Source organism: Streptomyces sp. NPDC058086 (assembly GCF_042885015.1).
In the GTDB taxonomy this organism is placed as follows: domain Bacteria; phylum Actinomycetota; class Actinomycetes; order Streptomycetales; family Streptomycetaceae; genus Streptomyces.
Map to the genome: position 1 here is coordinate 1 of NZ_JBHVST010000026.1, position 57,017 is coordinate 57,017.

Annotated in this window: 52 protein-coding genes and 1 pseudogene (1 of these 53 running past the window's edge); 25 read left to right on the forward strand and 28 right to left on the reverse strand. The window is 70.2% G+C overall.

Going from position 1 to position 57,017, the window contains the following annotated elements; all coding sequences use genetic code 11:
- Window positions 1-185: 185 nt before the first annotated feature.
- Entirely contained in the window at window positions 186-719 is a 534-nt protein-coding gene (locus ACFVWD_RS21445; protein ID WP_101400409.1) for an alkyl hydroperoxide reductase, read from the reverse strand.
- 6 nt (window positions 720-725) lie between these two features.
- The gene (locus tag ACFVWD_RS21450; protein ID WP_389598080.1) at window positions 726-1,280 is read right to left on the reverse strand and encodes a peroxiredoxin; all 555 of its coding nucleotides are present in this window, start codon (window positions 1,278-1,280) and stop codon (window positions 726-728) included.
- Between the two features lie 251 nt (window positions 1,281-1,531).
- Between ACFVWD_RS21450 and ACFVWD_RS21455 the strand changes: the two genes are divergently transcribed.
- A complete protein-coding gene (locus tag ACFVWD_RS21455; RefSeq protein WP_352046034.1) occupies window positions 1,532-2,485 on the forward strand; it encodes a LysR substrate-binding domain-containing protein in 954 nt (317 codons plus the stop codon).
- A 22-nt stretch (window positions 2,486-2,507) separates the two neighbouring features.
- Here the strand turns inward: ACFVWD_RS21455 and ACFVWD_RS21460 are convergent, their stop codons facing one another.
- The 5 genes from ACFVWD_RS21460 to ACFVWD_RS21480 all read right to left on the reverse strand — a co-directional run bounded on the left by ACFVWD_RS21460 (window position 2,508) and on the right by ACFVWD_RS21480 (window position 7,652).
- Entirely contained in the window at window positions 2,508-4,856 is a 2,349-nt protein-coding gene (locus tag ACFVWD_RS21460; RefSeq protein ID WP_389598082.1) for an ABC transporter permease, read from the reverse strand.
- The gene (locus ACFVWD_RS21465) at window positions 4,853-5,539 is read right to left on the reverse strand and encodes an ABC transporter ATP-binding protein (protein ID WP_095852792.1); all 687 of its coding nucleotides are present in this window, start codon (window positions 5,537-5,539) and stop codon (window positions 4,853-4,855) included. Before ACFVWD_RS21465 ends, ACFVWD_RS21460 begins: the two co-directional genes overlap by 4 nt.
- Window positions 5,536-6,060: a PadR family transcriptional regulator gene (locus tag ACFVWD_RS21470; protein WP_101400410.1), complete on the reverse strand. Its 525-nt coding sequence runs from the start codon at window positions 6,058-6,060 to the stop codon at window positions 5,536-5,538. Before ACFVWD_RS21470 ends, ACFVWD_RS21465 begins: the two co-directional genes overlap by 4 nt.
- A gap of 372 nt (window positions 6,061-6,432) precedes the next feature.
- Window positions 6,433-6,705 carry a hypothetical protein gene (locus tag ACFVWD_RS21475; protein ID WP_101400411.1) on the reverse strand — a complete coding sequence of 91 codons (273 nt, stop codon included), beginning with the start codon at window positions 6,703-6,705 and terminating at the stop codon, window positions 6,433-6,435.
- A complete protein-coding gene (locus ACFVWD_RS21480) occupies window positions 6,702-7,652 on the reverse strand; it encodes an SPFH domain-containing protein (RefSeq protein ID WP_389598084.1) in 951 nt (316 codons plus the stop codon). Before ACFVWD_RS21480 ends, ACFVWD_RS21475 begins: the two co-directional genes overlap by 4 nt.
- Before the next feature lie 356 nt (window positions 7,653-8,008).
- Between ACFVWD_RS21480 and ACFVWD_RS21485 the strand changes: the two genes are divergently transcribed.
- A complete protein-coding gene (locus ACFVWD_RS21485; protein ID WP_389598085.1) occupies window positions 8,009-10,309 on the forward strand; it encodes a transglycosylase domain-containing protein in 2,301 nt (766 codons plus the stop codon).
- Window positions 10,310-10,372: 63 nt separating this feature from the next.
- Here the strand turns inward: ACFVWD_RS21485 and ACFVWD_RS21490 are convergent, their stop codons facing one another.
- The 7 genes from ACFVWD_RS21490 to ACFVWD_RS21520 form a co-directional block, all read right to left on the reverse strand.
- A complete protein-coding gene (locus ACFVWD_RS21490; RefSeq protein WP_389598086.1) occupies window positions 10,373-11,836 on the reverse strand; it encodes a catalase in 1,464 nt (487 codons plus the stop codon).
- A 133-nt stretch (window positions 11,837-11,969) separates the two neighbouring features.
- Entirely contained in the window at window positions 11,970-14,135 is a 2,166-nt protein-coding gene (locus ACFVWD_RS21495; protein WP_389598088.1) for a SpoIIE family protein phosphatase, read from the reverse strand.
- 319 nt (window positions 14,136-14,454) lie between these two features.
- Window positions 14,455-15,147 (reverse strand): DUF402 domain-containing protein, encoded by a 693-nt coding sequence (locus tag ACFVWD_RS21500; RefSeq protein WP_389598090.1) that lies wholly within the window; start codon window positions 15,145-15,147, stop codon window positions 14,455-14,457.
- Between the two features lie 126 nt (window positions 15,148-15,273).
- Window positions 15,274-16,674 carry a class II fumarate hydratase gene (locus ACFVWD_RS21505; protein WP_389598092.1) on the reverse strand — a complete coding sequence of 467 codons (1,401 nt, stop codon included), beginning with the start codon at window positions 16,672-16,674 and terminating at the stop codon, window positions 15,274-15,276.
- 80 nt (window positions 16,675-16,754) lie between these two features.
- Entirely contained in the window at window positions 16,755-17,633 is an 879-nt protein-coding gene (locus ACFVWD_RS21510; RefSeq protein ID WP_389598094.1) for a DUF2690 domain-containing protein, read from the reverse strand.
- A gap of 239 nt (window positions 17,634-17,872) precedes the next feature.
- Window positions 17,873-18,373, reverse strand: coding sequence for an SH3 domain-containing protein (locus ACFVWD_RS21515; protein WP_389598095.1), 501 nt, complete (start codon window positions 18,371-18,373; stop codon window positions 17,873-17,875).
- 177 nt (window positions 18,374-18,550) lie between these two features.
- On the reverse strand, window positions 18,551-20,221 hold the full coding sequence (locus ACFVWD_RS21520; RefSeq protein WP_389598097.1) for a fumarate hydratase: 1,671 nt from the start codon (window positions 20,219-20,221) through the stop codon (window positions 18,551-18,553).
- Window positions 20,222-20,398: 177 nt separating this feature from the next.
- Between ACFVWD_RS21520 and ACFVWD_RS21525 the strand changes: the two genes are divergently transcribed.
- Both ACFVWD_RS21525 and ACFVWD_RS21530 read left to right on the forward strand, forming a co-directional pair.
- Window positions 20,399-21,091, forward strand: a complete 693-nt coding sequence (locus ACFVWD_RS21525) for a DUF1707 domain-containing protein (RefSeq protein ID WP_389598099.1) — start codon at window positions 20,399-20,401, stop codon at window positions 21,089-21,091.
- Window positions 21,092-21,290: 199 nt separating this feature from the next.
- On the forward strand, window positions 21,291-21,662 hold the full coding sequence (locus ACFVWD_RS21530; RefSeq protein ID WP_075028724.1) for a WhiB family transcriptional regulator: 372 nt from the start codon (window positions 21,291-21,293) through the stop codon (window positions 21,660-21,662).
- 233 nt (window positions 21,663-21,895) lie between these two features.
- On the opposite strand, the gene glpX is transcribed toward ACFVWD_RS21530, so the two are convergent.
- Entirely contained in the window at window positions 21,896-22,930 is a 1,035-nt protein-coding gene (gene glpX, locus ACFVWD_RS21535; RefSeq protein WP_389598101.1) for a class II fructose-bisphosphatase, read from the reverse strand.
- Window positions 22,931-23,056: 126 nt separating this feature from the next.
- On the opposite strand from glpX, the gene ACFVWD_RS21540 reads away from it, so the two are divergent.
- Window positions 23,057-23,575, forward strand: coding sequence for a DUF4245 domain-containing protein (locus ACFVWD_RS21540; RefSeq protein ID WP_389598102.1), 519 nt, complete (start codon window positions 23,057-23,059; stop codon window positions 23,573-23,575).
- A 189-nt stretch (window positions 23,576-23,764) separates the two neighbouring features.
- Here the strand turns inward: ACFVWD_RS21540 and ACFVWD_RS21545 are convergent, their stop codons facing one another.
- From ACFVWD_RS21545 to xseA, 3 genes are all read right to left on the reverse strand, one after another.
- On the reverse strand, window positions 23,765-24,355 hold the full coding sequence (locus tag ACFVWD_RS21545; RefSeq protein WP_389598104.1) for a malonic semialdehyde reductase: 591 nt from the start codon (window positions 24,353-24,355) through the stop codon (window positions 23,765-23,767).
- A gap of 285 nt (window positions 24,356-24,640) precedes the next feature.
- Window positions 24,641-24,886, reverse strand: a complete 246-nt coding sequence (locus ACFVWD_RS21550) for an exodeoxyribonuclease VII small subunit (protein WP_168510861.1) — start codon at window positions 24,884-24,886, stop codon at window positions 24,641-24,643.
- A gap of 9 nt (window positions 24,887-24,895) precedes the next feature.
- Window positions 24,896-26,104, reverse strand: coding sequence for an exodeoxyribonuclease VII large subunit (gene xseA / locus ACFVWD_RS21555; RefSeq protein WP_389598105.1), 1,209 nt, complete (start codon window positions 26,102-26,104; stop codon window positions 24,896-24,898).
- 383 nt (window positions 26,105-26,487) lie between these two features.
- Between xseA and ACFVWD_RS21560 the strand changes: the two genes are divergently transcribed.
- Window positions 26,488-27,513, forward strand: coding sequence for a 4-hydroxy-3-methylbut-2-enyl diphosphate reductase (locus tag ACFVWD_RS21560; RefSeq protein ID WP_168510865.1), 1,026 nt, complete (start codon window positions 26,488-26,490; stop codon window positions 27,511-27,513).
- 29 nt (window positions 27,514-27,542) lie between these two features.
- The gene (gene ppgK, locus ACFVWD_RS21565) at window positions 27,543-28,289 is read left to right on the forward strand and encodes a polyphosphate--glucose phosphotransferase (protein WP_389598107.1); all 747 of its coding nucleotides are present in this window, start codon (window positions 27,543-27,545) and stop codon (window positions 28,287-28,289) included.
- A gap of 93 nt (window positions 28,290-28,382) precedes the next feature.
- On the opposite strand, the gene ACFVWD_RS21570 is transcribed toward ppgK, so the two are convergent.
- The gene (locus tag ACFVWD_RS21570; protein ID WP_384912511.1) at window positions 28,383-28,814 is read right to left on the reverse strand and encodes a DUF6542 domain-containing protein; all 432 of its coding nucleotides are present in this window, start codon (window positions 28,812-28,814) and stop codon (window positions 28,383-28,385) included.
- Window positions 28,815-29,161: 347 nt separating this feature from the next.
- On the opposite strand from ACFVWD_RS21570, the gene ychF reads away from it, so the two are divergent.
- Entirely contained in the window at window positions 29,162-30,250 is a 1,089-nt protein-coding gene (gene ychF, locus ACFVWD_RS21575) for a redox-regulated ATPase YchF (protein WP_389598109.1), read from the forward strand.
- A 366-nt stretch (window positions 30,251-30,616) separates the two neighbouring features.
- Here the strand turns inward: ychF and ACFVWD_RS21580 are convergent, their stop codons facing one another.
- The 6 genes and pseudogenes from ACFVWD_RS21580 to ACFVWD_RS21605 form a co-directional block, all read right to left on the reverse strand.
- Window positions 30,617-31,336 (reverse strand): hypothetical protein, encoded by a 720-nt coding sequence (locus ACFVWD_RS21580; protein ID WP_389598111.1) that lies wholly within the window; start codon window positions 31,334-31,336, stop codon window positions 30,617-30,619.
- Between the two features lie 354 nt (window positions 31,337-31,690).
- Window positions 31,691-32,200 (reverse strand): DUF2867 domain-containing protein, encoded by a 510-nt coding sequence (locus tag ACFVWD_RS21585; RefSeq protein ID WP_389598113.1) that lies wholly within the window; start codon window positions 32,198-32,200, stop codon window positions 31,691-31,693.
- A 51-nt stretch (window positions 32,201-32,251) separates the two neighbouring features.
- Window positions 32,252-32,545, reverse strand: a pseudogene (locus ACFVWD_RS21590) (acetyl-CoA carboxylase biotin carboxyl carrier protein subunit); the annotation flags it as partial.
- On the reverse strand, window positions 32,434-33,357 hold the full coding sequence (locus ACFVWD_RS21595) for a squalene/phytoene synthase family protein (protein ID WP_389598115.1): 924 nt from the start codon (window positions 33,355-33,357) through the stop codon (window positions 32,434-32,436). The pseudogene ACFVWD_RS21590 and the gene ACFVWD_RS21595, both read right to left, overlap by 112 nt.
- Window positions 33,358-33,362: 5 nt before the next feature.
- The gene (locus tag ACFVWD_RS21600; protein WP_389598116.1) at window positions 33,363-33,518 is read right to left on the reverse strand and encodes a hypothetical protein; all 156 of its coding nucleotides are present in this window, start codon (window positions 33,516-33,518) and stop codon (window positions 33,363-33,365) included.
- Window positions 33,519-33,990: 472 nt separating this feature from the next.
- Window positions 33,991-34,443, reverse strand: coding sequence for a helix-turn-helix domain-containing protein (locus tag ACFVWD_RS21605; protein ID WP_389598117.1), 453 nt, complete (start codon window positions 34,441-34,443; stop codon window positions 33,991-33,993).
- 336 nt (window positions 34,444-34,779) lie between these two features.
- Between ACFVWD_RS21605 and ACFVWD_RS21610 the strand changes: the two genes are divergently transcribed.
- The 9 genes from ACFVWD_RS21610 to ACFVWD_RS21650 all read left to right on the forward strand — a co-directional run bounded on the left by ACFVWD_RS21610 (window position 34,780) and on the right by ACFVWD_RS21650 (window position 43,720).
- Window positions 34,780-35,706, forward strand: a complete 927-nt coding sequence (locus ACFVWD_RS21610; protein ID WP_389598119.1) for a ParB/RepB/Spo0J family partition protein — start codon at window positions 34,780-34,782, stop codon at window positions 35,704-35,706.
- Window positions 35,707-35,864: 158 nt separating this feature from the next.
- A complete protein-coding gene (locus ACFVWD_RS21615; protein ID WP_389598120.1) occupies window positions 35,865-37,133 on the forward strand; it encodes a sporulation delaying protein family toxin in 1,269 nt (422 codons plus the stop codon).
- Entirely contained in the window at window positions 37,124-38,113 is a 990-nt protein-coding gene (locus tag ACFVWD_RS21620) for a sporulation-delaying protein SdpB family protein (protein WP_389598122.1), read from the forward strand. The genes ACFVWD_RS21615 and ACFVWD_RS21620 overlap by 10 nt, the downstream gene beginning before the upstream one ends.
- 4 nt (window positions 38,114-38,117) lie before the next feature.
- Window positions 38,118-39,041 carry an ABC transporter ATP-binding protein gene (locus tag ACFVWD_RS21625; RefSeq protein WP_389598123.1) on the forward strand — a complete coding sequence of 308 codons (924 nt, stop codon included), beginning with the start codon at window positions 38,118-38,120 and terminating at the stop codon, window positions 39,039-39,041.
- Complete coding sequence (locus ACFVWD_RS21630; RefSeq protein ID WP_389598125.1) at window positions 39,028-39,864, forward strand: hypothetical protein; 837 nt, start codon at window positions 39,028-39,030, stop codon at window positions 39,862-39,864. Before ACFVWD_RS21625 ends, ACFVWD_RS21630 begins: the two co-directional genes overlap by 14 nt.
- Window positions 39,865-39,931: 67 nt before the next feature.
- On the forward strand, window positions 39,932-40,249 hold the full coding sequence (locus tag ACFVWD_RS21635; protein ID WP_389598126.1) for a hypothetical protein: 318 nt from the start codon (window positions 39,932-39,934) through the stop codon (window positions 40,247-40,249).
- A 21-nt stretch (window positions 40,250-40,270) separates the two neighbouring features.
- The gene (locus ACFVWD_RS21640; RefSeq protein ID WP_389598128.1) at window positions 40,271-40,489 is read left to right on the forward strand and encodes a hypothetical protein; all 219 of its coding nucleotides are present in this window, start codon (window positions 40,271-40,273) and stop codon (window positions 40,487-40,489) included.
- A 147-nt stretch (window positions 40,490-40,636) separates the two neighbouring features.
- On the forward strand, window positions 40,637-42,856 hold the full coding sequence (locus ACFVWD_RS21645; RefSeq protein ID WP_389598130.1) for a DEAD/DEAH box helicase: 2,220 nt from the start codon (window positions 40,637-40,639) through the stop codon (window positions 42,854-42,856).
- Window positions 42,857-42,886: 30 nt separating this feature from the next.
- On the forward strand, window positions 42,887-43,720 hold the full coding sequence (locus ACFVWD_RS21650) for an oxidoreductase (protein WP_389598132.1): 834 nt from the start codon (window positions 42,887-42,889) through the stop codon (window positions 43,718-43,720).
- A 33-nt stretch (window positions 43,721-43,753) separates the two neighbouring features.
- Here ACFVWD_RS21650 and ACFVWD_RS21655 read toward each other — a convergent pair whose 3' ends face one another.
- A complete protein-coding gene (locus tag ACFVWD_RS21655; protein ID WP_389598133.1) occupies window positions 43,754-44,860 on the reverse strand; it encodes a pyridoxal-phosphate dependent enzyme in 1,107 nt (368 codons plus the stop codon).
- A gap of 9 nt (window positions 44,861-44,869) precedes the next feature.
- On the reverse strand, window positions 44,870-46,093 hold the full coding sequence (locus ACFVWD_RS21660; RefSeq protein WP_389598135.1) for a serpin family protein: 1,224 nt from the start codon (window positions 46,091-46,093) through the stop codon (window positions 44,870-44,872).
- 123 nt (window positions 46,094-46,216) lie between these two features.
- Here ACFVWD_RS21660 and ACFVWD_RS21665 point away from each other — a divergent pair, with 123 nt between their 5' ends.
- The 6 genes from ACFVWD_RS21665 to ACFVWD_RS21690 all read left to right on the forward strand — a co-directional run bounded on the left by ACFVWD_RS21665 (window position 46,217) and on the right by ACFVWD_RS21690 (window position 53,281).
- Window positions 46,217-47,437, forward strand: a complete 1,221-nt coding sequence (locus tag ACFVWD_RS21665) for a DUF4190 domain-containing protein (protein ID WP_389598137.1) — start codon at window positions 46,217-46,219, stop codon at window positions 47,435-47,437.
- A gap of 147 nt (window positions 47,438-47,584) precedes the next feature.
- Entirely contained in the window at window positions 47,585-48,337 is a 753-nt protein-coding gene (locus tag ACFVWD_RS21670; RefSeq protein WP_054228262.1) for a GntR family transcriptional regulator, read from the forward strand.
- Between the two features lie 340 nt (window positions 48,338-48,677).
- Window positions 48,678-48,860 carry an SPOR domain-containing protein gene (locus ACFVWD_RS21675; protein WP_101400465.1) on the forward strand — a complete coding sequence of 61 codons (183 nt, stop codon included), beginning with the start codon at window positions 48,678-48,680 and terminating at the stop codon, window positions 48,858-48,860.
- 79 nt (window positions 48,861-48,939) lie between these two features.
- Window positions 48,940-49,341 carry a (deoxy)nucleoside triphosphate pyrophosphohydrolase gene (locus ACFVWD_RS21680; RefSeq protein WP_389598138.1) on the forward strand — a complete coding sequence of 134 codons (402 nt, stop codon included), beginning with the start codon at window positions 48,940-48,942 and terminating at the stop codon, window positions 49,339-49,341.
- Between the two features lie 270 nt (window positions 49,342-49,611).
- Window positions 49,612-50,043 (forward strand): ATP-binding protein, encoded by a 432-nt coding sequence (locus tag ACFVWD_RS21685; RefSeq protein ID WP_168495203.1) that lies wholly within the window; start codon window positions 49,612-49,614, stop codon window positions 50,041-50,043.
- Window positions 50,044-50,425: 382 nt separating this feature from the next.
- Window positions 50,426-53,281: a SpoIIE family protein phosphatase gene (locus tag ACFVWD_RS21690; RefSeq protein WP_389598140.1), complete on the forward strand. Its 2,856-nt coding sequence runs from the start codon at window positions 50,426-50,428 to the stop codon at window positions 53,279-53,281.
- A 93-nt stretch (window positions 53,282-53,374) separates the two neighbouring features.
- On the opposite strand, the gene ACFVWD_RS21695 is transcribed toward ACFVWD_RS21690, so the two are convergent.
- Window positions 53,375-54,922, reverse strand: coding sequence for a hypothetical protein (locus ACFVWD_RS21695; protein ID WP_389598142.1), 1,548 nt, complete (start codon window positions 54,920-54,922; stop codon window positions 53,375-53,377).
- Between the two features lie 106 nt (window positions 54,923-55,028).
- Here ACFVWD_RS21695 and ACFVWD_RS21700 point away from each other — a divergent pair, with 106 nt between their 5' ends.
- Both ACFVWD_RS21700 and ACFVWD_RS21705 read left to right on the forward strand, forming a co-directional pair.
- Entirely contained in the window at window positions 55,029-56,234 is a 1,206-nt protein-coding gene (locus ACFVWD_RS21700; RefSeq protein WP_389598143.1) for a hypothetical protein, read from the forward strand.
- A protein-coding gene (locus tag ACFVWD_RS21705) for a phosphotransferase family protein (protein ID WP_389598145.1) crosses the window boundary here: on the forward strand, window positions 56,231-57,017 show its 5' portion. 212 nt of this gene lie beyond the right edge of the window; only the first 787 of its 999 coding nucleotides appear in the window; it begins with the start codon at window positions 56,231-56,233; its stop codon lies off the right edge, out of view. Before ACFVWD_RS21700 ends, ACFVWD_RS21705 begins: the two co-directional genes overlap by 4 nt.

Below are 57,017 nucleotides of genomic sequence, written 5' to 3' on the forward strand. Positions count from 1 at the left end.
CCCCTGGGGCACGGGGCTGCGCCCCGGCGCCCCAGGCTTTTAGGGGCGCGGGGAACTGCGCGACCAGCCCCCACCCGCCCGCAGCCAAAGAAACCACCTCGGGGGTCTGGGGGCGGAGCCCCCAGGTTGAGCAAGGCCCCGCCCACCCGACCGGGGTGAACGGGGCCTGAGTAAAGCGGCGGAGGTTACTCCGCGAGGACGGCTTCGGCGTCCAGCGTCGTGGCGACCGCCTGGATCACAGAAGCGATCTTGAACGCCTCCTGGATCGTCTCCCGATCGACACCCGCCTTGCGGAGCACCTGCTCATGGGAGTCAAGACACTGACCGCAGCCGTTCACCGCGGACACCGCCAGCGACCACAGCTCGAAGTCGACCTTCTCGACACCGGGGTTGCCGATGACGTTCATCCGCAGACCGGCCCGCAGGGTCCCGTACTCGGGGTCCGACAGCAGGTGCCGCGTGCGGTAGAAGACGTTGTTCATCGCCATGATCGCGGCAGCCGACTTGGCGGCGGTGTACGCCTCCGGCGACAGCTGAGCCTTCGCCTCCGGCTCCAGCTCCCGCAGCACCCGCGGCGACCGCGCCGCGATCGCACACGCCAGCACCGTCCCCCACAGCTGCTGCTGCGGAAGGTCCGAGTTGCCGATGACCGAGCCGAGGTTGAGACGCAGATCCTTCGCGTAGTCCGGCAGGGCGGACTTCAGTACGTCGAGGGCCATGGAGGGTTACTCACCCGCCAGGAGCGCCACCGGGTCGATGGTGTTCTCGCCCTTGGTCCAGTTGCACGGGCAGAGCTCGTCCGTCTGGAGCGCGTCGAGGACCCGGAGGACCTCCTTGGGGTTACGGCCGACGGAACCGGCGGTCACCATGGAGAACTGGATCTCGTTGTTCTGGTCGACGATGAACACCGCACGCTTGGCGAAGCCGTCCTCGCCCTCGATGCCGAGGTCCCGCATGAGCTCGTGCTTCGAGTCGGCCATCATCGGGAAGGGCAGGTCACGCAGGTCGTCGTGGTCCTTGCGCCAGGCGTGGTGCACGAACTCGGAGTCGCCGGAGAAGCCGAGCACCTGGGCGTCACGGTCGGCGAACTCGTCGTTCAGCTTGCCGAAGGCCGCGATCTCGGTCGGGCACACGAAGGTGAAGTCCTTGGGCCATGCGAAGATCACCTTCCACTGACCCTCGTAGGTCTTGTGGTTGATCTGCTGGAACTCCTCGCCCTTCTCCAGCGAGACACAGGCGGTCAGATCGAACTCGGGGAACTTGTCACCGACAGTGAGCACGCGCTCTCCTTGCAGCGAGGAAAAGCCCTTTTTGGGGGCGTTTCCCGGGGGTTGGACGATGCTGATGTTGGCACACGCTGCATTGATTACGGAAATAGCTACACTCGGTCGTGTTGATCGACTACAACTATCAGTGACTATGAGTAAGAGGTGCGACCATGGCCGGCCCGATGGGCAACGCAAGCTCCAAGGGCCCCATGAGTGGCAAGGGCCCCGTGAGTGGCAAGGGAGCCATGAGCGGCAAGGGAGTCATGAGCCCCAAGGGGAACGGGCGCCGTCAGCCGAGCCTCGCCCAGCTGCGCGCCTTCGCCGCCGTGGCCGAACACCTGCACTTCCGTGACGCCGCCGCCGCGATCGGCATGAGCCAGCCCGCGCTGTCGGGCGCGGTCTCCGTCCTGGAGGAGACGCTCGGCGTGACCCTCCTGGAGCGTACGACCCGCAAGGTGCTGCTCTCACCCGCCGGCGAGCGTCTCGCCGTACGCGCGAAGGCGGTACTGGACGAGGTCGGCGCGCTCATGGAGGAAGCGGAGGCGGTGCGGGCGCCGTTCACCGGGGCGCTGCGCCTCGGCGTCATCCCCACCGTCGCGCCCTACCTCCTGCCCACCGTCCTCAACCTGGTCCACGACCGCTACCCGGACCTCGACCTCCAGGTCCACGAGGAGCAGACCGCCAACCTCCTCGACGGGCTGACCTCCGGCCGTCTCGACCTGCTGCTGCTCGCCGTTCCGCTCGGCGTGCCCGGCATGACCGAACTCCCGCTGTTCGACGAGGACTTCGTGCTCGTCACCCCGCTCGACCATTCGCTAGGCGGCCGGGAGGGCATCCCCCGCGAAGCCCTGCGCGAGCTCAATCTGCTCCTGCTCGACGAGGGGCACTGCCTGCGCGACCAGGCCCTCGACATCTGCCGGGAGGCGGGCCGGGAGGACGCCCCGGTCACCACCACGGCCGCGGGCCTGTCCACCCTGGTCCAGCTCGTCGCCGGCGGCCTCGGCTGCACCCTGCTGCCGCGCACCGCCGTCAAGGTCGAGACGACCCGCAGCAACCAGCTCCTGACCGGCTACTTCGCGGACCCGGCGCCGACCCGCCGGATCGCGCTGGCGATGCGCGCCGGGGCCGCGCGCGGCGGCGAGTACGAGGAACTGGCCGCCGCGCTCCGAGAAGCGCTGCGACCGCTGCCGGTACGGGTGTGGGACCGGGACGCCTGAGCGTCCCGGTCCACGGGCCCCGTCACTCGGTGCGCAGTCCGTCCGGCCGCATCAGGCGCAGCAGCGGTGGCAGGCTGAGTGCGGTCACCAGCAGGACGACTCCCGCGCCGATGCCGGTCATCGACAGCAGACTCGGCCAGTCCACGCGCACCGAGACGCTCGTCATCTTCTGCAGGACCACGCCCAGGGTCACACCGACCACGGAAGCGAGCAACAGACCCAGCGCGATCGGGATCGCGGTCTGCCAGAGCACCGACAGGCTCAGCGTGCGGCGTCGAGTGCCGAAGGCGACCAGGACGGAGAGCAGTTTCTTTCGCTCGCGCAGCTGTTCCAGCTGTGAGACCAGCAGGCTCGCGCCGATCAGGAACAGGACGCAGGCCGCGCCGACGGACAGGCCGGTGCGGATGGAGGTGTAGCGGTTGTCCTGCTCGGTCGACGCCCAGGTCCAGGCGTGGGCCAGCGGGCTGAGCTTCGCCGTGGTGTTGCGAACGAGGTCGTAGACGTCCGGTACCGACTGGTCGATCTGCAGGTAGGCGTCGCCCTCGATCGCCTGTGCGGCCCCGGCCGGCAGTGCGCTCGGGGTGAACAGGATGCCGCCGGTCAGACCGTTCGTCGCATCCGTGCGGATCCGGGCTGCCTTGATGTCCTGCGGCACGGTCCAGGTGACCTGCCTGCCCCTGAAGCTCTCGGTGTAGGAGGGGTCGATGTAGAGGGTTCGGCCGGGCTTGCCGAGCTTCGGCGCGTCCAGGTCGCTGTCGGTGCCCTTGACGAGGAAGACGTCGCCGTCGCGGCACGTCGGCAGCGTGGCCACCTCGCGCAGCGACGCGCAGTTGCCGACGGTCACGGTCGTGGACGTGTTGGGGTCGCGCTTCCGGTCGCCCAGCGAACCGGTGCCGATCGCGGTGACCTGTCGTACGCCCTTGGTCCGCGCGAACTGCTCGCGGGCCTGGTCGAGCGGGACGTCGTACGGGAGGCGGATCTGCATCTGCGCCCGCTGGAGGTCGTTCGACGTGTCCTTGGTGTAGTCGCCCTCGACCCCGGCGAACAGCATTTGCAGGGCGATGGCGCCGGCCACCGCGACCGCGATGCCGTTGACCATGCGGGCCGCCGTTCCGCTGCTCAACTGGAGTCTGCGGATGGCGAGTTGCCAGGACACCGAGCCGGACCCGAGCCGGGCGACGACCGTTTCGACGATCCAGGGCAGCAGCGCCGTGACGCCGATCAGGAGCAGCAGGACACCGCCGATCACCAGGTACTGGTTGAAGTTTCCGCTGGTGTTGCCCTTGCCGATCATCGGGTAGAGCATCGCGAGTCCGCCGATCGGCAGCAGCAGTCGCCACCACAGCCGGCGCCGCGCGGGCTTGGCCGCACGGACCACTCCGAGCGGCTCGATGACGACCCCGCGCAGTGCGAGCAGGGTGACGAGGACCGCGGCCGCGGGCACCGCGACGGCGACCAGGGCGGCCAGTGCGGGCGTGGGGTTCAGATAGCTCGGGAACACGCTCTTGCCGAAGATCTCGACGGATCCCGCCAGTTGACGGGCCAGCAGGAAGAAGACCGTGCCGAAGGCGAGCCCGAGGACGGCGCCCGAGAGGGCCTCGCCCGCGGCGATCCGCCGGGTCATCCGGCTGTCGGAGCCGACCAGGCGCAGTGCCGCGAGCCGCCGGTCGCGCCGCTCGCCGCCGAAGCGCACGGCCGCGGCGATGAAGACACCGACCGGCAGCAGCAGTACCACGAAGACGACGATGATCAGGAGGAGGAGTACCGGGTCCAGTTTGTCGGGCGGTCCGAGGGGCTCCCCGAAGTGGTCGATACGGGTCACTCTGGAGCCGTCGATCCTCGGGGCGAGGTTGTCGGCGCCCGCGTAGAAGCTGAGTTCGTTCGCGCCGACGAGACCGGGCTCCCCGATGGTGCCGATGGTGCGGTAGGGCAGCCGCTCGCGCAGCAGTTTCCCGCTGCCGGACTTCAGCAGGTCCGCCAGCGCGGGGGAGACCACCATCTCGCCCGGCGCCGGGATCTTCTTCACCCCCGGCGGCAGCGGCGCCCGGGCCCCCTCGGGTTGCACCTCGCGTCCGCGGATGTCCTTGTCGCGGTAGGTGTCGTCGACGGCCGCGACGAGAAGGGTCCGATCGGACGCCTTGGGTATGCCCACATCGGTGAACGTGATGTCCGTACGGGCCTTCTCGCGGTCGCTGCGGGCCTGGAGCGCACTCGGCAGCGCCGTGGTGAGCAGCAGCAGCGCGACGCCGAGCCCGACCCCGACGGCCGTGAGGACCGCACGCATCCAGCCTTCGCGTCCGCCGGTGAAGGCGAACTTGGCGCCCATGGCCAGGTCTCTGGACCACTGCCGGACGCTGGGAGCGGCGCTCATACGATCCGCTCCATGTCGCGGGACTTTCCGTCGCGTACGACGATCTCGCGGTCCGAGTAGGCGGCCACCCGTGCCTCGTGTGTGACGAGGACGACGGCGGCGTTGGTGGAGCGGGCCGCCTCGGTGAGCAGATCCATCACGCGTTCGCCGTTGAAGGAGTCGAGTGCTCCGGTGGGCTCGTCCGCGAAGAGTACGCGCGGGCTGGTGACCAGTGCCCGGGCCACGGCGACCCGCTGTCCCTGGCCGCCGGATATCTCGCCCGGCCGCTTGCCCTTGAGGTCGTCGACCTCCAGCCGTTCCATCCAGGACAGGGCGGTTCGCTCGGCCTCCTTGCGCCCGGTGCCGTTGAGCCGCAGCGGGAGGGCGACGTTCTCGACGCAGGTCAGTTCGGGAACGAGCTGCCCGAACTGGAACACGAACCCGAACTCGCTGCGCCGCAGCGCGCTGCGCTGGGCGTCGTTCATGGTCGCCATCTCCTGGCCGTTGTAGACGATGGACCCGGAGTCCGGTGTCACGATGCCGGCCAGGCAGTGCAGGAGGGTCGACTTGCCGGAGCCGGAGGGGCCCATCACGGCGACGACCTCGCCCGGGTGGATGGAGAACTCGGCGCCGTCGAGGGCGTTGGTGGGGCCGTACGCCTTGCGCAGGTCGTGGGCCGTGAGCAGGGAGCCTGCGGGGGTCATCGGGTTACCGCCTCGGCGAGTTTTTCGAGGCGCGCGGCGGTGAGCTCCAGCCACCGCAGGTCGGCCTCCAGGTGGAAGAGGGCGTGGTCGCAGATCAGCTGGTCGGCGAGGTCGCCCTTGCGCTTGCGGTCCGTCAGGATGCGCATCATCCGCAGGTGCTCGGACCGCTGGGTGTCGAGGATCTCGGACGCGTCCCGGTGCGTGAGCAGTGCGAGGACGACCTTCGTGTAGAGGGTCGACTGCAGATACGGCTCGGGCTTCTCCGGCGTCGCGAGCCACCGCTGTACGTCGGTGATCCCGGCGTCGGTGATCGCGTACCGCTTCCGCTCCGGGCCGCCGCCCGCCTCTATCCCGTCGACCTCGACGAGTCCGTGCTTGAGCAGCCGCGACATCGTCGAGTAGACCTGGCCGTAGTGCAGCGGCCGGTCGTGACCGAACTTCTCGTCGAAGGCCCGCTTCAGGTCGTAGCCGTGACGGGGCCCGGACTCCAGGAGTCCTAGGAGGGTGTGACCGATGGACATGCCGAGCACTCTACACACGGCGTATACACCGCACGTATACACACCGAGAATAGATCATGGTGAACCCCACGTCCGCGCAGGTCACCCTCGATTGTCACGGTTCCGTCACCACGATTTCCCCGCCCCCGCCGTCCCATCTCCGGGGGCCGAAGCTTTTAGGGGCGCGGGGACCGCGCGCCCAGCCTCACCGGCCCGCAGCCGAAGAAGCGACCTCAGGCCCCTCAGGGGCGCGGGGAACTGCGCGCCCAGCCCCCACCGGCCCGCAGCCGAAGAAGCGACCTCAGGCCCCTCAGGGGCGCGGGGAACTGCGCGATCAACCCCCACCGGCCCGCAGCCGAAGGATCACCCCCGGCCCCCAGAGGGCGCCGGGGCCTACTCCTCCGGTTCCCCCGTCGCGGAAGCGGCCGGTCGCCCCCGCCGAGGAATCGGCCCCGCCCCACCCGGCAACCGCCCCGCCTCCGCAAGCGCCCGCCGCAACAGATACTCGACCTGCGCGTTCGCCGAGCGCAGCTCATCCGCCGCCCACCGGGCCAGCGCTTCATGGACGAGCGGATCCAGCCGCAGCAGAACCTGCTTGCGCTGCTGCGGCTGCCGCTGCGGCTGTGGCCGACGCTCGGGGACCGACCCCCCGGAGGGATCCGTCACTGGTAGAGAGACCCCGTGTTCAGAACGGGCTGCGGAGCCCGGTCACCGCACAACACCACCAACAGGTTCGACACCATCGCCGCCTTCCGCTCGGGGTCCAGCTCCACAATGTCCCGCTCGGTGATCCGGGCGAGCGCGGCCTCGACCATCCCGACCGCCCCGTCCACGATCTCCCGCCGCGCCGCGACCACCGCCCCGGCCTGCTGGCGCTGAAGCATCGCGGAGGCGATCTCGGGAGCGTACGCGAGATGCGTGAAGCGCGACTCGATGATCGAGACCCCGGCCGCCTCCACACGCGCGTGCAGTTCGACGGCGAGCTTCTCGGTGATCTCCTCGGCGTTGCCGCGCAGCGAGAGACCGTCCGCGTCGTGGGCGTCGTAGGGGTACTCGATCGCGATGTGCCGTACGGCCGCCTCGGTCTGCGTGGCGACGAACTCCAGGAAGTCGTCGACCTCGAAGGTGGCCTGCGCGGTGTCCTCGACCCTCCAGACCACGACCGCGGCGAGCTCTATCGGATTGCCGTAGGCGTCGTTGACCTTGAGGACGGCGGTCTCGTGGTTGCGTACCCGGGTCGAGATCTTCGTGCGGGAGGTGAAGGGGTTCACCCAGCGCAGCCCGTCCTGGCGGATCGTCCCCCGGTACCGCCCGAAGAGCTGGACGACCCGCGCCTCACCGGGCGCCACCGTGTTCAGCCCGCACATCGCGAGGAACGCGGCGAGGCCGATCAGGATGCCGGGAACGATCAGCGCGGCCTTGGCCCCACCGGCGTCGACCGTCGTGGCGGCCGCGATCAGGCCGGCGCCGAGCAGCAGCCCGACCAGCCCGAACAGCAGCGCGAGCCCGCCGCCGATGCTGTGTGCGGCGAACTCCCGTACTCGCGGGTCGGTCATCCGCGGCACATCCGCGAGAGGGGTGGTGTCGCTGGGAGTGGAGTCGTGTTCTGGCATTGGTGCCCCCCGTTTTCGTACGGCGGAAGCCCGTATGACTCCCACCCGTTCAAGGCCATCCAGGCCTATCTAAGTGATATCACTTTACCCGGAAGGGCAACCTTCGACCCCTCCAGGTCGTCGGTTGAGATGGGGCGGATGCGAAGTCCTGAGTGGTACGTGCTGATTGTCACGTCCACAAAAGACCGGATCGGCAGCCCTTTGTCATAGCGCGTGGTGTTAGTTTGCTGAGCTGACCTCAGCGGCGAACCTGTGTGACGCGCGAACACGAACGCGACACCCGAGCGCGTGAGTGAACGCGGCAGGACACGCGTACAAGAGAGCGCGACACGAGAGCGAGCGGAGCGGACGCAGCCATGGGACGAGCGGAAGAGAGACGAGCGCGGCAGCACGGTGGCCGCCGCGCGGCGGCCATGCCCTCGTCCGGAGGAAAGCCCCGCCGCACCGGCATACGCCGGTTCGTGAACTGGAAGACGATCCTCGGCACCTTCCTGGGCTTCTGCCTGCTCGGCATGGGCGCCTTCATCGTGCTCTACATGGTCGTCTCCATACCCAAGGGCAACGCGGACGCACAGCGGCAGAGCAACATCTACAAGTACAGCGACGGCAGCACGCTCGCCCGCACGGGCAAGGTCAACCGTGAGATCGTCGGCCTGGACAAGGTGCCCAAGGACGTCCAGAAGACCTTCGTCGCCGCGGAGAACAAGTCCTTCTACAAGGACGCCGGCGTCGACCTCAAGGGCACGGCCCGCGGTCTGATCAACACCCTGTCCGGCAAGGGCAAGCAGGGTGGTTCGACGATCACCCAGCAGTACGTCAAGAACTACTACCTCACCCAGGACCAGACCGTCACGCGCAAGCTGAAGGAACTGGTCATCGCGCTGAAGGTGGACCGTCAGCAGACCAAGGACGACATCCTCGCGGGCTACATCAACACCAGCTACTACGGCCGCAACTCCTACGGCATCCAGGCGGCGGCCCAGGCGTACTACGGCGAGGACGCGAGCGAGCTCTCGGTCGAGCAGGGCGCGTACCTCGCCTCGCTGCTCCAGGCCCCGAGCCAGTACGACTGGGGTGTCGCCACGCCCACCGGCAAGCGGCTGGTCACGGCCCGCTGGAACTACACCCTCAACAACATGGTCGAGGAGGGCTGGCTGTCCGCCGCCAAGCGCGCGACCCTGAAGTTCCCGACCCCGCAGGACCCCAAGGGCGTGCCCGGCATGGAGGGCCAGACCGGCTATCTGGTGGACGCGGCCAACAGCGCGCTGGCCAACCGGCTGGTGGCCAAGGGTGCCGCCGCCAACTACGAGGACGCCAAGGCGCTGGTCGACGCGGGCGGCTGGACGATCACGCTCAACATCGACAAGAAGAAGCAGACGCAGCTGGAAGTCGCCGTCAAGACGAAGCTCACCGGCAAGCTGGACGCCAAGGAGCGCAGGGTCGACGGTGATGTCGAGGCCGGTGCCGCGTCCGTCGACCCCAAGACCGGCAAGGTCGTGGCGATGTACGGCGGCGAGGACTACTTCAAGCACTACGTGAACAACGCGACCCGCCGCGACTACCAGCCCGCCTCCACCTTCAAGCCGCTGATCTTCGCGGCGGCCCTGGACGAGCAGGCCAAGACGCAGGACGGCCAGGACATCACGGCGGACACGGTCTACGACGGCACCAGCGGTCGCTCCGTCAAGGGCAGCAGCATCGGCTTCGCGCCGCCCAACGAGGACGACCAGAACTACGGCGACGTCACCGTCCAGACCGCGATGAACAAGTCCATCAACTCCGTCTTCGCGCAGATGGGCGTCGACGTCGGAATGGACGAGGTCCTCAAGGTCGCCGGCAAGCTCGGCATGGACACCAAGGGCATGCAGGCGGTGCCCGCGCAGACCCTCGGCACCATGGGCGCGAGCCCGCTGGAGATGGCGGGCATCTACGCGACCCTCGACAACCACGGCCGCAAGGTCACCCCGGCCGTCGTCGCCTCGGCCGAGCACAAGGACAGCCAGGTCGACTTCCCGAACCCGATCGGCGACCCGGTCATCAGCTCCCAGGCGGCCGACACGGTCACCTCGGTGCTCACCGGCGTGGTCAACGACGGTACGGCCCAGGTCTCGGTGGCCCAGGCGGTCGACCGCAACGACCAGCAGGTCGCGGGCAAGACGGGTACGTCCGACAACAACAAGTCGGCCTGGTTCACCGGGTACACGCCGAACCTGGTCACCTCCGTCGGTCTGTTCGGAGAGGTCCCCAAGGACCGCAAGGACACCGGTGGCAAGGTGGTCAAGCAGGGTACGCAGGTCTCCCTGAAGGGCGCCGCGGGCGGCGGCCGCGTCAACGGCGGTGGCTTCCCGGCCCAGATCTGGGCGGCGTACACCTTCAACGCGATGGGCAGCGTCACCACGTTCGACCTGGACACCACCCAGGGCGCGGCGATGGAGCCCAGCACCACGCCGACGATCAGCGAGACGCCGAGCGTCACGCCCTCGCAGACCCCGACCAGCGAGCCGCCGACGAGCGAGCCGCCCACCACCAGCGAGCCGCCGACCCCGACGTCCGAGCCCCCGACCACCCCGGCGACGACACCACCGACCACTCCGACGGGGACCCCGACCGACGAGATCACACCAGCGGACCCGTTCAACCCGAACAACCAGCAGTGACCGACAAGGGCGCGAAGACCGGTACGGCCGGTCTTCGCGCCCTTGTCGTGCGCTGTGGAGTGTTCAGCCTCCGTTGACGTTGTGGGCGATCCGGTCGCCCAGTTCCTTGTCGATGTTGCGCCAGTACTGCAGGGCGCGGTCCAGGACCGGACGGGAGACGTCGGCCTTCAGGTGGCCGCTGACGTTCGAGACCAGGCGGTCGCGGGCCGCGTCGTCGAGGACCTGGCGGACCATCGTGCCCGGCTGGCCCCAGTCGTCGTCCTCGCGGTGCAGCTTGTACGCCTCGCGCACCAGCTCGCCCGTCGCCTCCCAGCTCGCCGGGTCGCCGAAGCGGGAGAAGTCGGCCGCGGGGCCGCCGTAGGAGTTGGGCGCGTACGGGCGGGCCGCGAGCGACGGCTCGTAGCGCATCGGGCCGTCCTTGGCGTACGAGTTCACCGGGGCGTGCGGACGGTTCGGCGGCAGCTGGGCGTAGTTCGGGCCGATCCGGTACCGGTGTGTGTCCGGATAGGAGAACAGCCGGCCGAGCAGCATCTTGTCCGGCGAGGGGCCGACGCCCGGCACCAGGTTGGACGGCTCGAAGGCGGCCTGCTCGATGTGGATGAAGTAGTCCTCGGGGTTCCTGTCGAGGGTCATCCGGCCGACGTCGATCAGCGGATAGTCCCCGTGCGGCCAGACCTTGGTCAGGTCGAAGGGGTTGAAGCGGTAGTCCGCCGCGTCCTCGAACGGCATGATCTGGACCTTCAGGCTCCAGGTCGGCGCGTTCCCGGACTCGATCGCCTTGTAGAGGTCCATGCGGTGCAGATCCGGGTCCGTACCGGCCAGCTCGTCGGCCTCCGCCTGGGTGAGGAAGTCGATGCCCTGGTCGGTCTTGAAGTGGTACTTCACCCAGAACCGCTCACCGGCGCCGTTGATCCACATGTAGGTGTGGGAGCCGTAGCCGTTCATGTTGCGGTAGGTCTTCGGGATGCCCCGGTCGCCCATCAGATAGGTCACCTGGTGCGCCGACTCGGGCGAGAGCGTCCAGAAGTCCCACTGCATGTCGTTGTCCCGCAGCCCGTTGTCGGGGCGGCGCTTCTGCGAGCGGATGAAGTCCTGGAACTTGATCGTGTCGCGCACGAAGAAGATCGGGGTGTTGTTGCCCACCAGGTCGTAATTGCCCTGCTCGGTGTAGAACTTGAGCGCGAAGCCACGCGGGTCGCGCCAGGTGTCGGGCGAACCCTGCTCGCCGGCCACGGTGGAGAAACGGGCCAGCATCTCGGTGCGTTTGCCCGGCTGGAAAAGGTCGGCCTTGGTGAACTGGCTGACATCGTTGGTTACTTCGAAGAACCCGTATGCGCCACTGCCCTTGGCGTGCACCACACGCTCGGGGACCCGCTCCCGGTTGAACTGGGCCATCTTCTCGATGAGGTAGTGGTCCTGGAGCAGGATCGGGCCGTCGGGACCGACGGTCAGCGAGTGTTCGTCGCTCTCCACCGCAATGCCGGCGTTGTTCGTGGTGTACGGAGCCTTCTGGGGTGCCTGCGTCACGAGCGTCCTCCCGTCAAGAAGAGAGTCGTCAGATCGCTTCGCTCACCTCAGCAGTCAACTCTGCCGACAGGATGTCGGCAACCGGGCCGCCGTGGGGCGAGGTGGATCGCGTACCCCTCGGCCCCCGGCCCATTCAGCCTCGGCTCAGTTCGAACCAGACCACCTTTCCGGTGCTCAGACGTGTGGCGCCCCACCGTCTGGCCAGTTTGTTGACCAGATACAGGCCACGCCCGCCCTCGTCCGTGGCGCGCGCCTGCCGCAGCCTGGGCAGCTGCGGCACGTCGTCGCCCACCTCGCAGCGCAGTACGTCCGTGCGCAGCAGACGGAGGGTGACCGGGCGTGACGCATAGCGCACGGCGTTGGTGACGACCTCGCTGACCAGCAGCTCCACGGAGTCGCTCATGTCCTCCATGCCCCAGCGGGACAGCGCCCGGCGGGCCAGGCGCCGGGCCCGGCCGGGGGCCGCGTCCTCCGGCTCCAGGTGCCAGTACGCCACATCGCTCGGCGCGATCCCGTCGAAGCGGGCGGCGAGCAGCGCGATGTCGTCGTCCCGGTCGCCCGGACCGAGCATGTCCAGGACCTCGTCGCAGAGCGCTTCCAGCGGCGGCGGATGGTCCGGGCCGGTGAGCTGCGCGGTGGCGGCGAGCTTCTCGCGCAGCTGCTCTATGCCGGTCCACACGTCCCTCAGGCGCGACTCGACCAGGCCGTCCGTGTACAGCAGGAGCGTCGCCCCGGCGGGCGCGTCCAGCTCGACCGCCTCGAAATCCACTCCTCCTACGCCGATGGGGGCGCCCGGCGGCACCCGCAGCACCTCGGCCCGGCCGCCCAGGTGCAGCAGCACCGGCGGCGGATGGCCCGCGTTGGCGATGGTGATCCGGTGCGCGACCGGGTCGTAGACGGCGTACAGACAGGTCGCCATGCGGTCGGTGCCCAGGCGCTGGGCCTGCTCGTCCAGGTGGTGCAGCACCTCCTGCGGGGGCAGGTCGAGCCCGGCGAGGGTCTGCGCGGTGGTGCGCAGCTGGCCCATGATCGCGGCCGAGGTCATCGAGTGGCCCATGACGTCACCGACGACGAGGGCGACGCGGCTGCCCGGCAGCGGGATCGCGTCGTACCAGTCGCCGCCGACCCGCGCGGTCTCCGCGGCCGGCAGATAGCGCGAGGCCAGCCGCACTCCGGTGGGGCGCGGCAGTGTCTCGGGCAGCATGGTGCGCTGCAGCTCGTCGGCGATGTACGCCTCGCGGCCGTACAGCACCGCTTTGTCGATGCCGAGCGCGCTGTGCGTGGCGAGCTGGGCCGCGACCAGCAGATCGTCGGTCTCGAACGCCATCCGCTCGGGGCGGCGCACGAACAGCGCCGCGCCGATCACCCGGCGCCGCCCGCGCAGCGGGGCGAGGATCGCGCGCTGGCCGGTGGGCACGATCAGCTCGTCGCCGAGCAGCTCGGGCAGCGCGGCCCGGGCGGCGGGCGCGTCCGCGAAGACCGGGCGCACGCCGCGCAGCACCTCGGCGAGGGCGCCGCCGGGGCGCACCTCGCACAGCTCGGCCGTCATCGCCGAAAGCTCGTTCGGCTCGGGCCGCAGCGCGGGCATGAAGCCGTTCTCGGTGTCCCGCTCCTCGGGGATCCGGTCGGTGCGCCGCAGCCGCAGCACGAGGGGCCCGGTGGGCCGCTCGTCGCCGACCGGCAGCGGGTCGCGCAGATAGACGAGGATCGCGTCCGAGAAGGTCGGCACGGTGGCCCGGCACAGCCCCATGACGATCTCGTCCAGGTCGATGCCGCGGGCGATCCGCCGGGTCGCCGCGCCCACGAAGCGCAGCCGGTCCCCGTCACGCCGCATCGGCATCGGGCCCGCGTGCGGCAGACCCTGCCCGGTACGCCGGTCCGTGCCCGTGGAGTTCCCGGACGGCCGGTCCCCATCCACGCCCGGCTGGGCCGGGATGCCCTCGGGAGCCGGGCGCGGGCGGTGCGCGTCGGGCTCGCTGGCCGAGGGCTGGGAGTGCTCGGGCCCGGGGGAGGCGGGCGGCGGCGTGGACGCGCCGGTGCCCGAGGGCGACGGCGTGTCGGTGCTCGCCGACGCCTGCGTGGCGGACGATCCGTGCTGGCCGCAGGGCGTGCTCGGAGCGGAACCGGTGGAGGCGTCGCCGGTGCGGGCGGGTTGTGCGGGTAATGCGCCGGGCGCGCGCAACGGCTCCGGGGTATGGAGGAGCGCCCCGCGGGGGTCCGCGGGGGTGGAGGGCCGGCCGGCGCCGCTCTGGCGGCGCTCGTGCGAGGTGGGGTGCTCCGTCACGCGTGTCGAATCCATCCGTCCGGGGCTGCGCGCCGTGCGTGCAGTTCGTCCCGCAGCCCCGATACCCGGAATGTGTGTCCCGGGAACGGAATCTGCGCGTCGTCAGGACGGGGCCTGCCCGTCGCCGACGTGAACGCCGTCGTCGGGCCGAACGCCCTGTGCGGCCCGGTGGGCCGTCCGCCGACCGTACCGCCGTGGCCCTCGTACCCCTCGCTCACGTCCTGCCGCCCCTCGGTGACGTATGGTCAAGCTCAGCGCATGCTGCGGGAGTTGCTGCTGTGCGCCCTTGCGGAGGACGATCCTACGGTTGTACCACGGGGGCGCATCAAGGGTCTCATGAGGACACGTGCGCGGGCGTACGGTCCCAGTCATCCGGCAGGGAAGGAACCGGCCAGGCGGGATCCGGGCGCCATTGCTGCCAGCCGTCCGAGAACGGCGCGCCCCAGGCACGGATCACCTCCACCGCGCAGTGCCCTGCCTTTCTTACCTGTGCGGCCAGTTGAGTATCCATCAATCCGGCCCGTTGCGCCTGTGTGAACTCGTCTTCGTCGAGCCAGTTCCAACTGCGGTCCGGGTGCACGGAGATGTCCAGGAAGTGATCCTCGGAGTCGACCCCGCCCTCCCAACGGGCGAGCGGCGCCTCCAGGTTCACGTACCAGTTCTTGAACCGCCAGCCCGGTTCCCAGAACAGCCACACCGACCAGGGCTCGCCGGGCCGTGCCAGCTTCAGCACTCCGTTGCCGAACCAGCGGCCCCGCTGCACCGTTCGCGCCTTGGTGTAGCGGGACTCCAGCGGTTCTCCGTGCACCGGCGTACCGTCGGCGAGCACGGGCTTCACACACTCCGTGCCGGGCGCCATCCACACCGCGAGCAGTTCCTCGTCGTCCCGTACGACGGTCACGGGGCGGCAGATGTGGAACTGCTCACCGGCGTTCTCCCGGTACCGCCACAGAATGTGACTCCCGGGGGCCCAGTACACCGTCGACCCGCCCGCCGCCACTCGCCTCACCGCTCCACCCTCTGCCATGACCAGATATTAGGTGCCACAGGCATACGACGCTGCGGTGCGCGTCACGGTTCGCGCCATGGAGCGAATGACGTAACGACGGCGTCATCCAATGGCTTCCAAGGTCATCCGGGAGGTGAACGCCGTTTACGGTTGCGTCATCCTCAGGACATCGAGCGCCTCGTCCAGCTGTTCCAGGGTGAGGTCACCGCGCTCCACGTACCCGGACTCCAGGACGACCTGGCGGATCGTCCTGCGTTCCGCCAGTGCCTTCTTGGCCACCTTGGCGGCCTCCTCGTAGCCGATGTACTTGTTGAGCGGTGTCACGACCGACGGCGAGGACTCGGCGTACTCGCGGGCCCGTTCGCGGTGGGCGACGATCCCGTCGACGGTGCGGTCGGCGAGCAGGCGCGAGACGTTGGTGAGGAGCCGGACGGACTCCAGGACGTTCTTCGCGATGACCGGAAGCATGACGTTCAGCTCGAAGTTGCCGGCGGCCCCGGCGACGGCGACCGTCGCGTCGTTGCCCATCACCTGGGCCGCGACCATCAGCACAGCCTCGGGAATGACCGGATTCACCTTGCCGGGCATGATCGAGGAACCGGGCTGGAGGTCGGGCAGGCTGATCTCGGCGAGCCCGGTGCGCGGACCGGACGCCATCCACCGCAGATCGTTGGCGATCTTCGTCAGCCCGACCGCGATGGTCCGCAGCTGCCCGCTCGTCTCGACGATCCCGTCCCGCGCGCCCTGCGCCTCGAAGTGGTCACGGGCCTCGGTGAGCGGCAGCCCGGTGGCCCGCGCCACCTCCGCGATGACGGCCGCGGAGAACCCGGGCGGTGTGTTGATCCCGGTGCCCACGGCGGTCCCGCCCAGCGGCAGTTCGGCGAGCCGGGGCAGCGAGGCCCGGAGGCGCTCGACGCCGTACCGCACCTGCGCCGCGTACCCCCCGAACTCCTGCCCGAGCGTCACCGGCGTGGCGTCCATGAGATGCGTACGTCCCGACTTCACGACGTCCGCGAACTCCTCGGCCTTCCGCTCCAGGGCGGCGGCGAGGTGTTCCAGGGCCGGAACGAGATCCCGCGTCACGGCGGCGGTGGCCGCGATGTGGATCGAGGACGGGAACACGTCGTTCGACGACTGCGAGGCGTTCACATGGTCATTGGGGTGTACGTCCCTGCCGAGCCGCTCGGTCGCGAGCGTGGCGATGACCTCGTTGGTGTTCATGTTGGAGGACGTTCCGGAACCCGTCTGGAAGACGTCCACCGGGAAGTGCGCGTCCCAGCGCCCCTCGGCGACCTCGCCCGCCGCCTCCTGGACGGCCTCGGCCACGTCCTTGTCGACCACCCCCAGCCGCGCGTTGACCTTGGCGGCCGCGCCCTTGATCAGCGCGAGCGCCTCGATGTGCGCGCGCTCCAGACGCTGACCCGAGACGGGGAAGTTCTCCACGGCCCGCTGGGTCTGGGCCCGCCACTTCGCGTCCGCGGGCACCCTGACCTCACCCATGGAGTCGTGCTCGATCCGGTACGGGGCTGCCTGTTCGTCGGCCATCGACGATCACCTCCAGTGGGGACAGCATCGCGGACGTGCCCCGTGTTCCCGGCAAGGCGGCTCCCGTTTCTCCCGGGGAGTCAGCTCCGTGAGCCGCCGAGCGGTCCGGTGCACGCCGACGTCCCGCCGACCTTGGCGCAGGCCTCCGCCCCGCGCGGGCTCGACGCGGCCAGCATCGGGCTGCTGTAGCCGTCCAAGGGGTCGCCCCGGTAGGCCGCGGACAGCTCGTCCTGGTCGGATCTGATCGAGATCTCCCGCGCCCCGCCGGTCCTGGTGCGGACCTCCGACCAGACCGTCGCGCACGAGGGGGAGAAGCGCAGCAGCACGACCTGCCCGGCGCGTGTGACGGTGCTCTCCGTACGCGCGTCACGGCCGCAGGCCTCGGAGGTCGGGAACTGCCCCTGGCAGTCGCGGCCCCGGCAGGAGGCGCTCGTGGGGGCCGCGGGCTGGTCGGGGTCGAGGACGTCGGCGGCGCCCGCGGTGACCACCACCGTGGCCGCCATCGCCGCAAGGGCGATGACGGCCCGGTTGGACCCCCGGACGCGCCGGCCCCGAACCGGCGCGTCCGGAACCGCGGCCTGTGGGACCGGGGCCCCCAGGGGCGGGGTCGCCGCCCTTGACTGGGCCCGGGACGCGGCGTCCCACAGGGAGAGAAGAGGACCCGGGTCGGTGTCCGCCAGACGGCCGAGCGACTCGACCGCCGAGCGCGGCGGAAACTGATCGCCGCGCAGATAGCGGTGCCAGGTCGACTTGCTGAACGGGGTGACGGAGGCCAGCGCGGCCAGACTCAGGCCCGTCCGCTGCTTGAGGCACCGGAGCCGCTCCATCAGCAGCTGCTCCTCGTCGATGTCCTCCGTGCCGATGTGCCCCGTGTCGATATGGTCTGTTTTTGTACGTGCTGCGTTGCTGTGTTCTGTCTCGTCCAACGAGTCGGGCAGCGGCTGTCTCTTGACCCTCACGTGGCTCTTCCTCTCGCTCCCTCGCCCTGCCGGGGTGACCGCCCTGATGTGTTCCCTCGCGCGGTGCCCGGGCACACCCCGATCGCCCGAATGCGAACCGAATATGAAGGGGAGTTGACCTGCTGTTTCGTCAGGGGAGTGGGGTCGTCGGCTGATCGACTTGTCCTACCGGGCCGGCGGGGCGGACCTCGCCCCGCCGGCCGGCGCCGGACCTCAGGAGGCGAGCGGCGGGGCGGTCGTCAGCACCAGCGGACGGCGCGGCTGTTGCGGACGTAGTGGGCGGAGACGTAGCCCCGGCCGTGGGCGAGCTTGTACCAGCGCGAGTTGCCCATGACGGAGGAACCGTTCTTCTTGCAGACGAGAGTCACCGCGCGGCCGGGCCGACGCGAGCCGACGACCCGGTAGCCGGTACCCGGACCGGACCGGACGCGCAGACGCGTGTGGCGGGTGGTCACCCGACCCAGGACGTGCCGGGCGTGGTGGTGCGTGTGGGTGATCACGTAGTGCTTGTGGTGGTGCCTCGGGGCCAGTGACAGGGCGTGCGAGGCGCGCTGGAGGCCGGGGATCGAGGACTGGGGGGACGCCGGGAACCAGCTCGACGACGCGACCGGCGAGGACGCGGCGCCCCGGGCGGGAACGTGTGGAGCGGCCGGGGCGGCGGAGGCGACGGCTGTCACCGGGAAGACGGCGACAGCCGCGATCGCGGCCACCAGGCCGTTGCGCAAGGTGCGACCAATCATGGGATTTCCCTCCGAGATGACCTGCGGAACACAGGCTGTGATCCGGTCATCACGGAGGGTTTCCGGCAAAGCTCGCAAAAATGCTGTCCCACTCGTTCCTGGGACGAAGTGGGACAGCATCGGGGCGTGGCGGGACACGTCCAGGCAGCGAACAGCCACCTCTGGCGTCCCGGGACGCTACGCCAGCCCAGGCCCCCGCACCGGGATCGACGTGAACGTCGGGGCGGGCGCCGGGTCATTGAAGAAGTCGTTGCCCTTGTCGTCGACGACGATGAACGCCGGGAAGTCCTCGACCTCGATCTTCCAGACGGCCTCCATGCCGAGCTCCTCGTACTCGACGACCTCGACCTTCTTGATGCAGTCCTGGGCGAGCCGCGCGGCGGGGCCGCCGATGGAGCCGAGGTAGAAGCCGCCGTGCGCGTCGCACGCGCCTGTGACCTGCGCGGAACGGTTGCCCTTCGCGAGCATCACCTTGGAGCCGCCCGCGGCCTGGAACTGCTCCACATAGGAGTCCATGCGGCCGGCGGTGGTGGGCCCGAACGAACCCGACGCGTAACCCTCGGGGGTCTTGGCCGGACCGGCGTAGTACACCGGGTGGTCCTTCAGGTACTGCGGCATCTCCTCGCCCGCGTCCAGCCGCTCCTTGATCTTGGCGTGCGCGATGTCGCGCGCCACGACGAGCGGGCCGGAGAGCGAGAGCCGGGTCTTGACCGGGTACTTCGTCAGCTCGGCGAGGATGTCGTCCATCGGCTGGTTCAGGTCGATCCGCACGACGTCGTCCCCGGCGGAGTCCAGGTGCTCGTCCGTGGTCTCCGGCAGGAAGCGCGCGGGGTCGGTCTCCAACTGCTCCAGGAACACGCCCTCGGCGGTGATCTTCGCGACGGCCTGACGGTCGGCGGAGCAGGACACCGCGATCGCGACGGGGCAGGACGCGCCGTGCCGCGGCAGACGCACCACGCGCACGTCGTGACAGAAGTACTTGCCGCCGAACTGCGCGCCGATGCCGATCTTCTGGGTCAGCTCGAAGACCTTCTGCTCCAGGTCCTTGTCCCGGAAGCCGTGCCCGAGCTCCGAGCCCTCGGCCGGGATCTCGTCCAGGTAGTGCGCGGAGGCGTACTTCGCGGTCTTCAGGGCGTACTCGGCGCTCGTACCGCCGACCACGATCGCCAGGTGGTACGGCGGGCAGGCGGCCGTGCCCAGCGAACGGATCTTCTCCTCCAGGAACTTCATCATGGAGGCCTCGTTCAGAACGGCCTTCGTCTCCTGGTACAGGAAGCTCTTGTTGGCCGAACCGCCGCCCTTGGCCATGAACAGGAACTTGTAGGCGCCGCCGTCGGTCGCGTACAGCTCGATCTGCGCCGGAAGGTTGGACCCGGTGTTCTTCTCCTCCCACATGGTGAGCGGAGCCATCTGCGAGTAGCGCAGGTTCAGCTTGGTGTACGCGTCGTAGATGCCGTGCGAGAGGGCCTCCTCGTCGCCGCCCTCGGTGAGCACGTTCTGCCCGCGCTTGCCCATGACGATCGCGGTGCCGGTGTCCTGGCACATGGGCAGCACGCCGGCGGCCGCGATGTTCGCGTTCTTCAGCAGGTCCAGGGCGACGAACTTGTCGTTGCCGGACGCCTCGGGGTCGTCGATGATGCGCCGCAGCTGCGCCAGGTGCGCGGGCCGCAGATAGTGCTGGATGTCGTGGATGGCCTCCGCGGCGAGCTTGCGCAGCGCCTCCGGCTCGACCTTGAGGAACGTGCGCCCGTCGGCCTTGAAGGTGGAGACACCCTCGGAGGTCACCAGCCGGTAGGGGGTGGTGTCCTCTCCCTGGGGGAGCAGATCGGTGTACGCGAACTCAGGCACTAGCCCATTCCTCACTCGGCAGACAGCGGCATGCCTCCATTGGCAGCGTCCACCAGCGTAGAACCTGGCGCGGACGGTGAGTCTGTGAGGTAAGGCTCAGTTGGTGTGAAGGGCCGGTTTTCCACAGGTCGCGAGAAGGGGTAGTCGCGATCTATCGCGTTTGGGTACGCTGCTGCCGTGGACCTTCAGAAGCGCACCGAAACCCGGGCCCCCGACGCCGAACTCCGGGCCTCCGACGCCGACCGTGACCGGATCGCCGACATTCTGCGCGATGCCCTCGCCGAGGGGCGCCTCACCGCCGACGAGCATGCCGAGCGGGTCGAGGGGGTGCTGGCCACGAAGACGGTGGGAGAGCTCGACCGGTTCGTCCAGGACCTGCCCGCCGCGCGCGCGGGCCGCGCGACCCCCGCGTACACGTCCGTGCCCAACCGCCCCCAGCCGGGCGGTATCCCGGCCGAGGCCGACGAGAACGTGGTGGCGGTGTTCAGCGCCGCCGTGCGCAAGGGCCGCTGGCGCGCCGGGCGCCGCATCCACGCCTACGCCGTCTTCGGCTCCGTCGACATCGACCTCAGCGAGGCGATCTTCGAGTACCAGCAGGTCGTGATCAAGGCGATATCGGTCTTCGGCAACGTCGAGATCAAGGTCCCGGAGAACGTCTCGCTGCGCGGCAGCGGCGGCGGAGTCCTCGGCAACTTCGAGACGCACACCACGGACGCGGGCGACCCCGACGCCCCCGTGGTCTACGTCGAAGGCTTCGCGGTGCTGGGGAACATCGAGGCGCGGCCCAAGCGCGGCAAGCTCGTCGCCGACATCCTCGACCGCACGATGGACCGGGTGGACAGGACTCTGCGCAAACACCTCGACCGTTGACGCCTGTGAACGCGACGGCGCGCGGGGCGCATTGGTCCACTCACCCGCGCCCCGTTTTGAACGACCGGCTCCGCTCTTGGGAACTCAGTGCATAGGCGCGCGCACAGCGGGTAGGGCTTGCTGCATCGCCTCTTGGAGGGCGCTGTGGGACTTCCCGCGGTGCCCGGCACGCCCGCGAAGCCGTCGTCAGGAGTAGACCGTGCTGCAACCGCCGCATCAGTCCCTGCAGGTAGCTGCCGTTCCGGCCCAGCGGGCGCCAGTGCGGGACAGGGATCAGGAAGCCCCATGGCACACGGAGGCGGTGTGCCGCAGGGACGAGGCCGGCCTGTTCTTCGCGCCCTCCAAGGAGCCCACGGCCGCCCGGCTGTCCCGCGAGGAGGCGGCGAAGCGCGTCTGCGCCCGCTGTCCCGTCATGGTCGAGTGCCGCGAACACGCGCTGCTGCAACCCGAGCCGTACGGAGTGTGGGGCGGCCTCACCGCCGCCGAGCGCCGCGTGGTGCTCGCCCGGCGCCGCCGCCGCGACCTGGAACTCAAGAAGGCCGCCCGCGGCACGATAGCCGCGGCCGGCTGATCGTACGTACGCCAAAGGGGCCGCCCTCCGCACAGGGCCGGCCCCTTTGCCGTACGTACTTCTTTTTGCCGTACGTACTTCTTTACGCGCCTCGTAAGGCAAGCGCCCGCGTAAGGGGCGCGGGGCTCTGACATTTGCGGCTCCGCCGCGTGGGCACGACCGGCCACGATGCACCCGCAGTGGCCCACGAACCCGCAGTTCCCCGGCGCTTCCAGCGGAGCGCCCCCGCGGAGCTACTTCGCTCGGTCGAAGTCGATCGCGCTGTACGCCCGCAGCTTGCTCAGCCGATGCTCCGACCGAATCTGGCGGACCGTACCCGACTTGGACCGCATCACGATCGACTCGGTGGTCGCGGTCTCCGCCCGGTACCGCACCCCGCGCAGCAGCTCCCCGTCAGTGATCCCGGTGGCGACGAAGAACACGTTCTCGCCGGAGACCAGGTCGTCGGTGAACAGCACACGGTCGAGGTCGTGCCCGGCGTCCACAGCGCGCTGGCGCTCCGCGTCGTCCTTGGGCCACAGCTTGCCCTGGATGGTGCCGCCCAGGCACTTCACTGCGCAGGCGGAGATGATGCCCTCGGGCGTACCGCCGATGCCGAGGAGCAGGTCGATGCCCGTGCCCTCGCGCAGCGCGAGGATCGAGCCCGCGACGTCGCCGTCGGAGATCAGTTTGATCCGGGCGCCGGTCTCGCGGATCTCCTTGATGATCCCCTCGTGGCGCGGTCGGTCGAGGATCACGACGGTGACGTCCTCGGGCGAGGACTTCTTGGCCTTGGCGACCCGGCGGATGTTCACCGAGACGGGCGCGTTGATGTCGACGAAGTCGGCGGCCTCCGGCCCGGTGACCAGCTTGTCCATGTAGAAGACCGCGGACGGGTCGAACATGGTGCCGCGGTCGGCGGCGGCCAGCACCGCGATCGCGTTCTCCATGCCCTTGGCGGTGAGCGTGGTCCCGTCGATGGGGTCGACGGCGATGTCGCACTCGGGACCGGTCCCGTCGCCCACGCGCTCCCCGTTGAAGAGCATCGGGGCCTCGTCCTTCTCGCCTTCACCGATGACGACGACGCCGTTCATCGAGACGGTGGAGACGAGGGTCCGCATGGCCCGGACTGCGGCGCCGTCGGCGCCGATCTTGTCGCCGCGGCCTACCCAGCGGCCCGCGGCCATCGCGGCGGCCTCGGTGACCCGGACCAGTTCCAGGGCGAGATTTCGGTCGGGGGCCTCGGAAGGGACCTCGAGTTCGGACGGCAGCTGATGATTCTCGGTCATCGAGACGCACCTTTCTGATACGACGACGGCCGGATGAGGGTGTGCCCCCGACTCTATCGTCAGGCTGACAAAATGAGCAGGGGGCCCCACGGATGAGCAGGCCAGGGCACCTGCGACGATAGGGGCGTGGCAGGTACGAAAGGCAAGCAGAGCGTCCGGGACATGCTTCTCTCCCTGGGTCTGATCGGGCTCATGGCGGGCGTGATCTACATCTTCATCCCGCACGACGACTCCGCGCCTCCTCTCAAGCGCGTCGACTACCGCGTCGAGCTGCTCACGGCGCGCCGCGCGGCGTCGTATCCCGTGGCGGCACCCGTGGGTCTGCCGACGGCGTGGAAGGCGACCTCGGTGCGGTACGACGGCACCGAGTTCGATGCCTGGCACCTGGGCTTCCACGACCCCGACGGTCAGTACGTGGCGGTCGAGCAGTCGACTCAGCCCGCGGCCGTCTTCGTCGACTCGGCCAGCCAGGGCGCCAAGGAGACGAAGGCCACCCAGCGGATCGGTGACGCGACGTGGCAGCGGTACGAGGGCGACAAGTACGACGCCCTCGTGCTCAAGGCCAAGGGGGCGACCACCGTGGTGACCGGGACGGCGTCGTTCGGGCAGCTGACGAAGATGGCGGAGGCGCTGAAGACGTCGTGACTGTATGACGTCGTGACGTCGTGACGTCGTGGCGTCGTGGCGTCGTGGCGTCGTGGCGTCGTGGCGTCGTGGCGTCGTGGCGTCGTGATGCGTCTGCGTAATGCATCCACGTGAGACGTGAGAAGGGCCCCCGGCGCCATTGACGGGGGCCCTTCTCGTGCGCGTACGCGCCGGGGCGTACGCGGGAGCTCAGACGGTCGTGATGACCTGGTCGAACTCCAGGCGCGGGGAGCGCGGGAACCAGGCGTCCTCGCCCGGGTTGCCGATGTTGACGACCATCAGCGGGGTGTGGTCGTCGTCCAGGAACTCCTTCTGGACGCCGGCGAAGTCGAGACCGGTCATCGGGCCGGCGGCGAGGCCGGCGGCACGGACGCCGATGATGAAGTACGCGGCCTGCAGGGCGGCGTTCAGCGCGGCGGCACCCTCACGGGCCGGGCGCTCGGCGAAGAAGACGTCCTTGGCCTGCGGGAAGTGCGGGAACAGGGCGGGGAGCTCCTCGTGGAACTCGTTGTCCGCGGAGAGGATCGCGACCAGCGGCGCGGTGGCGGTCTTGGGCTGGTTGCCCTCGGCCATGTGCTGCACCAGGCGCTCGCGGGCCTCGGCGGAGCGGACCAGGGTGATGCGCAGCGGCGACTGGTTGAAGGCGGTCGGGCCGTACTTGACCAGGTCGTAGATCGCCTGCACCTGCTCGTCGGTCACCTGCTCGTCGGTGAACGTGTTGGCGGTACGGGCCTCGCGGAACAGCAGGTCCTGGGCGGCGGGGTCAAGAACGAGAGACATTCAGAAACCTTCTCGGGATGTGCGGTGGATCCGGGGGGATCGGCTGGCGATGCCGACAGTACGCGGAGGAGGTTTAAGGTTCAACCAAAACCGGGGTGAGGTGATCCGCTTCACAGGCAGTGAGAGGGAACGAGGTCGCTTCCGGGAGCCAGGGTTCCGGGGGAACGACGAGGCCGCCGTCACCGAGCGGGACGGCGGCCGGGTGTCACTGGGGATGCCGCCGGGTGTCACCGGCTGCGGAAAGCCGGGTGTCACCAGTTGCGGAAGGGGGCGAGCGTCGTCACGTCACTCGGAGTCGCGGCCCCCGTCTCCGTCCCCGCCCTCCGACTCCTCCTCGGCCAGCGCCGCGTCCAGGCGGGCCCGTGCGCCCTCCAGCCAGCGGCGGCAGACCTTCGCCAGCTCCTCGCCCCGCTCCCAGAGCGCCAGGGACTCCTCTAGCGTCGTGCCGCCCGCCTCCAGTCGGCGTACGACCTCGATCAGCTCGTCCCGCGCCTGCTCGTACCCGAGCGCCTCGTCCACCTTGCTGGTCATGCGCCCACCCTATGCATCGACTCGTACCGTGAATTCACCCTCGGCGACCCGCGCCCGCAGCGCCTCGCCCTGCGCCAGCTCGTCCGGATCCCGGACCACATGACCGTCGGCCTTCTGGAGCACCGCGTACCCCCGTTGGAGGGTCGCGGCGGGGGAGAGGGCCACCACACGCGCGTGGGTGTGCGTCAGCTCCGAGTCGGCGCGGTCGAGCAGATGCCCGAGCGTGCGCCGCCCGCGGTCCAGCAGCGCGGCGACCTGGTCGGCGCGCTCGTCGACCATCCGGTGCGGATCCTCTATCGAGGGCCGGGCCAGCGCGTGCGCGAGCCCGCGCTCCTCCCGGTCGATGAAGGACTGGACACTCCGCCGCGCCCGGTCCCGCAGGAACCGCACCCGCTCGTACTCCTCCCCGACGTCCGGCACGACCTTCTTGGCCGCGTCCGTCGGCGTGGACGCGCGCAGGTCGGCCACGAAGTCCAGCAACGGGTTGTCGGGCTCGTGCCCGATGGCCGACACGACCGGCGTACGACAGGCCGCGACCGCCCGTACGAGCTGCTCGTCCGAGAACGGCAGCAGGTCCTCCACGCTGCCGCCGCCGCGCGCCACGATGATCACGTCCACGGCGTCGAGCGCGTCCAGCTCCTTCACGGCCTGCACGACCTGCGGCACCGCGTGCACCCCCTGCACGGGGACGTTGCGCACCTCGAAGCGGACGGCCGGCCAGCGGTGCCGCGCGTTCTCCAGCACGTCCCGCTCGGCCGCCGACGCCCGCCCGCACACCAGTCCGATGAGCTGCGGCAGGAACGGCAGGGCCTTCTTGCGATCGGCCGCGAACAGCCCCTCGCTCGCCAGGGACTTCTTCAACTGTTCGAGGCGCGCGAGGAGTTCTCCGACGCCGACCGGCTTGATCTCGGTGGCCCGCAGCGACAGCTGCCCGCGCGGCGCGTACCACTCCGGCTTCGCCAGGACGACGACGCGGGCGCCCTCGCTCACCACGTCCGCCACCGCCTCGAACACCTGCCGGTAGCAGGTGACGCTCACCGAGATGTCGTACGACGGGTCGCGCAGGGTCAGGAAGACGACGCCCGCGCCGGGGCGCCGCGACAACTGGGTGATCTGCCCCTCGACCCACACCGCGCCGAGCCGGTCGATCCACCCTCCGATGAGCCGCGACACCTCACCGACGGGCAGTGGGGCGTCCGCGGACGTGTTGAGAGCCATGCGCCCGAGACTAACGGCCCCCACTGACACGAAGCCCGCACGCGTTCTTGGCGCGGAGCGCCGTGGTTTTCCTGGCGCGGAGCGCCGAAGCAGCCCCCGCTACACGCGGACGCGACCCCGTCGGGCCGGCAGCACCCCGCCCCCAAGGCCAACCACACCGCACCGACCACCGGAGCGGCCCCGTACGCCTCCACGATCACGGGAACGGTGACCGCCGAGGCTGCGCCGCAGTCCGTACCCGGCACCGGTCTCGTCGGCCGCTCCGGCGGTGGTCTGCGTGTCGGACATCGTGCCTCCCAGGGGTCGCGTCCCGCCCACCCCGCCCAGCTCCCCCTCAGCCTCCCCAAGGAGGCGATCTTTGACGCGCCGAGTGCGGCCTTACGATGGGTGCCATGACTGCTTCGCCTGGCCGCCGTGTCCTGCTCGCCGCCCCCCGTGGCTACTGCGCGGGCGTGGACCGCGCCGTGATCGCCGTCGAGAAGGCCCTTGAGCAGTACGGGGCCCCGATCTATGTCCGCCACGAGATCGTCCACAACAAGTACGTCGTGCAGACCCTGGAGAAGAAGGGCGCGATCTTCGTCGAGCAGACGGCCGAGGTCCCCGAGGGGTCCATCGTCATGTTCTCGGCGCACGGCGTCGCCCCGGTCGTCCACGACGAGGCCGCGGCCGGCAGGCTCGCCACCATCGACGCGACCTGCCCGCTGGTCACCAAGGTCCACAAGGAAGCCGTCCGGTTCGCGAACGAGGACTTCGACATCCTGCTGATCGGCCACGAGGGCCACGAGGAGGTCATCGGCACCTCCGGCGAGGCGCCCGACCACATCACTCTTGTGGACGGCCCCGAGGATGTCGCCAAGGTCGAGGTCCGCGACCCCTCCAAGGTCGTGTGGCTCTCCCAGACCACGCTGTCGGTCGACGAGACGATGGAGACGGTCGACGCGCTGAAGGAGAAGTTCCCGCAGCTCATCTCCCCGCCCAGCGACGACATCTGCTACGCCACGCAGAACCGCCAGCTGGCCGTGAAACAGATGGGTGAGGAAGCGGACCTGGTCATCGTGGTCGGCTCGCGCAACTCCTCCAACTCCGTGCGCCTCGTCGAGGTCGCCAAGCTCGCGGGGGCGCGGGCGGCGTACCTCGTGGACTTCGCCGACGAGATCGAGGAGGGCTGGCTGGAGGGTGTGACGACGGTCGGTGTCACCTCGGGCGCCTCCGTCCCGGAGGTCCTGGTCGAGCAGGTCCTGGAGTGGCTCTCCGCCCGTGGCTTCGAGGACGTCGAGATCGTCAAGGCGGCCGAGGAGTCCATCACCTTCTCGCTGCCCAAGGAACTGCGCCGCGATCTGCGCGCGGAGGCGGCGGCGCTGGTGGAGCAGCGCACGGCGGCCGGTGCTTCCGCCCCCTCCGAGAAGTAACTGTCAGTCGTACGACGTAGCGTAGGGCCATGCAGATCTTCGGCGTGGACATCGGCGGATCCGGGATCAAGGGTGCCCCTGTGGACCTGGACCGCGGCGAACTGACGGAGGAGCGCTACAAAGTGCTCACTCCCCATCCTGCGACCCCGGACGCGGTGGCCGACGGCGTGAAGGAGGTCGTCGGTCACTTCGGCTGGACGGGAGCCGTCGGCATCACCTTTCCCGGGGTGGTCACCGGCGGCGCCACGATTCGTACGGCTGCCAATGTCGACAAGGCGTGGATCGACACCGACGCGCGGGCCCTGCTGGCCGACCGGCTGGGCGGCCTCCCGGTGACGGTGCTGAACGACGCGGACGCGGCGGGCGTCGCCGAGATGCAGTTCGGCGCCGGGCGTGACCGTCAGGGCACGGTCCTCCTGCTCACCTTCGGTACGGGTATCGGCAGCGCGCTCTTCGCCGACGGCGAGCTGGTTTCGAACACCGAGCTGGGACACCTCGAGCTGAACGGCCACGACGCGGAGAAGCGTGCCTCCACCAAGGCCAAGGAGGACCACGAGCTGACCTGGGAGCACTGGGCGCGCCGGGTCACGAAGTACCTCGCCCATGTGGAAATGCTCTTCTCTCCCGAACTCTTCATCATCGGCGGCGGCGTCAGCCGCAAGGCCGACAGGTTCCTGCCGCTGATCGAGGGCATCAAGGCGGAGATCGTCCCGGCGCAGCTGCAGAACAACGCGGGGATCGTGGGCGCGGCGATGCGGGCGGCGAAGTCCGCGTAGGCCCTCCGGGGCGCAGGGGGCGGCACCGGGAGCCCGGCGCCCGTGTGGTCGCGCCCCTCGTGTCCGTCGCGCCCCCGGTGTCCGTCGTGTCCGTCAGGCCGGACGGCGGCGCGGCCGGATCCCCGGGCGGGGCCCCTGGGCCGCCCTGCGCTGGGCGGCCCTGCGGATCATCAGACGGACCTTCCGTACGGTGGTGATGACCCCCGCGACCAGCGTCCCCCCGTACAGCCATCCCGCCTGGGTCGCCAGCGCGGTGACCAGCCCCATCAGCTCGCCCCCGATCCCGCCGCCCCCGTCGGCGACGGGCAGCAGCCCGAACGCGAAGGCGATGGGCACGACGACGGGCGCGGTGACGAGGTCTCCCCTTCGCACCCACAGCGCGGTCAGGGCCGCCACCGGCAGGAACAGCACCCCGTAGACCACCAGCGACGCCCCGAAGAGCAACTGGTCGAGACAGGCGAGCGCGAACATCGTCGCCCCGCAGAACAGTCCGCCGCCGAGCCCGGTGAGCCGGGGGTTCGGCATCCGCCGTCGCGTCGGAGCGGGCCTGGGAGCGGGCCTGGGCGCGGGTGCGGGCCGCCGCGCGGGGGGCGTACCCCTGCGTACGCCGTCGGCCGTGGCGCGCCCGGTCTGGGCAGGCAGAGGTGCGCCGCGTCGCGGTCTGTACTGAGGGGGACGCGTCCTGTGTTGCTCCACTGGACCAACTTAGGTCGGTTTATGTGCGGAATAGCCCCTCAGACACGCCGATGGGTCGACCTTGGCCATGCGTTCGATACGTCGCCGGTAAGGGACCTCGCACCCCGTAGACTGGTGGATCGGCCCGCGCACCTTCGCGGACCTGTCGCCCACCCTCACGTACGGGAAGTCGCAACGTGTCGCTCACGATCGGAATCGTCGGTCTGCCCAATGTCGGCAAGTCGACCCTGTTCAACGCCCTGACCAAGAACGACGTGCTCGCGGCCAACTACCCGTTCGCCACGATCGAGCCCAATGTGGGCGTGGTCGGAGTCCCCGACGCCCGGCTGACCAAGCTGGCCGAGATCTTCGGCTCGCAGCGCGTCCTTCCGGCGACGGTCGACTTCGTCGACATCGCGGGCATCGTGAAGGGCGCCTCGGAGGGCGAGGGCCTGGGCAACAAGTTCCTCGCGAATATCCGTGAGTCGGACGCGATCTGCCAGGTCATCCGCGCCTTCAAGGACGAGAACGTCGTGCACGTCGACGGCAAGGTCTCGCCCAAGGACGACATCGAGACGATCAACACCGAGCTGATCCTCGCGGACCTCCAGACCATCGAGAAGGTCCTGCCGCGCCTCCAGAAGGAGTCGCGCATCAAGAAGGACATCGCTCCCAAGGTCGCGGCGGTCGAGGCGGCGAAGGAGATCCTGGAGAAGGGCGACACGCTCTTCTCGCAGGGCATCGTCCAGGGCTCCGGCAACGAGGAGCTCCTGCACGACCTCCACCTCCTGACCACCAAGCCGTTCCTCTACGTCTTCAACGTGGACGAGGACGAGCTGGTCGACGAGGACTTCAAGGCCGAGCAGCGCACCCTGGTCGCCCCCGCCGAGGCGATCTTCCTCAACGCCAAGCTGGAGGCGGACCTCGCCGAGCTCGACGAGGAGGACGCCATGGAGCTCCTGGAGTCGGTGGGCGCCGAGGAGCCGGGCCTCGCCACCCTCGCCCGCGTCGGTTTCGACACTCTCGGCCTGCAGACCTATCTGACGGCCGGCCCCAAGGAATCCCGCGCCTGGACCATCAAGAAGGGCGACACCGCCCCCGAGGCCGCCGGAGTCATCCACACCGACTTCCAGAAGGGCTTCATCAAGGCGGAGGTCATCTCCTTCGAGGACCTCGTCGACACGGGCTCGGTCGCCGAGGCCCGCGCCAAGGGCAAGGCCCGCGTGGAGGGCAAGGACTACGTCATGCAGGACGGCGACGTGGTGGAGTTCCGCTTCAACGTTTAGCGGGCGCTGTGGCGTGGATGCGGTGATCTAGCAAACGTGCAGTTCAGGTGGGGTCGGCCCGGGTTGGGGTCGGCCCCGTTGGCGTATGCGTGGCTGGATTCGCGCTGGATTTTCTGACGTTTCGTCATCTGTCGTCATCTATTGCTCTGGGGGGCACCGATTTCACGTGTGTGCAGGTTCGAATCTCTGGCGGGGGACACGGAACACGGGAACGAGGGAACTGCTGGTCGGTGGGGTGTGCTGGTGGACCGGCTCAAGGCGTAGTGGCTGACGGGTACGAGGATTCCGTCGTTGGGGGCTATCGACCTCCGCATTCGATGATGCATCGGCGGCGACGCTGTTGTCGCTTGCCTTGCCCGGTGCTCCTCACTTCGTCTTCGCCTGGTCGAACCAGATGGTGTCGGCGGTTGGCGACATGCCTGCCCAGAAGAGCACTTGGGGCACCGGGCGCTGTGTCCAGGGCAGCTGTGTGATCACCAGTGCGCAGAGTATGGCCCAGGCCGCCTGACCCAACACGATCCGGGCCCAGAAGCCACGGCGGACCAGGGAGCTCAGGTTCAGCCGCACGCCGGTGCGTAGCGTGCGGTAGCGGCGCCGAGCGCCGAACGCCCAGATCGCCGTCATGGGTACGAGCGACCGCAGTCGGGTGCCGAGCGGCATGGGCAGGGCCTTCTGTACCTCACCCTCGACGGCGAGGAGATCCGCCATGGCGCCGGCTAGCGCCAGACAGAGCAGGGCGAGCCGGCGGGTGCCGCGGAGCAGGCGGTAGGTGGCGCGGTCGAGGCCGTGGCTCAGCGATGTGGAGCCGGGGACGGCGGCGAGCGCGTCGGCGTACAGAGCGGCCGCCTCGGAGGCCTTCGTGCCCGGGGCCTTGGCGGCTTTGGCGGTCTGCTGTGACAGGGCGAACTCGTGGGTGGGGTCGAGGCGCAGGATGTAGTGCTCGAGGGCGTCCATCGCGTTTCGGCCACCGGCCACGGCGGCGATTTTCCAGAGGGTCTCGTACACGCCGACCTCTTCGGGCCCGAGGCGTATCGCCTCACGCGCGGCCCGCTCCGCCTCATCCCGCTGCCCGAGACTGCGCAGCAATGGGCGCGCAGGTTGACCGAGTCGTAGTCCTCCGGCGCCAGCTTCAACGCCTCGTCGAGTGGGGCGAGCGCGTGAGTACTCTCGCCGGCGATCCGGTGGCAGCGCGCCCGGCGGGTCCACGCGCGTGCGTCACCGGGGTCCTCCGCGAGGCGGCGCGCAGCAGGGCTTTGGCGTCCTAGTGCCGGCCGAGCTCGAGCAATGCGGCCGCCTGCAGGGGCAGCGGATGATCGGTCACAGCTTCCGCTGCCCCTGCAGGCGGCGACCGCCAGGTCGAGGACCTCGACGTCCACGAGGCTGTCGACCGGCCCGGCCGTGAAGCGGATTCTTGTTCTGTCGTTCGTCCTGGACGCCGGGCTACGACCGTGCTCGGGCGACAATCCTCGGGATGATGAGGTTGTGGAAGGGCTGGATCGCCTTGAAGTAGAGGTGCCCGGCCCGTCGGTGGTAGCGCACGACTGTGGTGCATACGCCTTCCAGGCCCGCGGCCCCTGCCCGTACGGCGAAGGAGGTGCGGAAGTCCAGGTGCTTGTCGTTGTCGCCGGCGAGGACCTCGCCGTCGGAGACCGTCAGGATCCGGAAGGGACCCAACCGCGTGCCGGGTTCCACCCGGATCTCATCGCGGGCGACACGCTTCTGGACCTGCAGCCCGAACGGCGCCATCAGCTTGTCGCGCAGGGTCAGCAGCCCGTGCACCCATTCCGGTGTCCCTGCAAGCACGGTCCGGGTGAAGTCCACGGCACTGGTACCCGGGGCCAGGTCCACAGCGACCGCGTCCACGTGATCGCAGCCGCCCAGGCTCGCCACCGCCGCGTCCGCAACGGGTACGACGTTCCTACGTGCGTGCGTTTCTGTCCTCTGCCCCACGGTTCGTCCCGTCCCCTCTCATGGATGACCACGACTGTATGGCCACGACTCCTACGTATGGTCCTTGATGTCGCAGACGAGGGCGCCGGAACCGAGGGACGCGCCTGTCTCGGCGGTGAGGCCCATGACGGTGCCGGAGCGGTGCGCATTGATGGGCTGTTCCATCTTCATCGCCTCCAGTACGACGACGAGTTCGCCCTCAGTGACCTGCTGGCCCTCCTCGACGGCGACCTTCACGATGGTGCCCTGCATCGGTGATGCCTCGCGGCCCGGCGAGCATTCCGCAGGACCCGCAGCGTGCCCAGCAGCGGAGGGCTCGCGGAGCCGTGCAGCAGCGCCGCTCCGCGTGCCAGTACCGCGTCGGCCGTCAGCAGCTCGATCTCGACGAATGCGTTCAGTAGTGCTTGGCCAGGGGCCGAGACCTGGGTGGGCAGCTCATGGGCTGCCTCCAGGGCGGCCCGGGCCGCCCTGACCTCGTGCTCCACCAACAGGCGCAGGCCCGGCGGCTCATGCCCCGCCGCGAGGTCCGCCACCGTGACCGAGAAACGCGCCAGCGTCTGAGCCGGAATGCCAGGTCGCCCTTCCGTGATGTCCTCGGCGAGATCATTGACGAAGTCCAGTCGCTGGCTGCCGTCGATGAGCGTCCGGCACATCGCCCGGTACCGGCCGTCGTCGTCCTCAGGACCCAGCAGTACGGCAACCAGCATGAAGGCGGGCAGTGAGTAGGCGTCCACGTAGGCCTGGTAGTCGGCCTCCGAGACGAAGCCGGTGAACTCCAGCTCGGCGCCGGCGGTGGACAGATACTCCTCCACCACCCCCCGAAGCCGTGGATACGCGGCGACGGTGTGCAGCAACGTGCGGGTCAGCGGGTCGTCGGCCACCCCCGTTTCCAGCGCCTTGCGCACCCGCCGCTCCCAGGACGCCCACGCCGCGATCCGCTGCGGCTCAGGGCCGGTGTCCAGCACGTTGTCCCCGTGGTGCATCACGGCCGTCGCGGCCACCACATGCGGCAGCACCGACGGCGGCAGCAGCAAACGGGCCGCCAGGTAGGAACTACGGCGAAACCGCGCCACCAGCCGACGCCCGTCGTCGTAGTCGTTCCGCAGCTCCGGTTCCCGGACCCCAGCCGCGGTCAGGCTCCGCTTCCACGTGCTCACCTTCGTCACCGTCCCGGGCATTGCCCGGCCTGTGCCTGGACATCTGTGCGTAGGTCGGCGGCAGCAATGGTGTTGCCGGCGATGAGGACCGCGGCGTCCTCCACATGCTCGTCCTCGGGTCCGAGCAGCATGTGTCCTGCGGTGATGAGAAGTTCAGTCACGCCGACTCCTGTGGTGTTCCTTGTGTTGGTCCTGGTGGACCTTGCTGGTCTCGCGCTGACAGAGGATGCAGTCCGCCGAGCCCGTCGAGATCCAGACGCCGAACGGGCCGGGGACGGGCAGCGGATGGGGCACGAGACGGATGGACCGTCCGCGGCGCTCTCCGAGGCGTCGGCACAGCACAGCCACCGTAACGGCGGCTCAGTGCCGAGGGATTGAAGCTCCCGTTTGCAGCGCCGACGCAGCTTGCGCTCGTTCAAGACCGTCCTCTCGCATGTCTGACCCTCGCGCCGCCGGTCGGACAGCATGGGCTCAGGTGGGGTGACCAGAGGCAATCTCCGGGTAGTTCACGGTTCCGCGTGGTTGACGGCCGTCGCGTGGTGCCCGTCGTCAGCATCCGGGTGAGCGGCTGCTTCTGTATCTGTTTCTACGTCTCTACCGTCTACGTCACGTACGCGACTGGTGTCGTCCAGGTCATTGCGTGTCCTGCTGCTTCGCCTCGGCCTGTTCGAGGCGGTAGACGACGTCGAGGAGGTCCATGACCTGTTTGCGGCGCTCGGCGGACAGATGGCCCGCCCGCATCGCCATCAGCTTGACGTCGCTCTCCGGCGAGGAATCGGCCAGGCGTGCCTGGGTCTCGGCAAGCAGCTTCAGCTGCTCGGAGACGCGGTTGTTCGTTTCCGTGTCGAGGAAGTAGGCGGCCGGCACGCCGAAGAAACCGGCCAGGGCTTCCAGGTGCTTGAGCGTCGGATTGTTCTTGATGCCTTTGCGCAGCTGCCAGATATAGCTCTGCGAAATGGTGACGCCCGTGCCCCTGATGGCGGCCGCGACCTGCTCGTTGCTGTACTCGTGGCCCACGTCGGGCCGTACGTTCGCAAAGAGCTCGTTGAGCTTGTCGGCAAGATTGCGGTTCGCCCCCTCGGCCATGGTGCCTCCCCGCGCTCTTCCACTGAGGTGAATGTGGACAGAGTGTAGCGAGCCCATACCAGTTGAACCAGGGGAACCTGTGGTCTAGGGTCTTGACACACGACGATCTCAACTGTGGTGAAAGCCCGGCCCGTCGAACTCTGTTCCTGAGTCGACGGACGACCACCGGGCGAAGCCATCGGTTGGCTCCACTCAGGGGGAGAGGGTGCTGTGGTGTCGGCAACGTCGGTGACGGGGGAGATCGCTGAGGAAGCGATCGTCCCGGCAACACCGGAAGAAATTGGGGGAGTTCTGGACCGGGCAGTGGAGCGGGTGCCGATCCGCCTGCTGTCAGGGGTGAGTTCGCCCCGCACGTCGGGCGCGGACGACCGGCACGTACGGGCGCTCGCCGAACTGGACGTACCCCTACCGCCCGTCGTCGTGCACCGCCCGACGATGCGGGTGCTCGACGGGGTCCACCGGATCAGGGCGGCGGAACTGCGGGGGGAGAGCGACGTCGAGGTCCGGTACTTCGACGGCCACGAGGAGGAGGCCTTCCTGCTCGCTGTCCAGCTCAACTCGGCACAAGGCAAACCGCTGTCGCTCGACGACAGGACCGCGGCCGCGCTGCGCATCGTTGCCTCGCACTCGCACTGGTCGGACCGGCGCATCGCCTCGGTGACCTGTCTGTCGGCCAAGGCCGTCGCGGTTCTCCGGGGGTGTTCGACCGGGGGTGGGCCGCAGTCGAACAAACGGGTGGGCCTCGACGGCCGCGCACGACCACTGCATCCGGCCGAAGGGCGCTTGCTCGCGGGTGAGTTACTGGCGCAGGACCCGCACCTCTCGCTGCGCGAGCTCGCCCGGCGTGCGGGGACGTCCGTGGCGACGGCGAGCGATGTACGTCAACGGTTCCTTCAGGGCCGGGAGTTGCTGCCGACGAGACTGCGCGGCGGTGGACCGCCCGAGGACGGCGGGCCCCGGTCCCATCGTCACGATGACGGTGGCGGTTCGAGCGGCACGGGCGTCCCCGGCGGCTTCGGCGGCGCGGGCCGCCCCGGAAGCCCCGCCCTGCTCGAAAGTCTGCGCCGCGACCCGTCCGTCCGGCACACCGAATCGGGGCGCAGGTTCCTTCAGCTGCTCAGCATTCACCCGACGGGCCCTTCTGAATGGCAGAGGCTCGTCCATGACGTCCCGGCCCATCGCGCCGATGTCGTCGCGCGTATCGCACGGGATTACGCGGAGGCGTGGCTTCATGTCGCGCGCACGCTGGAAAGCAATTCATGACCGTCATGCGATTAGTCCGGTGTGCCAGGCTCTGGTTGGACATTCCTTGTCGTCGAAAAGATGCCCGAATAGCGTTCTGAATCGCTTGAGGAATCCTCAACGCCCGTAAGTGCACGGGACTCTCGGAAAACTCTTCGACGAACAGGGGAAGTTCCATCATGAGATTGAAGAAGCCGCTGATCGGTGCCGTACTCACCGCCACCATGGTGGCCGGCGTCGCCGGCACCGCGTCGGCGCACACCCAGGCGCCCCACACCGCCCCGGTCGCCGCGGCCGAGGCGGCACAGGGCTACTCGGACAGCGACGTGGTCGCCTTCCTGGTCTTCGGCCAGGGCAAGGCCGCCGAGGACCACCCGGAGCTGGCCCAGCAGATCCGCAGCCGCCGCTCCGACGCCTCGGTGACGCCCGCGCAGCTGTCGTACCTGATGGCCAAGCTGCACCAGGCCGACCCGGCCTTCCACACCAAGGTGACGAAGGCCGTCCAGGCCAAGGACCCGTTCGTGGTGCAGCAGGGCATGGTGGCGCTGAACGACAACCTCAAGGCGGCCATCGCCTCGGACAGCAAGGCCAAGGCCCTCAACAGCGCCGACATCGCGCGCCCCAACGGCTGGGTGTGGACCAAGTCCAACATCGTGACCGTGGCGAACGTCGCGGCCGGCATCAACATCGCCGCGGGCACCAACGTCGCCGCGGGCGCGGAGGTCGTCGTGGTCGTCGTGATAGCCCCGGCCGCGGCCAGCTACGGCTTCGACCTGAAGCAGTCGGACCAGCTCGACGAGAACGACTTCGTCGCGGCGGTCACCCCCGCACAGGGGCATCAGTACGGCCGGAAGTGTTCCGTCCATTCCAGGGGGAAAGGAAAACCGCGCATGTCGACGCCTGTCGCAAGGCGGCAGCTCTACATCTTCGCGACCACGCTGGCGGTCATGGTCGCCTACCTTCTCGTCGCGCTCTTCTACACGCTGCCGAGCAACGCGCTCAGCAGCCGGCATTCCAAAGGCGCACGTCAGTACTTCAACGATGTCACCCCGCAGGTCTGGGCCTTCTTCACGAAGGACCCCGAGGGCGTCCAGATCGGCACGTACGCCTTCGACGGAAAGCACACCAAGAATCTCCTGAAGACTCCGCAGGGCAGCCCGTCGAACCTCTTCGGACTCGACCGCAGCCAGCGTGCCCAGGGCCCCGAGATCGCGTACATCAACACCTCGGTGACCCAATGGAATGCGTGCGCGGGCAATTTGGAGATCTGCCTGCATGAAGCGGCCGCACGCCCCGCCGAGAAGGTCAAGAACCGCAACCCCGTGAGGACCGTGTGCGGGGACTCCTTCATCACTCAGGAACGCGTCGTGCCCTGGTCGTACCGGAATCTGGTGACGTACGACCGGCGCGTCACCAGAATCGCCCACCTGGATGTCTCATGCTCATAACCGCCCGTTCGGCCGTTTCCGCATTGGTCGAAGAGCAGGCCGCCCGGCTCCAACTCCGGCTTTCCACCTTTGACTTCCGCTCGCGCTGGTTCGGCGTGGGACGCTCACTGATCTGCTTCGCCGAGCTGACGGTGGTACTCATCACTCCGTCGAAGGCGCTGCTCACCCCGGTCCTGACCGTCAGTGATGGCGCGCGCTGCGAGGGAGTGCGTGCCGCGTCCGCGTACTGCCTGGTGGGAGGCACCTCCCACGCGGAGTATGCCCGCTGGATCCTGGTCGCCGTGCTCCTGGTGGCTGCCGTTGGATACCGGCCGCGCTGGACGGCGATCCCACAACTGTGGGCCATCTACTCGATCGCGGTGAGCATCACCGTGCCGGACGGCGGCGAATCCGTGAGCATGATCATGTCCCTCCTCATGCTGCCGATCGTCCTGACGGACAACCGGAGGTGGCAGTGGAGCCCGCCGGTGAAACCGCTGCGCCCGTCCGGGCACGCTATCGCCTACGCCGCCTTCTGGGCGGTCAGACTCCAGCTCGCGTACATCTATCTCGATACCGCCATCAGCAAGTTCGGAGTCGCCGACTGGGCCAACGGCACGGCGGAGTACTACTTCCTGCGGGACAACATGTTCGGCGTCGCCAAGCCCTGGGACGGGCCGCTGCTCGCGCTCTCCAAGTACCCGCTGATCGTGGTCGGCATGACCTGGGGCGCGCTCGTCGTGGAACTCCTCATCGCTGTCTGCATCCTGGGCTCCGACCGCCGGCGCAAGGTGGGCCTGGTACTGGACATACTGCTGCACGGCTCGATCGTCCTGCTGATGGGCCTGTGGAGCTTCGCCCTCGTCATGATCGGCTGCTCGGTCGTAGCGTCGATGCCGCTGTCGCGTACGGGGCCGGCTGCGACGCCTGACGAACAACTTCCCGTTGAAAAAGGCACCAATGACACCTCAGTTGACCGCTCACCGGCAGTGCTAGGTTGAATCCGTGGCCAAGCTGGAAGTCCTGAGTGTTTCCGCGGGTTACCGCGGGCGGCCCGTTCTCCGGGATGTCAATCTCGAATACGGCGAGGGAATTCACGTACTGCTCGGCCCGAACGGCGCCGGCAAGACAACGGCATTCCGCGTGCTCGCCGGGATCCTCGCGCCCTTCGAGGGCACCGTCCTCGTGGACGGCGCCGACCCGCATGCGCACACGGAGGCCAAGTCCCTGATCGCCCTGGCCACGCACCGCTCGGCGCTCGCACCGCGGCTGAGCGTCGTGGACAACCTGCGGTACTGGGCACGCGTCCTCGGCCTGCCGCCGGGGCCGTCGGAGAAGCGGATCGCGGAGGTCCTGGACCTGCTCGGCCTGGCCGACCTCGCGGACCGCCGCATCGGCAGTCTCAGCCGCGGCCAGAACCAGCGAGCGGGGCTGGCGAAGGCGTTTCTCGGGCGCCCCCCGATCCTGCTCCTGGACGAGCCGATGTCGGGCCTCGACCCGACGACGACAGCCCAACTCACCGGGTATCTACGAGGGTTGGCGAACGAAGGGCACACGGTTGTCGTCTCCACGCACGCCCTGGCCGACGCGAACCGCTTCGCCGACGACGTGACGGTGTTGCAGGAGGGACGCATCGTGGGCCGAGGCGAACCGGCCGCCCTGCGCACCGCCCTGCTGGGCAGCGCCTACCGGCTGCGCATCCGGGGCTCCGGCGACGTGCCGGCGGTCCTTGACCGGCTGGGCCTGCGCTACGAGGAGCAGCAGGGCGCCGTAGTCGTGGAGGTGCCCGATGAGGGAGCGGTGGAGGTGCTGGTCGCCGACCTGGTGAGGGAGGGCATCGGCGTACGAGAAGTGGTCCCCGCCCGGAACCCGCTGGAGGACGTCTACCAGCAACTGCAGACGGAAGGCGCATCCCGTGACGCGACGTAGCGTCTCCTTCGACGTGACCCGGGCCAGGATCCTGGCGTCCGCGCTGCTGTGGCGGATGAGACGGGAGCGGCTGCGGAACTTCGCGACGGTGTTCCTTCCGTTCGTGCTGACGGTCGCCTCCGTGGTCGCCCTGCCCCTTGTGTCCGACGACTCGGACATGAACGGCGCGGCCAGCAGCGCCCGACTCGGCCTGCAGTACGGGGCGCACGCGGACACGGTCGCGGCCGGGCTGCTGCTCGTCCTGATGCCCGGCGTCATCGCCTTGCACGGCACGGTCGGCGCGGGCCTTGCGGTGCGCAACGTGGTCGGCGCGGAGGCCGGGGTCGGCGCGCTCGAGGCGATGCTCGGCGCCCCGTACAACCCCGCGAGCATCGCGGGCGGGTTGCTCGGCTACGTACTCGTCGTCACGACCGGCCAGTGGGCGGTGATGAGCGCGCTCGGCGCCCTCGCCGTCGCGCTGTCCAGCGCCCTGCACCACGACAGCCTCACGCCGAGCGCCGGTTATCTGACGCTTGCCCTGGTGCTCCCGCTCCTGGCCACCTGGGCGGGCGCTGCCCTCGCCCTGCTGCTCAACCTGCTCTTCCCGCGGCTGTCCCAGCCCGGCGCCGGCGCCCTGGCGGGCAACGGCGGCGGCCTGGTCAGCCTGGTCGCGATGCTGCCAGGCTTCGGCGCCCTGCTGGCGATGTCCATCGCCCTGGACCCGCTGGGTCCGACCAGGCTGCTGTTGTACGCGGGCGGGGTGACCGTACTGATCACGACGGGCAGCCTGGTGGGAATCGCGAGGGGCTTCCGCCCGGAGTCGGTGCTGTCGTCATCGACGTGAGGCACGTCGAGTACGACAGCCACCCGCCACAACCAGGCAACCAGGCAACCAGGTAAGGAATTCGGTGATGTTCATGGTGATGGTGAAGGTCCTCGTCGACATCCGTCCGTCGCTGGTGGCGCTGCCCTTCCACCGCGCCTTCACACGGCCGGTGGTGGAGATCGACGGCGTGGAGTGGCCCGCGAGGTGGGGCACGACGGAGGTGTCGGTCGAGGCGGGAGCTCACGAGATGGCCGTCTTCTTCCGCTACAAGGGCCAGCGCACGGCCCGACTCGGCGTAGGGACGGAGGAGTTGACGGTGCACAGCGATGCGGGCACACAGCCGCGGGTGATGGCACGCCTCGGCCCGCGCAACGGCAGCAGCTTCAAGGTCGAGTCCGTCTGAGGCACCGGGGAGAAGGGACACATGCTCCAAAAGTCGATCGTGCAGTGTTCGGCGGGACACCTCTACATGGCCACCTGGATACCGTTCGTCGGCATTAAGTCCCTGCGCCTCACCCCGTCCACGCGGTACGCCCGCTGCCCCGTCGAGAAGCACTGGGCGGTGGTCAGCAGGCCGGACCCGTCGACCCTCACCGAGGAGCAGTTCGCCGCGGCGCAGTCGCACGACGTTGGGTGGATGTAGACACGACGCGGAACCGGGGCGGAGACCGGCGCTGAGCGTGCCGAAAACCCGTCCGGCCTGCGGTGGAGCGGGTTGGGCGGCCTCTTCGCGCACCTGCGCACCTGGGGTCGGGCCGGGCTGTCGGTGGTGGGCAGTAATGTCGGGCCGGTGGGGAAACGTGAGCGGAGTCTGCTCGCCGAGGGCGTCGGACTGCACGAGGCCGCGCGGGGTGTGCTCGCCGATCACGCCCGCGCGCTCGAAGCGGTGCGCGCGGCGCTGGCACCGATCCACGCCGAACTCGTCGGCAAGGAGCTTGGGTCCATCCCCGTCTCCCGGCTGAAGGACGTCACCGAGGGGCGGTTGCGGCTCGGGGCGCTGGAGACGGCCGGGTTCCCGTCGGTGCGGGCGGTGTACGAGGCGGGGCGGTACGAGCTGCGGCAGCTGCCGGGGGTGGGCGCGCAGACCGCCGACCGTGCCCTCGCGGCGGCGCGGCAGCTCGCGAGGGCGGTGGAGGAGACCGTCTCCGTACGGATGGACGTCGACCGGCCCGAGCCCCGTACGACCGCCCTGGTGATCGCGCTGCGCACCCTTGTCGAGGCCGGTCCCGAGCTGCGCCGGGCCGTGGACGCGGCGACGCGGCTCGACGAACGGCTCGGGGCGCTGCTGCCCGCGGCCCGGCCCGCAGGCGGACGGCTGGGGATGGTGCTCGCGGGGCGGGAGCGGCGGCAGAGCGCGCTCGACGCGGTCGCCGAACTGCGCGAGCTGACCGGCGACGCGGGCGCCCGTGACGTACGCCTGCTGCTCGCGCAGGCCTCGACCGACCTGCTGCGGACGCCCGCCTCCGAGATCGAGGCGTGGGTCGACTTCGAGTTGCGCTCCGCGGAGTACTACAGCCAGCTCGCCGAGGTCTGCGAGCACCGTTCGGACGTGGCGGCCGCCGAGGGCTTCCTGCCGTCGGAGGTCGCCGGGCGAGTGCACGCCCAGGCGCTGGACGACACCCGGCGCCGGGTCTCGCTGCGCGGCTACCAGGACTTCGGCGCCCGGTTCGCGCTCGCCCAGCGCCGGGTCGTCCTCGGCGACGAGATGGGGCTCGGCAAGACCGTGCAGGCCATCGCCGTACTCGCGCATCTCGCGGCGGACGGGCACAGTCACTTCCTGGTCGTCTGCCCGGCGAGCGTACTGATCAACTGGACGCGCGAGATCGGCGCACGCAGCACGCTGCGGGCCCTGCCGGTGCACGGCGCGGAGCGGCTGGACGCCTACGAGGAGTGGCGGGAGCGCGGGGGCGTCGCGATCACCACGTACGACATGCTGCACCGCCTGCCCGTTCCGGACGGTGAGGGGACGAAGCCGGGGATGGTGGTCGTCGACGAGGCGCACTACGTGAAGAATCCGGACACCCGCCGCTCCAGGGCGGTCGCGGCCTGGACGGGGCAGTGCGAGCGCGTCCTGTTCCTCACCGGGACGCCCATGGAGAACCGGGTCGAGGAGTTCCGCACCCTCGTCCGTTACCTTCAGCCGGCCCTCCTCCCCGCGATACGGCACACCACCGCGGCCGCCGGCCCGCATGCCTTCCGCAAGTCCGTCGCCCCCGCCTATCTGCGCCGCAACCAGCAGGACGTTCTCACCGAACTGCCCGCGCTGGTGGAGGTCGACGAGTGGGAGGAGTTCAGCGCCGCGGACCGGGAGGCGTACCTCAGGGCGGTCGAGGACGGGAACTTCATGGCGATGCGCCGGGCCGCGTACGCCGACGCGGAGAAGTCCGCGAAGCTCGGGCGACTGCGCGAACTGGTGGCCGAGGCGGCGGAGAACGGCCTGAAGGTCGTGGTGTTCTCCTACTTCAGGGATGTGCTGGGGACGGTTCAGCAGGCGTTGGAGGCGGGCCAGGACGGCCTGGGGACGGGGCAACGGGCGCGGGCGAGGGCCGTGTTCGGGCCGGTCTCCGGTGCCGTGCCCGCCGCACGCCGGCAGCGTCTCGTGGACGAGTTCACGGCCGCTCCCGGTCACGCGGTCCTCCTCTGCCAGATCGAGGCCGCCGGTATCGGTCTCAACCTTCAGGCCGCGTCCGTGGTCGTCCTGTGCGAACCGCAGGTCAAACCCACGATGGAACACCAGGCCGTGGCCCGCGCCCACCGCATGGGCCAGGTCCGCCCCGTCCAGGTGCACCGCCTCCTCGCCACCGACAGCGTCGACCAGCGCCTGCGGCACATCCTCAAGAACAAGAGCCGCCTCTTCGACGCCTACGCCCGCCGCAGCGACACCGCCGAACAGAGCCCGGACGCGGTCGACATCTCCGACAGCGCTCTCGCCCGCCGCATCGTGGAGGAGGAGCAAATACGACTGGCGGGCAGCGTGGGGCCGGGGCAGGGTGGTGCACGGGAGCCGTGAGGGTCACGGCTGAGTGGACCAGGGGGCGGCATGAGCAGGGTGTGGCTGATCACCGGAGCCAGTAGCGGGTTCGGGCGGGCGATCGCGGAGGCGGCGCTCGGGGCGGGCGACGTGGTCGTCGGCGCGGCGCGGCGCGTGGAGGGGCTCGCGGATCTCGTCGCCGCGCACCCCGAACGGGCCGAGGCTGTGCCGTTCGATGTGACCGACGCGACGGCGGCCGAGGACGTCGTGCGGGGGGTCGTGGAGCGGCACGGGCGTATCGACGTGCTCGTCAACAACGCCGGGCGCACGCACGTGGGGGCCATGGAGGAGACCGGGGACAGTGAGCTGCGCTCGCTCTTCGATCTGCATGTGTTCGGTCCGGCGGCACTCGTGCGGGCCGTGCTGCCGTACATGCGGGCCGAGCGGTCCGGCGCGATCGTGCAGATGAGCAGCATGGGCGGGCAGATGTCCTTCGCGGGCTTCTCGGCGTACTCAGGTACGAAGTTCGCGCTGGAGGGGATGTCGGAGGCGCTCGCCGACGAGGTGAAGGAGTTCGGGATCAGGGTGCTGATCGTCGAGCCCGGCGCGTTCCGTACCGCGCTGATGGACAGCACCCGTGCGGGCGTCAGCCCCGACCTCGGCGTGTACGACGACTCGGTCGGCGCCACCCGCCGCATGGTCGAGACCGCCGACGGCACGCAGCCGGGCGACCCCGCGAAGGCGGCGGCCCTCGTCCTGGCCGCGCTGGACGCCGAGCACACTCCGCTGCGCCTGCCCCTCGGCGACGACGCGGTCACCGCCGTACTCGACCACCTCGACCAGGTGCGCGGTGACATCGCGATCTGGGAGAAGCGCACGCGGAGCACGTCTTTCGACGAGTGACCGCCGACGGGGCGTCGTAGAACCCCGGACCGCCTATCCCCGGGCCGGCCCCGTCTTCACGCCCGCCCCGCACAACGGCACCACCGCCGTACGTCCCCCGAGCACCCCTTCCCGTACCGCCGCCCAGCACGCCACTCCCGTCGACTCGACGTACAGGCCCCGCGACGCCAAGTCCCTCTGGGCGTGCCGGATCTGGTCCTCCGTCACCGTGAGGAACGTGCCGCCGAGGGCACGTACGGCGCGCAGGATCTGGCGGGCCCGGGGCGGGCGCGGGATGGCGATGCCCTCGGCGAAGGTGGGGGCCGGGGGAGTGATGCCGACCAGGTCGTCCGCGCCCTCGGCCCAGGCGTGCGCGAGCGGCGCCACCGCGGCGGCCTGGACGGCGTACAGCGCGGGCCGCCGGTCGATGAGCCCCGCCCCGTGCAGCTCGGCGACGGCGAGGGCGGCGCCGAGGAGCAGCGTGCCGTTGCCGACGGGGACGACGATGACGTCGGGCAGGCGCCCGCCCAGGTCTTCCCAGAGCTCGTGCACGTACGTCTTCGTACCGTGCAGGAAGTACGGGTTGAAGACGTGCGAGGCGTAGAACGTGCCCGGGAGGTCCGCGGCCTCGCGCGCCGCCCGGGCCGTCGCCTCCCGGTCCCCGTCCACGACGTGCGTCCGCGCCCCGTGCGCCTCGATCTGCTCCAGCTTCTTCGGCGACGTGTCCTCGGGGACGTACACCGTGCAGGGCAGCGCGGCCCGCGCGCAGTACGCGGCGATCGCCGTCCCCGCGTTTCCGCTGCTGTCCGCGATCACCTGCCGTGGCCCCAGCCGCAGTGCCAGCTCGGCGAGCATGACGGCGCCGCGGTCCTTGAAGGACAGGGTCGGCATCAGGAAGTCCAGCTTGGCCGAGATGCCCCCGCGCAGCTCCACCAGCGGGGTGCGGCCCTCGCCCAGGCTGACCGTGGGCGCGGCCAGCGGCAGGCACTCCGTGTACCGCCACAGTGAGTTCACGCGTCCGGTCAGGGACTTGAGGGGCGCGGGGGTCGGTGCGAAGTCCAGGTCGAGCGGACCGCGGCAGACCGGGCAGCACCAGTCGAGCGAGCCGCCGGGGACGCGCGTACCGTCCGCCGGGCAGAAGCAATCCGGCAAAGGTGTCATGGGCGCAGGCTATGCGTGCACCTCGACGTCCTCGGGGAACGGCTCCGGGTCCGTGACCCACCCCGCCGCGAGGACGAGCCGCGAGGTGCGGTGCAGAGCGAGGAAGCCGAAGGGGCGGTCGAAGGTGGCTTCGATCGTGGTGGTGACGTAGCGGAGGTCGGGGATGCCCGCGGCGGCGAAGCCGAAGGCCGTCACCGCCGCGGCCCGGAAACCGAGGGCGCCGAACTTCGCCATGGCGGACTGGCGGGCGGAGGCCACCGCCAGGGGCGGCCGGTCGCCGATGCCGGGAAAGTGCCCACGGCTCAGGTCCCTCGCGGTGGTGAGTCCGAACAGGCTGTGCCGTTCCAGCAGATCGTGGTCGGTCGTCAGTTCGTACGCGACGGTCGTGACGTGAAGAGTCGGCGGCTGGGGCCGTTCACAGCGCTCTTTCACTACGCGCAGGCCGGGGCCCACATCGCCGTAGGGGAGCTGTGGACCGGGCACGACCGATTGGGTGCGGGCGAGGATGTCCATGCCCGCGCCCAGCACCTGTCCAGGGCCCATCCGTTCCTCGCCGAGCAGGAGATGGACGTCGATGCCGTTGCTGCCCAGCACCTTCAGTTCGGTGACGCACCCTTGCGGTGTGTCCGCCATCCCGATCCGGTCGAGCAGCGTGCTGCTGCGGTGCAGCCCCAACAGGGTCCGTTCCTGCCACGGTCCCGTCTCCGGCAGCAGCGGGTACTCCTCGAAGGGGCGCAGCCACTGGGTCCGCAGGGCGAGTGCGCTGGCCAGTACGAGCACGGTCTCCTCGGACAGCTCGACCGGCATGCGCTCGATGAGTCCCCCCGTCCGCCGTGCCGCCCACGCGTCGAGCGTTTCGTGGTCGGTGGCAGGGTCACCGGTGAGCTCTCCGCGTGTCCCGTCGGGCAGCCCCGCTGCCCACTTCTCGCGTACCTCCAGCTTCCGGTCGTTCCACAGTCCGACAGCCGAGTCCAGCCCCCGGATCGCGTTGAGCGCGGCCATGAACTCCCTTGCGTGGTAAGCCGCCTCGTCAGCGGGAAATCCCACCGCCGCCGCCAGTTCCGCCCGCGCCGCCCCCGTCGCCCCGTCCGCCAGGAACCCGAGCAGCGGCCACACCCCCGCCGCCGAGAACACCGTCGCGGTGGGTGTCTCGCGCGCCCAGCGCGACGTCAGCCCGTTGACCGCGTCGATCGTCGCGTTCGTGATCCGCATTCCGTCCTCGCCCCCGGCCATGCCGCCCCACCGTGCCGCACTTACGATGCGCCCAACTGTGCGGCGAACATATGCCCGTCGTACGTCGGTGCCGTACTGGTTTTCCGTACGGCCGAGCCCGCCCGGACTAGGAGCAGAGCACTCGTGGCCGTACCCCCGCCGCCCGGGCCCGAGCGGCCCGAGGGCCCGTACCCGCCGCCCGTTCAGGGGCAGTATCAGGGGCCGTACCAAGGGCCGTACCAAGGGCCGTACCAGGTCTGGGGTCAGGGCTACTCCCCGTACAACCGTCCCGCGCCCGTCAACGGGCTCGCGATCGTCGCGCTCGTGCTCGGCGTCCTCTGCTTCCTGCCCGGCGTCGGGCTGGTCCTCGGGATCGTCGCGCTCGCGCAGATCAAGAAGCGGGGCGAGCGGGGCAAGGGGCTTGCGGTGGGCGGCATGGTGATGTCCTCGATCGGTGTCGCGCTGCTCGTCCTGGCCGTCGCCACCGGCGGCGCGAGCGACTTCTGGGACGGCTTCAAGGGCGGGATGAACGACTCGGCGGGCAAGGGCACAGGTACGGGCACGGGCACGGTCTTCTCACTCAGGAAGGGGGACTGTTTCGACGAGCCGGGCGACTCGCCGAAGGGCATGACCGTCCGCATCGACAAGGTGCCGTGCGCCGCGAGGCACCACGCCGAGGTGATCGCGAACTTCGCCACGAGCGGCGCGCGTTACCCCGGCCGCGGCAGTCTGCTCGATGTCGCCGACGCCAAGTGCCGCGCGTTCGAGCGCGCGTACACGATGGATGCCTGGGCCGTCCCGGACGATGTCCGGCTGTACCACTTCATCCCGACCCGCGACAGCTGGAACCTCGGTCGTCACTCGATCATCTGCATGCTGGAGAGCGGGGACGGCAAGAGCGGCCTGAAGGGTTCGCTGCGCAAGGACGACTTCACCCTGAACGCGGACCAGTTCGCGTATCTGCGGGCCGATGACACGCTCGACGAGGCCCTGCGCGCGGCGCCCGCCGCGAAGCACGTCGACGACGACCTGCGGAGTTGCAGGGAGTGGGCGACCAAGGTGTCCGTCGCGCTCGACGACGAGGCACATCTGCTGCGCGGACACGGCTGGTTCCCCGCCGCAGAGAAGCCCGTCGCCACCCTCGTCGACGACGTCGAGGCCTCGCGGAAGGAGTGGGCGAAGGCGGCGGCCGCCAAGGACGCGGGCACCTTCTCCGCCCACTACAAGAAGGGCCTGAAGCTCATCGACCCGAGGAGGACGGTCACCGCACGCAAGGTTCTGGGCCTCACCACCACCCCGCCGTCGAGCGACGGGGGCGGGGGCGGCCGGGGCGACGGGGGAAGCAGTGGCGGCCTGGAGGTGTGACGCGGGCTATAGCGGGGAGAAAGTGCCTGGGTAAAGCCCTCGGCGGGGATAGGTAATCACATCGAGTGATTCTCTGGCCTTCGCTTGCATGGCACAACCCACGGTTGCCAGGCTGTAGCTGTCTGTACAACCTGATGGGAGCGGCCAGTGACTTTCGGTGAGCAGCCGGCGTATCTGCGTGTCGCGGGTGATCTCCGCAAGAAGATCGTCGACGGTTCGCTGCCACCGCACACCCGCCTCCCCTCCCAGGCCAGGATCCGCGAGGAGTACGGCGTCTCGGACACGGTCGCCCTCGAAGCGCGCAAGGTGCTGATGGCCGAAGGTCTGGTCGAGGGCCGCTCCGGCTCGGGGACGTATGTGCGGGAGCGGCCGGTGCCGCGCCGGGTGGCCCGCTCCGGGTACCGCCCGGACAGTGGTGCGACCCCCTTCCGCCAGGAGCAGGCAGACCTGGCCGTGCGCGGCACCTGGGAGTCGCACAGCGAGCAGGCCGAGGCGAGCGGCGCGATCGCCGAGCGCCTCTCGATCCGGCCCGGCGACCGCGTGATGTGTACGAACTACGTCTTCCGGGACGCCGGCGAGGCGATGATGCTCTCCACCTCCTGGGAGCCCCTCGCCGTCACGGGCCGCACCCCGGTGATGCTCCCCGAAGAGGGCCCGCTCGGGGGCATGGGCGTCGTCGAGCGGATGGCGGCCATCGACGTGATCGTGGACAACGTCACGGAGGAAGTGGGCGCCCGTCCCGGCCTCGCCGAGGAACTCCTCGCGCTGGGCGGTGTCCCCGGGCACGTGGTCGTCGTCATCCAGCGGACATACTTCGCCTCCGGCCGTCCGGTGGAGACGGCCGACGTCGTCGTGCCGGCGGACCGGTATCGCATCGCGTACCACCTGCCGGTGAAGTAGGCGTAGGAGTTCACGGGCGGTCGGCGTCCGCGGGGCGGGGACCCCCTCGTTCCCGGGCGAGCCGACCGCCAAGTGCCCCGCGTGCGAGGTCGGTTGCAATCTGGCCTTTCTCAAATGCCCTGCCCCGGGCGGAGTTCGCGCTGCCTGACGGGCGCACGGAGGGCGCTCGACGGCGCGTTCGTACCCATGCGCCCCCTCCGTCTTGGCTGGTTGCGTACCTCTTTGTGTAAAGGCGTATTCGCTGCGTGAAGGTTAGGCGTACGCTCGGGCATATGCGGATTGCGGTTTCCTTAGAGTGTGGGGCACGGCGCGGGCCGGGGGCGGGAAGTGGAGGGGCTCGATGAACGACGGCACGATCACTCTTCCCTGGCTCGTCATACGGCAGGACGACAACGGCAATCGCTATCGCGTCGGCAGGTACGCGACCCGGGCCGAGGCCCAGAAGATCGCGGACAGCCTCGACGACCGCGGCCACAAGCAGCTCTACTGGGTCGAGCGGATCGCGCAGAACGGATCCAGGTGACGGTGTGACGGTGTGACGGTCCCGGCCCGGGTCCGACGTCCTGTCCGTGTCCGGTGTGCCCTGCCGTAGGCTCCGGCGCATGGACGAAACGATCGTGGTGGTGGGCGGCGCCCTGCTGCACGACGGACGCCTCCTCGCCGCGCGCCGCAGCGCACCCCCCGAACTGGCCGGACGCTGGGAGCTGCCCGGTGGCAAGGTGGAACCGTACGAGGCCCCCGAAGCCGCCCTCGTACGCGAACTGCGCGAGGAACTCGGCGTCACGGCGGAGTCCGTCGAGCGCGTCCCGGGGGAGTGGCCCCTGCGGACGCCGTACGTCCTGCGTGTGTGGACCGCGCGGCTGCTTCCCGGCTCGGCCGACCCCACGCCCCTCGAGGACCATGACGAGCTGCGCTGGCTGAGCCCGGACGAGCTCTGGGACGTGGACTGGCTGGACCAGGACGTCCCCGCCGTGAAGGCGGTGCTGCGGCGCTGGGACGGCTGAGGCGCCGGCGAGCCGAGGGCCGGGCTTCGCGCACCGACTCCTCTCTTTGGGGGACAGCGGTGACATGTCTTTGGGGGACACCGGTGACATGCGAGGTGCGGGCGCGGGCGCCGGTGCGCGGCGCTGTGTGTACGGCTTTCGGGGGCGGGAGAGCGCGAGCCGTGTCCGCGGCTCGGAGTCCGGTACGCCGTTCGTGCCACAGTGCGCCCACCTGTGCGGTAAAGCGTCCCGGATATCGGGTATGTGCCCATTAACCCCACGAAACCGGACATGGGTGGGTTCCTGGCCTGGGAAGTGATCGGCGTGATCGACACCGAAGGCGACTGTGCCGAGTGGAGTTTCCCCGCGGAGCCCGGTGCCGTCCGTACCGCCCGTGCCGTCGTCCGGGGGCAGCTGCGCACCTGGGGGTTGGATTCCCTCGGTGATGTGACCGCGCTGCTGGTCAGTGAGCTGGTGACCAACTCGCTGAGGCACGCCACCGGCCCCATCGGTGTCCGTCTGGTCAGACCCGGGGGCCTGCCGGGTGCCCTCCTCGTGGAGGTCTCCGACCCGTTGCCCGACCCGCCCCGCGAGCGGTCCGCCGACGCGGACGACGAGAGCGGTCGAGGGCTGCAACTGGTGGCGGGGTCGTCGCGGCGTTGGGGTACCCGGCCCGGGGACACTGGAAAGACGGTGTGGTTCGAGCTGGGGGTGCCCGGCTGAGGGTGCCGACGGTGCCGGGCCGAGGGCGCGGACGGTGCCCGGTCGAGGGGCCGGGCGGTGGCCTGTCGAGGGGCCGGGCGGTGGCCGGTCGAGGACGCTGACGGTGCCCGGCTGAGGGTGCGTCGGCTGTCGTGCTGAGGGTGTGTCGGACGGAGGGTGGGGCGACCGATTGGTTCAGGCCACCAGAGTTGTCCGGAGTCTTTGATTCGAGGGGGCGCCACCTGGTTAGAAGACTGGGAGTATGTCGCGGCCGGTCCAAAAACCATCGGGACCGTGCTGTGATCGTGAACACCGTGTTGTGCGGCGCCGTAGTGCTGGATACTGCGGGCAGCCGCCCCCGGTGACCGGTGCCGGACGCGGTGAGCTGGAGGGGACGGTTCGCGTGAGCGAGATACCAGCGAAGGCCACGGAGTCCGAGGACCCGTCGGACGGCGCGAGGGCGGGGGTCGCGGGGGATTCCGCCGTGGCCGGAGCGACGGGCGGGGCGATGGGCGGCGCCATGACCCGACCGCGAGGCGACGCGAGAACCGAGCCGACGAACACACCGTGGGGCGGCACACCCGCCGGAGCGAGCGGCGACGCGAGGCTTCGGACGACGGGCGCCTCGACGGGCGATCCGACGGGAACGGGCACGGACGCGGGCAAGGACATCGGCGCGGACATGCACCGGACCACGGCCAAGTCGCCTGGTGGACCGCAGGGTGGAGCGTCCGTCGAACCGTCCGGAGAGCCCCTGGGCGACGCGATGTGGCAGAGCAGCCCGCCCGGTTCGATCTACGACTACATCAAGGTCGCCTCGTTCTCCATCGGCGCCGACGGCCTCGTCGACCAGTGGAGCCTGCGTGCCGAGCAGCTCTTCGGGATATCCCCCGAGCGCGCCCTCGGCATGGACCCCATCGAGGCGTTCTTCGAACCCGACCAGCGCGAGCGCGGCCAGCGCAAGATGGCGGAGATCCTGGACGGCCGCGAGTGGACCGGTGTGGTCCCCTTCCGCATGCCGGCCGCCGAGGACGGTGGGCCGGGCGACGAGGGCCTCGCCGAGGTCTATGTGATGCCCACCACGACGGAGGACGGCGAGCGGGCCGCCGTGTGCATCGTCGTGGACGTCCGGACCCTCCGCAGCATCGAGACGGACCTCGCCGCCTCGCAGGCGATTTTCGGTCAATCTCCGTTCGGCTTCCTGCTCATTGACACGGATCTGCGGGTCCGGCGCGCCAACAAGCGGTTCGCCTCGGTGTTCGGCGGAAACGTGGAGAGCCACCGGGGCCGTACGGTCCACGACTATCTGCCGCGTTCCGAGGCCGAGCGGGTCGCCGCGACGCTGCGCCGCGTCCTCGAAACCGGCGACTCCATCACGGACATGCACGTCACCGGTTTCATACCCGGCTCCGACGAGCGCCGGCACTGGTCGATCAACCTCTACCGCGTGCACAGCGGCACCGGCCGCCCCATCGGTATCGCCTGGCTCGGAACCGACATCACCAGCCGCCGCGCCGCGGCCCGGGAAGCGGCATCCGCCCGGCGCAATCTCGCTCTTCTGAACGAGGCGGGCGCCCGCATCGGCAACTCCCTCGACCTGGAGACCACCGCGCGCGAACTCCTCGACGTCGTCGTGCCCGGCTTCTGCGACCTCGCCACCGTCGACCTCTACCAGGGCCTGCTGGCGGGCGACGAGACCCCGCGGGCGCTCGCCGACGGCAGCGCGGAGCTGCGCCGGGTCGCCTTCGCCAGCGCCGTGTCCGACGCGCCGTTCATCGGCGGACCGGCCCCCGTGGCCGTGGGCGCCGTCCACCACTACCCGTTCAACTCGCACTGCGCGGACGCCCTGCGCACCGCCCGCCCCCAGCACGTCCCCGCCGAGGACGGCGGGCTCATCCAGTCCACGCTGGCGGTCCCGATGGTCGCCCACGACACGGTGGTCGGCCTCGCCCAGTTCTCCCGTACGAAGGGCAGCGAGCCGTTCGGCGACCGCGACCGGGCGCTCGCGGTGGAACTCGCGGCGCGCGCCGCGGTCTGCATCGACAACGCCCGCCTCTACCGCCGCGAGCACGAACGCGCGCTGATCCTGCAGCGCTCGCTCCTCCCGCCGGGCGACCCGGAGGCCTCCGGCCTGGACATCGCGTGTCGGTACCTGCCCGGCAACGCGGCCACCGAGGTCGGTGGCGACTGGTTCGACGTCATCGAACTCCCCGGTCACCGCACGGCGTTGGTCGTCGGCGACGTCATGGGGCGCGGTCTGCGCGCGGCGGTCGCCATGGGTGAACTGCGCACCGCGGTCCGCACCCTGGCCCTCCTCGACCTCGAACCCGCCGAAGTCCTCTCGGCGTTGGACGAGATCGCCCGCGGTCTCGGCACCCCCGGCGGGGTCCAGCAGGCCACCCGCGCGGCCCGCCAGCCCCGCGACGCCGACCTCTCCGAGGTGTACCTGGCGACCTGCGTGTACGCCGTGTACGACTCCGTGACCCGCCGCTGCACCTTCGCCAACGCGGGCCATCTGCCGCCGGTGCTCGTCGAACCCGGCGAGAGCGCGCTGATGCTCGACGTGCCGCCGGGCATGCCCCTCGGGGTGGGCGGCGAGCCCTTCGAGGAGGTGGAGGTCGAACTACCCGAAGGCGCACTGTTGGCGCTCTACACGGATGGACTGGTCGAATCGCGCGATCACCCCCTCGACGAGGGCCTGCAGGCCTTCGTCGGCGCGCTCACCGACCCCTCCCGCCCCCTGGAGGACGTCTGCGACCACGTCCTCAACACCCTCGACACCCACCACGGCGAGGACGACATCGCGCTGCTGATGGCGCGTGTCCAGGGGCTGCCCGCCGACTCCGTGGGCGACTGGACGCTGCCGCGCGAGCCGCGCAGTGTGGGGCGGGCCCGTGAGTACGCGCGCACCCAGCTCACCGCCTGGGAGCTGGAGCCGCTCGTCGACACCGCCGAGCTCCTGGTCAGCGAACTCGTCACCAACGCGCTGCGCTACGGCGAGGGCGAGATCAGGCTGCGCCTGCTGCTGGACCGGACCCTCGTGTGCGAGGTCTGGGACGCGGGCCTCGTCCAGCCGCGCCGGCGCCGCGCCCGCGACACGGACGAGGGGGGCCGGGGGCTGCAGCTCGTCGGTCTGCTCTCCGCCGCGTGGGGCTCGCGGCGGACGCCGCGCGGCAAGACGGTCTGGTTCGAACTCCCGCTCCCGGACGGCGGCACGCCCCTCACGGACCCGGCGGAGGCGTTGCTGAGCCTGTTCTGACCGCACGATTCCCCGCGCCCCCAAGGGCCCCTGCGTCCCCTAAGGCCCCTGCACCCCCCCAAAGTCCCTGCACCCCTGAAAGCCCCCGCGCCCTCAGAAGTAGTCCCTGCGCCCGCGTGTCCTCGGTCCGCCGAAGCTCGCCGCGGGGGCTTCGGGGGTGTCGTCCAGCAGGATCCCGCCGAGCACCGCACCGCCGACGCCGGCACCCTCGGGCCCGGCATACGGATTCCCGTACGCCCGCACGTCCCGCTCCGCGAGCTGCTGGGCCTCCAGGGCGAGCCCATCGGCGCGCCGGACGTCGACGAGGGTGCGGGGCGCGAGCGCGAGGTGCCGCTCCGCCTCCGACAGCCGGGTCCGGGCCTCGACCCCGACCGCTCCCCGGTGCGTCGTGACGAAGTCGGAGGCGAGGGCGACGGCACTGCGGGCCGGAAGGAGCGCGTGGTCGAGGAAGGCCCGGTCCAGGAAGGCCCGGTCGACGGGGACACGGTCCTCGGCGAGGAGCGGTGCCGCGGCGTCGGCGACGCGACGGAGGGCGCCGAGGGGGTCGTACGGACGGGCGCCGCCCGCGATCTCCCGCCGCACGTCGGCGACGGCCGACGCGGCGTGCGTGATCCGACCGGGCAGCGCACCGACGGCCGGGAGGCCGCGCGCCGCCGCCAGCTCGGCCCGCGCGTCACGCAGTGCGCCGGGCAACAGGGTTGCCGCGGAGGCGAGTTCGGAGGCCAGCCGGTCGATACCGTCCATGAAGAGGCCCGCCTGGTCGACGGCGGCCTCGGCGGCCCGCAGATACGCCGTCGCCCGCGCGCCCTCCTCACGGTCCAGGGACTTTCGGGCCTGGTCCAGGCGGCTGGTGGCGAACACGATCCGGTCCTTGGCCTGTTCGACGTGGCCCACGACGGACAGGGACGCGGAGGGCGCGTACCGCTCGCGCAGCTCGGTGAGCGTCGCCTCCGCGGCCGGGGTGCGCGCGGCGAGCTCCCGGAGACGGGCCTGCGCCGACTCCAGCGCGGCAGGCAGCGTCCGTTCCAGGGCGCGCAGCAGGTCGAACCCGGGTGCCTCCGCGTCCAGCCGCCGCCCCGCCTCCGAACAGCGGGCGACGATCTCCTCCAGCAACTGCCTCCGCACGAGGCTGTCGTCCGTCAGGGAGTCGTCCAGCCGCTGCCACAGCCGGAAGGACGCGGTCAGCTCGGAGCGCGCGAACGCCAGTGCCTCCGTGTACGTCTCGACGGCCTCCTCCCCGAACCGGTCCGCGGCCCGCCCGAGTTCCTCCGTGCCGGTGCGCACGCAGTCGTCGATCTCGACGAGCAACCGCCCCGCCCGCCGGTCGAGTTCGGTGAACGGCACGGGGTGCGGGGTGCCGCCGCCGGGTGTCGTACGGGTCCGGGCCCGCCGTGTCCGCCGCGCGTACGAGTACGCCGCCAGCGCCCCCGCGGCGACCACCGCGACGAGGGGCAGTACGAGATCGCCGGTGCTCGTCCCGCCCCGCCCGGGCGCGGCCCGCACCTCGTCGGCACCCGCCCGTGCGACGGGCAGCAGCAACCACCCCACCGCCAGCAGCCCCCCGAGCACGGCATGCGCCACCCGTACGGCTATGTGGGACGTGGCTCGGCGCGACCGGCTTCGGCTCAGGGGCGACGTCACATTTGGGAGCGTATGACCGCTTGCGCCGGGGCGCGACCGGGGGTGCGCCGAGGCGGTGCCGCTTAAGGTACGGGGGATACGGGGGCGTACGGAGGGGGCACGGGGGATGGACAAGCAGCACACGGGGACCGAGGAGGAGACCGGGGCGGAGCCGGCGGAGAAGACCACGGCGACACCGGCCGGGGCGGGGACGGACACCGGGGCGGGGACGGAGAGGGGAGCGGGCGGGCCGGAGGACGACGGGGGCCGTACCTCTCCGAGCCGTGTCCCCGCCTGGCTTCGAACGGTGGGCCGGGGCTGGCGGCACCCCCGCCTCCGCTGGCCCAAACGGGTCGCGCTCGCGCTCGTTCTGGTGTCGCTGCTCTCCGTGCTCGCCGTGGGCACCGCCCTGCGGGTCAACTATGCCGGAGACCCGGCCTCCGGTACCCAGACCAGGAACCGTGACGCCCTCTGGATGGGCCACGCCTGGGTGGACGGCCGGAAGAAGGACGCGGACGTCAAGGCGCTCGCGGAGCGGCTGCGGACGACCGGGATCCGGGATCTGTACGTGCACGCGGGACCGCTGGAGCACGACGGGACCCTGCCCGAGTCGGCGTACCCCAAGGCGCGTTGGCTGGTCGATGCCGTGCACCGCGAACTGCCCGGCGTCCGCGTCCAGGCCTGGCTCGGCGACGTGCTCGCCACCGAGGGGGAGGTCGGGATGCGCCTGGAACGGGCGGCCACCCGGGCCGCCGTCGTCCGCTCCGCCGGGCAGATCCTGGACGCCGGTTTCGAGGGCGCCCACTTCGACCTGGAGCCCCTGCACTCCGGCGACTCGAACTACCTTTCCCTGCTCGACGATCTGCGCCGGGTCACCCGGGCCCACGACGCCCAGCTCTCCGTCGCCGCCCACCAGATCGACCCGCTCCCGAACCTCCACTCCGTCGCGGGCGCCTTCACGGCGCACCCCAAGTGGTGGTCCCAGTCGTTCTTCAGGCAGGTCGCCCGCCGGGTCGACCAGATTGCCGTGATGTCGTACGACACGGCGCTTCCGCTGGAGAGCCTGTACGGGGGTTACGTCGCCGAGCAGACCTCCCTCGCTCTCGAAGTCACCCCGAAATCGACCGACCTGCTGATGGGGCTGCCCTTCTACTACGAGGACAACATGGACCACCACGGCTCCGCCGAGACGGTCGCGGCGGCCGTCCGCGGCGCCCGCCTCGGCCTCTCCCGCACCGACCGCACCCGAGAACACTTCGGCGTCGCCCTGTACGTGGACTTCGCCGCCCGCGAGAAGGACTGGACGGCGTACGAGGCAGGCTGGGTCCGGTGACCGTCACCCGCAGACCGCTCGCGAGGGACGAGCTGGCGCCCCTCGCCCGAGCCGCCCTCGGCCCGTCCCGGACGCTCACCGCTGTCGCCCGTCTGCGCGGCGGCAGCAAGAAGGGTGTCTACCGGCTCTTCCTCGACGACGGCTCCACCGCGGTCGCCTACGTCTGGGACCCGGCCGAGGACTACTGGGACGCGGCGCCGGCCGACCCCCGGGACTCCTTCTCGCACGCCTCCGGGCTCGACCTCTTCACCGCCGCGTACGACAGACTCACCGCGCTCGGCATCCGCACCCCCCGCCTGCTGTTCGCCGACCGCACGCACACGCGCGTGCCCTCGGACGTGGCCGTGGTGGAGGACATACGCGGCGGCAGCCTGGAGGACCTGCTGCACCGCGACCCCGAGGCCGCCGCAGGGCCCCTGCGGGAACTGGCCGAGGCCCTGAGCACCCTGCACGCCCACCCCGCGCCACGCCACGGCAAAGTCGCCGTCGTCGACAACGGCGGCAGCGCGCACGGCGGTTCGTGCGAGCAGGTCGTCCTCGAACGGGCCCTGGCCGACCTGGCGGAGGCCGCCGCACGCGACCCCCGGATCGCCGCCGTACGCGAGGCGCTGCACGACCGTCTGCACGCCCTCGCCGAGAGGGTCCGCCCGCGCAGCCGCATCGGCCTGGTCCACGGCGAACTCGGCCCGGACCACGTGCTCGTGGACGAGCACGGCCACCCCGCCCTCATCGACATCGAGGGCCTGCTCTACTTCGACGCCGAGTGGGAGCACGTCTTCCTGC

Coding starts and splice junctions, on each gene's coding strand:
- ACFVWD_RS21445 (WP_101400409.1), bottom strand. CDS start 719: ATGGCCCTCGACGTACTGAAGTCCGCCCTGCCGGACTACGCGAAGGAT.
- ACFVWD_RS21455 (WP_352046034.1), top strand. CDS start 1,532: ATGAGCCCCAAGGGGAACGGGCGCCGTCAGCCGAGCCTCGCCCAGCTG.
- ACFVWD_RS21460 (WP_389598082.1), bottom strand. CDS start 4,856: ATGAGCGCCGCTCCCAGCGTCCGGCAGTGGTCCAGAGACCTGGCCATG.
- ACFVWD_RS21465 (WP_095852792.1), bottom strand. CDS start 5,539: ATGACCCCCGCAGGCTCCCTGCTCACGGCCCACGACCTGCGCAAGGCG.
- ACFVWD_RS21470 (WP_101400410.1), bottom strand. CDS start 6,060: ATGTCCATCGGTCACACCCTCCTAGGACTCCTGGAGTCCGGGCCCCGT.
- ACFVWD_RS21480 (WP_389598084.1), bottom strand. CDS start 7,652: ATGCCAGAACACGACTCCACTCCCAGCGACACCACCCCTCTCGCGGAT.
- ACFVWD_RS21485 (WP_389598085.1), top strand. CDS start 8,009: ATGGGACGAGCGGAAGAGAGACGAGCGCGGCAGCACGGTGGCCGCCGC.
- ACFVWD_RS21495 (WP_389598088.1), bottom strand. CDS start 14,135: ATGGATTCGACACGCGTGACGGAGCACCCCACCTCGCACGAGCGCCGC.
- ACFVWD_RS21500 (WP_389598090.1), bottom strand. CDS start 15,147: ATGGCAGAGGGTGGAGCGGTGAGGCGAGTGGCGGCGGGCGGGTCGACG.
- ACFVWD_RS21505 (WP_389598092.1), bottom strand. CDS start 16,674: ATGGCCGACGAACAGGCAGCCCCGTACCGGATCGAGCACGACTCCATG.
- ACFVWD_RS21515 (WP_389598095.1), bottom strand. CDS start 18,373: ATGATTGGTCGCACCTTGCGCAACGGCCTGGTGGCCGCGATCGCGGCT.
- glpX (WP_389598101.1), bottom strand. CDS start 22,930: ATGACCGAGAATCATCAGCTGCCGTCCGAACTCGAGGTCCCTTCCGAG.
- ACFVWD_RS21545 (WP_389598104.1), bottom strand. CDS start 24,355: ATGTCTCTCGTTCTTGACCCCGCCGCCCAGGACCTGCTGTTCCGCGAG.
- ACFVWD_RS21550 (WP_168510861.1), bottom strand. CDS start 24,886: ATGACCAGCAAGGTGGACGAGGCGCTCGGGTACGAGCAGGCGCGGGAC.
- xseA (WP_389598105.1), bottom strand. CDS start 26,104: ATGGCTCTCAACACGTCCGCGGACGCCCCACTGCCCGTCGGTGAGGTG.
- ACFVWD_RS21560 (WP_168510865.1), top strand. CDS start 26,488: ATGGGTGCCATGACTGCTTCGCCTGGCCGCCGTGTCCTGCTCGCCGCC.
- ppgK (WP_389598107.1), top strand. CDS start 27,543: ATGCAGATCTTCGGCGTGGACATCGGCGGATCCGGGATCAAGGGTGCC.
- ACFVWD_RS21570 (WP_384912511.1), bottom strand. CDS start 28,814: ATGCCGAACCCCCGGCTCACCGGGCTCGGCGGCGGACTGTTCTGCGGG.
- ACFVWD_RS21605 (WP_389598117.1), bottom strand. CDS start 34,443: ATGGCCGAGGGGGCGAACCGCAATCTTGCCGACAAGCTCAACGAGCTC.
- ACFVWD_RS21615 (WP_389598120.1), top strand. CDS start 35,865: ATGAGATTGAAGAAGCCGCTGATCGGTGCCGTACTCACCGCCACCATG.
- ACFVWD_RS21620 (WP_389598122.1), top strand. CDS start 37,124: ATGCTCATAACCGCCCGTTCGGCCGTTTCCGCATTGGTCGAAGAGCAG.
- ACFVWD_RS21635 (WP_389598126.1), top strand. CDS start 39,932: ATGTTCATGGTGATGGTGAAGGTCCTCGTCGACATCCGTCCGTCGCTG.
- ACFVWD_RS21640 (WP_389598128.1), top strand. CDS start 40,271: ATGCTCCAAAAGTCGATCGTGCAGTGTTCGGCGGGACACCTCTACATG.
- ACFVWD_RS21650 (WP_389598132.1), top strand. CDS start 42,887: ATGAGCAGGGTGTGGCTGATCACCGGAGCCAGTAGCGGGTTCGGGCGG.
- ACFVWD_RS21655 (WP_389598133.1), bottom strand. CDS start 44,860: ATGACACCTTTGCCGGATTGCTTCTGCCCGGCGGACGGTACGCGCGTC.
- ACFVWD_RS21660 (WP_389598135.1), bottom strand. CDS start 46,093: ATGGCCGGGGGCGAGGACGGAATGCGGATCACGAACGCGACGATCGAC.
- ACFVWD_RS21675 (WP_101400465.1), top strand. CDS start 48,678: ATGAACGACGGCACGATCACTCTTCCCTGGCTCGTCATACGGCAGGAC.
- ACFVWD_RS21680 (WP_389598138.1), top strand. CDS start 48,940: ATGGACGAAACGATCGTGGTGGTGGGCGGCGCCCTGCTGCACGACGGA.
- ACFVWD_RS21685 (WP_168495203.1), top strand. CDS start 49,612: ATGGGTGGGTTCCTGGCCTGGGAAGTGATCGGCGTGATCGACACCGAA.
- ACFVWD_RS21700 (WP_389598143.1), top strand. CDS start 55,029: ATGGACAAGCAGCACACGGGGACCGAGGAGGAGACCGGGGCGGAGCCG.